Raw genomic sequence first — 57,671 nt, forward strand, 5'->3', positions numbered from 1 at the left:
CTGATCTATCTGAAGAAGATACAAAAGTAAGTACTAAATCAAAGTCTGATATTGATGAAGAAGATAGTTTTGATAGTGATACAGACACTGATCTATCTGAAGAAGATACAAAAGTAAGTACTAAATCAAAGTCTGATATTGATGAAGAAGATAGTTTTGATAGTGATACAGACACTGATCTATCTGAAGAAGATACAAAAGTAAGTACTAAATCGAAGTCTGATATTGATGAAGAAGATACAAAAGTAAAAAATAAGGGTAAACTTGAATTAAAAAAGGATAGTTTTTCAGATGATATAAAATTTGATGGCATTAATAATGCTAATAAAACAAAACATAATGGTCATGTATCAAGAAAGAAAACTAAATCTTATCCTAATAAAAGTAAGAGTAGTAAGACGAAAAAATATGATAGTGACAGAATTACATTTGATTTTGGAAATTTAGGTGCATTAGATGTTCCTAATAAAGTAAAAGAAAATGCTGAGGATGCAATTAGATTAGATTTAACTGACAATCATACAGCGGTTGATGGTAAAATCGAATTCGATTATTTTACAAAAAATAAGCCTAAGCCATGAAATCGAAAAATTTTTTCATTGTTGCTGTACTTATCACTTCAGGATGCCTAAGGCGTGATATGTATATTGATTACCCAGTATTACCACCATCACATTTTTCACATCAGGAAAATGTAGATATTCCTGAGGGCACAACCTTAGTTTACAGATCTGATTGGTGGACTTTTTGGGACGATCCAAGATTATCTGATCTTATAAATAAAGCACTAGATGGTAATCCTGATTATCGCCAGCTTTTATCAAGAATAAAAGAAAGTAGGGATCTAATGGGTATTAGATCCTCACAGTCCTGGCCAAACATTGGAGCTTCTGCTCAAGTTGGAAGACAAAAAATTCTCTTTCCCAAGGATATTGAATATTTTGGAGTGCAGCAAGGATTTGGAATAAAGTGGGAAATGGATCTGTTTGGTGTCAAAAAAAGCCAAGAACTTTCTGCATACGAGAAATATTTATCTCTTAACAGTAGCAAACATGCTTCTAAACTTCTTTTAAGTACAGAAGTAGCAAAGACGTACATTCATATTATGTCGTTACTCTATAGAGAAAAAATAATTTCTGAAATGATTGAATGGCAAAATAAGGCGTTATCTTTTTCTGAAAAACTATGGGCAATTGGTTTTTTAGATTTAGAAAATAGGAATACCATTGCAAGCGCATATAAAAATTTGGAGATAAAGAAATCTGAGATTAGAAAAGCTATAGAATTATATACGATGAAGCTTGCAATTCTTTTAGGTAAATTGCCAGAAAAATTTGAGTTTAACCATGAAGGAGAATTTTATATTGATAGCATAATTAGAAAGGCTCCTATACCTACTGCTCCTTTACCAATTGATGTATTAAATAGAAGATGGGATGTTGCTGTTCAATACCACATACTCAAGTCTGCAATGCATGATGTAGGTGCAGCACAAGCATCTCTATATCCTCAACTAATGTTTGCCTATGACATAAACGAACAACGCATTAATATATCCGGTAATAGTCTATCTGGTCCGATTTACAATCTTGGATTTTCCCTTTCAATACCATTCTTTTCTGAAACTCTGAGAAGACAGGTTAGTGCCAAAAAAGATGCTGTAGAGCGTCATAAAGAAAAATACCGAGACACTATCATTAAGGCCCTAGCAGACGTTGAACGTGCCTACATAGAGCTACATGCATCCATGCTGGCAGCACAGAAACAAGAAAGCATATCCTCCATGGCCCAGGAAAGTTACAATAAGCTGGAAAAAGAGCATTATTTAGGCAATATAGACTACCTAACACTGGCAAAACAGAAGATAAATGAACTCAAAGAGAAAGCGTCCCTTCAAGAAAGAAAAGAAGAGCAGCTGGAAAACATCATCTCCCTATACAAATCTATGGGAGGACATTGGACAAGACAAAAAACAGAAAACAAAGACATCAACAACCCTAATGATCCAGCCCCCTCTAAGAAAGGGCTGAATCACCCAAATCCTGAACCTTTTCTGATTCAAAGCAAATTGCCCGAGAAGGAACAACCGTCGAAATGGCATGTTTATATACCATCTGAGTTACGGTGTTCTTCAACAAAACAACATACTGATCAAAAGAGTCAACCTGCCCCTGAAGTTTAATTCCATTGACTAAATAGATCGAAACGGGAACATGCTCACGCCTCAAAACGTTCAAGAAAGGGTCTTGTAGCGTCTGGCCTTTATTATTGCTCATAGTCACTCCGTTAACCACAAAGATAGCATTCGTTGAAAAAAAACATAATATACAGGATCCTATCCATAAAGTCCCTTACTTTTACCCATTTTTAAAAAATATGTATTTTTTTATTCTTTAATTATAGAGGATACATATGGATTTTTGTTCCCCTTAAACTCGATTCGCAAATGTACTCCTTCAACACAAAACTGTTTACTAAAAAACCTCGATAAATAGCGCTTATAGCCATCAGAGATAAACTTTGTAGAATTGCCATGTATAACTATAACAGGAGGATTGTGCCCTCCTTGATGCGCATACCTTAGCTTAGGTCTACTGTATCCTGCTCTAGGAGGATTATGTCGAGAGACTGCATCTAACAAAGCTCTAGTCAACTGAGATGTGGAAAAACTACGATTAGCTGATTCATAAGCAAGCATAGCTTTTTTAATAACATCCCAAATGCCTTTAGCATTCAAAGCCGAAATGTAGCATACGGGAGCAAAGTAAAAAAAAGACATATGATGTTTAAGTGATTCCTTCAATTTTTTACGTTGATAATCATCAAGCAACTCCCACTTATTTACAACAAGAACTACTGCTCGCCCTTCATCAGCCAGATACCCTGACAAATGAGAATCTTGAGTAGCAACACCCCTAACAGCATCTATAAAAAGTACGGCCACATCACAACTATGAACCGCCTGCAAAGTTTTAACAACAGAAAGTGTTTCTACTTTATCGGTTACTTTACTACGTCTACGAACTCCTGCCGTATCTATTAACTGGAATCTATAATTTTTATCAAAAAAATCTATACATACAGCATCTCTAGTTGTACCAGCCTCTTTATCTACAACAACACGATCTTCACCCAACAGAGCATTAATAAATGTTGATTTGCCGGTATTAGGCTGTCCTATAACAGCTATACGGGGAACTTTAGCTACACCAGGAGAAACGGAATCAGATTCTGATAAAGAATCAATATTTGGTGGCAATAAATTTTGTACAACATGGTCCATAAGGGTAGCAACTCCTTCTCCATGTGAGGCTGAAATAGCAAATAACTCTCCCATCCCCAATGAAAAGAAGTCTGAAGACATAACATGTCCCACACCACCCTCTGTTTTATTAACAACCAACAACGCACTACTGCCCCTAATACGAAGTTTATCCGCAACGTAATGATCTTCTGTAGTCAAACCACAACGACCATCCACCATAAAAAGCACCACATCAGCCTCATCTACTGCCAACCATGACTGATCTCGTGATAGATAATCAACATTACAAAAAGCACTAGAGAGGATTCCCGCAGTATCAACAATAATAAAGTTACGCCCTCTCCACGCCACACGAGCATAATGACGATCGCGAGTCAGTCCAGGAGTATCTCCGACCAGAGCATCTCTAGACCTTACTAAACGATTAAACAAGGTAGACTTACCAACATTTGTTGATCCTACCAAAGCCACCACTGGATAACTCATAAAATAAAACCGTCAACTAACATAGTGGATACAAAAAACATGGCCATCTTGGGATATAGCAACTATATAGTCCCTCCAAACACTAGGTGCACTTACAAATGATGTACTACGAGAAAACTGTAAGCGACGCACTAATAATCCCGTAGTGGAATCTAATATATTCATATGAGCTGAACGATCACCAACTAATAAATAGCCCTTGAATAAAGCCGGCTTGGTTATAAGAGTATCTCCCAAAAACTCTGATTTCCACAGCTGGTTACCCGATTCCAAATCAAAAGAATGCACGACCCCATCATCACTGCTGAAAAAAATATTCCTATCCCTAAAAACACCTCCATACAACGAGCTAATATTACTTACCCAAGAAAAATTTCTCTCCTTAAGCTTGTAACAACCCACGGCATGGCGGAAAGAGGCAACACACACGGTATCATTGTCAAGATAAAAAACGTCTCCTACCAAATCTGTCATACGCTCTACATCATCAATTCCTTGGGCAGGAAATAAAATCAGAGAAGTGTTGAGGTGCCCTGTATGCTTATCCAATATAAATAGCTGTCCCTGCGGAGAGGGAACAAATATATAGGAAGCATAGATAGTTAATGGGGCAGAATCTCTCACTAATAAATCACGTGTCTGAGTACCAGAGAAAGTCCAGATAGTCTCTCCAGTGCTTCTATCCAAAGAAAAAACTGAACCATTAATTGCCCTAAGAAACAATCTACCACCATCAACGACAGGTAAGGAAGTAATTGTTTCACCAAGTGAATTTCTCCAAACAATATGTCCGTTATGAATAGAAATAGCATACACAGTACCCGTATTAGATACTACAAAACACAGGTCACCGCTAGCACTAACACCAGCAGATAAATCAGGCAAATCTATACCCCACTTGTTGGACCCAGAAAGTATAGAAAAGGCACGTACACGCCCGTTGGAGGAAGAAACAATTACAGTGCCATCATCCGTAATAGCAGGTACCAGAGTAAGAACACGCCCAGAAACATATGGCACAGTCTGTGTCCAAGACAATAAAAACTTTGAGACACTGCTACCGCCACTAGAAATATGCTTAAGAGATGGCTTGACATGTTTATCACCATTTGACGAATATTCATCATTACTAGACACATATGACAAATCAGCATTAGTCTTTGGTATATCTACGCTGCTATTGGGTCCACCGCTTTTACTGATAGTGTCTACAAACTCATCACTTTTTTTATGGGGGACCGTTGTGTTATTAGATAAGCTACCAACGTTGCGAGCCACTACTCCCTTGCGTAAGCTAGAGTACGAATTATTATCCCCCTTATGCATGTAAGATAAGGTAGAAGGGCCATTTGCGTGTGCTACATTGAAAATTTGGTAGCATGGCAACGACAGCAATACAATAAATACAAACCGACTAACATTCATTTAACGCTTTCTACATAACGTATACGCTTTTCAAGCAAATCAATTAAAGTATTCTGAAGCTCCGCATCATGAACACCCCTCGACTTATTATGAACAGATGCTCTATCAGAAATGAGAACAATGGCTGACTTGTACAAATCACGTGCCTTACTATAGTTCTTCATAGCACTTTCCACATCTCCTCTTTCCATCAAAATAAGGGGCTTAAATTCTGGCAATGATGACATAGACAAAAAATCCTTCGCTTTACCATATTGACCTAAATCAATAGCAATTGGAACGACCCTCAATATAGCTATAGTAGACCACGGCTGCCCGCCATTTCTTACCACCCAAGATAGTATAGACATAGCGTCACCGGGCTTATCATCGCGCACTGCTTCACTAGCAAAACTAAGAGAAGACAAATATGTATACGGAGATGAAGAAAAGTTGCTCTGCAAGTAACTAAGGGCCTGTCTAGACTGAGAAAGATTATTGTCTCTAAGGGATTTTTGAAACAACGAGTAATAGGAAAGAGCCTGATAATCCTTCTTGTTATGGTACCAACGGAAAAGATAATGCCCGGTAAAAATTAGCATCAACATCACAAGCATAGAAACAATAAGAGGTGAGTATCTTTGAAACAAATCCCTAAAAAACTCAATGTGCTCTTGCTCTTCTTGACTACATATAGCCATAAAAATCTATCCTTTCAATGAGTCTATCAAGAATTGCTGTAACTTCTCAAAACAAATCTTTACTTGTTGACCACTAGCTAAAAACTTAATGCATACTGAAGCTTCTTTTAACTCCGACTCACCTATAATTAAAACAGCAGAGCAACCAAACTGATCAGCTCTTTTAATTTGCGCACCTAGCGGGTCTACACCAGGATGAACAATAACCGACCACCCAGCAAGCCTTAGGTCACGCGCTAAACTGTGAAGTTTATAAAAAGCCTCTATACCTACATGAGCAGCATACAAACGAATTGCACCACCAGGCAATATTTTATCAGAGCACAACTCTACTATACGCTCAATACCAATAGCACAGCCAACAGCATATATGTTACTGTAGCCTAATTGTTTAGCAAGCCCATCATACCTACCTCCAGCACAAACTGCCGACTGACTTCCAAGTTGATTACTAACCCATTCAAACACTACACCGTTGTAATAATCTAATCCTCTCACTAAACGATTATTCCAAATGTAGGGAATACCAGTTTCTGTCAAAGTAGATAGAAACTCATGATATCTATCCTGCGTCTCAGTAGTTAACATTTTGAAAAAAGTGGGAGCATTGGAAACGATACTCTGCATACCCTTATTCTTAGTGTCCAAGATTCTAAATGGATTACTGTACAAACGTCTCCTGGAATCATCATCTAATGAATCTATATGAGAGGAAAAATAATCTACAAGAACCCTGCGATACAGACGCCTCTCCTCTAATGTTCCTATGGTATTAACATGTAATTCTAATGAATCACCAATTCCCAAACACCTCCAAAGCTCGCTATTTAGAAGTAATATCTCAAGCTCTGTATATTCATGAGACATACCAAAACACTCAATTCCAATTTGATGAAACTGGCGATAGCGTCCCTTTTGTGGGCGTTCATGACGGAACATCGGCCCGTGGTACCACAATCTTTGCTGTCTACCATAGGTCATATTATTTTCAGCAACAGCACGCAAACAGCAGGCTGTTCCCTCTGGCCTAAGTGCCAATTTATCTCCATTAAGATTGTCAGTAAAAGAGTACATCTCCTTTTCAACTATATCAGTATCACTTCCAATAGCACGGCAGAATAAAGCAGTCGGACCGACAATGGGAAAATCTATCCTATCATAGCAAAATTCACCGCATACTCTAGCAGTCAAGCCTAAAAGATAATCCCATAAACGGGCCCGATCAGGAAAAAGATCGTTCATACCGCGAATAGAATACAAACCAGATGACATAAACAGCCAACCAATAAATGTTATTAGATAATAGCTCTTTTGGGATAATTGTTCTCTACGTACCTATCAATAATGGCTAAAAAGTCCTCAACGATATGATCGCCCTTAAGCGTCTCCACCTTTACGCCATCACAAAAAACTGGACAAAACGGATCCTCCCCACTTCCTGGCAAAGAAATCCCCAAGTTAGCATGCCTACTCTCTCCAGGGCCATTAACAACGCACCCCATAACAGCGACGGTCATAGATTCAACACCATCATAGAACTTGCGCCACACCAACATTTTCTCACGCAGGTACTTATCAACCACTACGGTTAGGTGCTGAAAAAAGTCGCTACTGGTTCTACCACAACCAGGGCAAGCAGTAACCATGGGAGAAAATGCCCTTATGGACATGGACTGCAAAATCTGTTGGGCCACAATCACCTCTTGTGTTCTGGAGCCTCCAGGCTCAGGAGTAAGAGAAATTCGAATAGTATCCCCAATACCCTCCTGCAGGAGTATCGATAAAGCAGCAGTTGATGCCACTATTCCTTTTGAACCCATACCAGCCTCAGTTAAACCGAGATGTAAGGGGTAGTGACAGCGACGTGCCAAATCTCTGTAGATAGATATTAAATCCTGCACAGAACTAACTTTACACGAAATAATAATTTTTTTATTGGGTAGTCCCAAGCTTTCAGCAAAATGGGCAGAATCTAGGGCAGAGGTAATTAGTGCCTCGCGTAAAACTGCACCAGAAGGCAATGGATTAGAAGATTTAGAATTTTTATCCATCATACGTGCCAAAACGGCAGGATCCATGCTGCCCCAATTAGCACCTATACGAACAGGTTTTTCATTTTTTATTGCTATATCAATTATCTGAGAAAAATTTTTATCATGCTTGGCACCGAAACCAACATTACCAGGATTAATACGGTACTTATCTAGTAATTTGGCCATTTCGGGATAGTTAGAGAGTAAGGTATGTCCGTTGTAGTGAAAATCCCCAATTATAGGAACACGAATTGACATCTTGTCTAGGTGCTCATAGATATCAGGAACACATCTCGCAGCCGCTGGGGTATTAACAGTAATTCTAACCATCTCTGAACCAGCGCGTGATAACTCTGCAACCTGAATGGCAGTAGCAATAGGATCCTCAGTATCAGTATTGGTCATAGACTGAACACGCACAGGTGAGCCATTTCCAACACACACCGGCCCCACGAAAACAGGGTACGTATTCAGCCGGCTACATAATTTAATACCACTACTCGACATAACTACCCTCCCCCACTACAAAAACTTAGGTTAAGTAGAATTGCACATAATTATTAGAATAGCTCTTAGTAATGTGCTTAGGATGACCTAGAGGTCTGCCGTTATGAGTCATACTAATAGCCGAAATATCACCAACCACAATTGACAATGGCAACAAAGCACGCAATTTGTATACTTTACCAGTAGACAAATCTCCAGAAAATACGGCATGTCCTTGAGAATCATGCACAATCATCCAAGTCTGCCTAAAGGCACGTACATCCAACTCAGAAAGATTTTCACTTGTCTTGTTAGTCTGGCTGGTAGGGGTAAGTACCGGATCCTCTGGTAATACCTTACTTAATGAAAAATCTTGATGATTGTGTATCCACACAAATCTTCCTATTCCAGACCCCACGACAGCAAGAAAAAAGATCGTAGAAAACAAAATCCATGGGCTACGAAAGAAGTCAAAACGACAAAACAACCTATCACGAAAACGAGAAATGAACGTCGGACTAGCCTCACGAAGACTTTCAGAATCGCTCTTAGCAGGGGATAAAGAAGAGTTATAGTGGAGCATAGCTTCCTGAGAGCTAACATCCAACAGCCTACAGTAAGAACGTATAAAACCACGTACAAAAGTCTCACCCGGCAAGCGGGAGTAGTCACCGTTCTCAAGATCGCGAACCTGAGAACAGCTAACCTTAAGGCACTGAGCCACATCCTCAATAGTTATATTTTTTTTTTTCTTGCTTGCTCAAAAAATACGGACAAACTACCTAAATTATCTTCCTGATTAAACATAAGCCCTCGCACTACAACAGATGAACCTAGGACTGCTGAACATACGCCTTAGCTTCCTGAGAATCTGGAAAACGCGTCAACAGCACATTCACATAAACATCATTCTTTCCACCTTCAGACCCAAGCTTCCTATTAACATCTATAGCAAGCTGTAATGTCTTTGGAGTAATTAGTTGATAATGCCCAAGCACTTTCTTAACATCGGCCTGAGCACGACCATAATCTGCCAAATACCAATAAGCACGTCCACGATAAAAGTAGGCCTGAACATTGTCACGATTTAACAAAATTGCCCTACCTGCAGCCTTTAGGGCAGCAGAATATTCATGCAACTCCAGGTTACAGTAGGCCATGTTGCTATAAGCTTTATCTGGAGTTTCATACAAAGGATTTTGTAAAGCAAGTTTGATAAAGCGAAGTCCATCCTGAGGATGATCAGTCTGGCAAAGAAACCAACCATAGTTATTCTGTATATCCGGATTTCTGGGATCATTTCTAAAGGCAACTACAAAAGATCTACGTGCCTTTGTCCACTCACCCAGATGTGCATAAACCACACCCTGCAAACTATAGGCAGGAGCATAGTTAGATCGAGCCTTAATTGCTCTACCAATTTCTTCCAATGCTATACCATACTTACCCCTCTCATAATACGCGGAAGCTAGGTCAACGTGTATCTTCGACCTATACAGGGGGCCATTTACAGGCTCTACCCCGGGGAGGTAACTATCCTTGACATTAATATCAGCAGATCTACCAAATAAGCCGGAACAAGCAACCAGTATAAATGGTATAGAAAGAAAAACGATCAGACGAACACACCAACGATACATAATATGTAACCTTTCTAATGATTCTTCTGCAATCTAAGCACACCACGACGTGTACAATCCTTTACCTCTCCTGACAACTGCCCACACGCAGCATCTATGTCATCACCACGTGTTTTTCTAATGGTAGATACTAGTCCGGCATCGCATAAACAGTTATGGAAACGCAAAATAGACTGATTGGTAGAGCAACTAAAAGAAACAGATGGAAACGGATTCCATGGTATAAGGTTAATTTTACATGGGATATTTTTCAATAAATTAATCAATTTCTCTGCATGACTAGTAGTATCATTAACATCTTTTAGCATAACATACTCAAAAGTAATAAATTTCTTAGGAGAGTGCTCTATGTAGCGCTCGCATGCAGCCATAAGCTGATGCAGTGGATACTTTCTGTTTATTGGAACTAGCTTGTCGCGCAACTCGTTATCTGAGGCATGAAGTGAAACGGCAAGAGCAACTGGGCAACGTTCCGCCATACGATCTATGGCAGGCACAATTCCAGATGTTGATATAGTAACCCGCCTCCTAGACAATCCGTAAGAAAAGTCATCCAACATTATACTAGCAGAACGCATAACAGCCTCAAAATTAACCAGTGGTTCGCCCATGCCCATAAAAACAACGTTAGTAATACGCCTATTTTCCCCAGGATAGCGGTCACTCAAATAACGATTAGCCAACCACAATTGGGCAACTATTTCCCCAGTTGTAAGATTCCGGTTAAAGCCACTCTTTCCAGTAGCACAAAACGCACAATCCAAGGCGCATCCAACCTGAGATGATACACATAAGGTAATTCTACGCTTTTCCGGAATGTAGACAGTTTCAACGGCGTTACCCTCACCAACGGATAAGAGCCACTTTAATGTACCATCAAGTGAACAGTGCTCACGTACAACAGTTGGAACCTGACAAGAAAAAATGCCGGAAAATTCCAAGCGCGAAGCCTTAGAAAGGTTAGACATAGAAAAAAAGTCACTAACCAGACGCTGATGAAGCCATTGAAAAATCTGATCAGAACAGTACCCACGATAACCCTTCCCTTTAAGGAAAACGGATAAATCATGACGATTAAAATCAAACAAATTCATGACTTGGTCCTATCAGGAACGCTCACAAATCTCCGTTTGAGAAAAAAAATAGTTAATCTCAATCTTAGCACTCTCCAGAGAGTCAGAACCATGTACCGCATTCTCGTCAATACTAGAAGCAAAATCAGCACGTATAGTCCCAGGCAAAGCTTGCTTAGGATCAGTTGCTCCCATAATGTCACGATTTTTGATAACCGCAGACTCTCCCCTTAAGACCTGAACCACAACTGGACCAGATGATATAAAGGAAACTAAATCATTAAAAAAAGGACGATCCCTATGTACGGAATAAAACTCCTCTGCTTGCTTTGCAGATATACATATCATCTTGGCAGCAATTATCTCTAAATTAGCTTCCTCAAAACGTTGGTATATAGCTCCAATTAAATTCTTACGAACAGCATCAGGCTTGATTATAGATAAAGTCAATTCAATCGACATTCAACCCCCCAAAAGAATCAGGATACACAATCTTATAACTTAAAAGGACCATTAGTACCATCCATTCGATAATATAAACCCTACTTACGTCTCTTATACAACCATAGGAAAAAAGAAAAAGCAGATAGCAAAATCACAAAAATGGTTAGAATTCCCAAAAATTCTTGAATAAATGACCATTTGCCTAGAAATTTTCCAACAAAAACAAAAAAACAGCCCCAGATAACCGACCCCAAAAAGCTAAAAGCTGAAAAAGAATAAATAGGAGTACGAAAAACTCCAGCTAGAAATGGGAAAAATGTCCTAAAAAACGGCATAAAGCGAACAAGCAAAACTGAAAAACTACCATAAACAGTAAAGAAATTTTGAACACGTACCAACAACTTTTTATCAAAAAACCCTAGAGCAAGTGTCTCTTCAAAGCCCAACCACTTTCTCAGTAGAAATCCTGTCATGTATCCAAAAATATTACCCAGGGAAGCCCCTAAAACGACAGCTGTCAATAGGTATTCTATGTGTAGTTCTCCCCTGGGTAAAACCATACCAGCTATTAACAACAAAGAATCCCCAGGCAAAAATGGCATAAAGAAAACACCACTCTCTAAAAAAAAAGTAACAAATAGGGCAAAATAGACACTATTGGGACGTTCTCTCAATAGCCAAGATAATAGGCTTTCAGCATTTAAAAGTAAATCCAAGTGAAACAAGACATCACCTCCAATCAAACATAAGGATATCAAAAGAACCATGAATAAAATTCAAGTTTTACCCAATCAACTCATAAACCAAATTGCCGCTGGAGAAGTAATTGACAAACCGTCTGCAGTAGTTAAAGAGCTACTAGAAAACAGCCTAGACGCAGGATCCGAGAATATCACAATAAGACTGGATGGAGGTGGTAGCAGGTTAATAAAAATTGATGATGATGGCCATGGAATTTCAGAACATGACTTAATACTATCTGTTCAAAGACATGCTACCAGTAAAATATGTCGCTTCGAAGATCTGGAAACAATCAGATCATTTGGATTTAGAGGCGAAGCGTTGGCGTCTATAGCCTCTGTATCACACTTTAAAATTATTAGTCGCACAGAACATAGTAAGAAAGCTACAAGTATACAGATAATGGGAAATGAAAAAGCAATAATAAAAGCAGCTTCACGACCTATTGGCACCACAATAGAGGTATCTCATCTTTATTTTAATACCCCGGTAAGAAGAAAATTTCTAAAATCAGATCAAACAGAATTAATTCACTGTGAAGACATAGTAAGAAAAGTTGCTCTTGCTCATCCTGAAATACGCTTACATGTTTTCCATGAAAAGGCTGTACGCTTCCAGTTTGAAAAAAATTCTCCTGAAGAGCGTATACTTGTAGTTATGGGGGATGAATTCTGGCAAAATGCCAAGCAATTAAGTCACTTACTAGATGGATATAAGATATGGGGATACATAAGTAATCCCACCCTAAAAAAATCCTCTAAAGAAAAACAATTTTTCTATGTTAATAACCGATTTATACGAGACAAATTAGTTAGCCAAAGCATAAGCAATGCGTATAAAGATATACACCACCATCATCAGTGCTATGAGTACGTACTTTTTTTAGAAATACCGCCACAGGAAATTGACATAAATGTACATCCACAAAAACTAGAAGTTCGTTTTCGTAGAGCTCAAACGATATATAAACTAATTTATCATGCCGTAAAGGAAGTTTTAACTACACTGCCAAACAAACAAATTTCACTCACTATTCCTGAGACTACTGTATATCCATTGTTGCCTATTCAAGAGGCTCTCAAAACGGAAACAGATCAAGAGGCTCTCAAAACGGAAACAGAAAATAGTATAAATGATGAAAAACCAACCTATAAAGAAAATGCAAATCCTGTAAAAAAGCAAACAGTAATAAAAGATAATCCGCCAATGGTGGAAATCCGATCAAATAAACCCCATATTGATGGGAGTAGAGAAAAATTACATGCAAGAACAATAAAATGCGATACAAATAATAACAAAACGACAAACAACAGTAATACATACATGTTTGGAGAGGCAATAGCACAACTACATGGATGCTTCATACTTGCTCAAAATGATATAGGGATGATTATAATTGACATGCATGCTGCTCACGAAAGAATTTTGTACGAGAAACTCAAAAATCAAGTACACAATAGAAAACTAGTTATTCAAAATCTGTTATTACCTACAACTCTCAGACTAAGCTTATTACAAACTAAAACTTTCGAGGAATATAAAAATCAACTTACTGAGGTTGGAATTAATGCCAAATTAATTGCAGAAAACATATTATCTGTCCATTCTATACCACAAATACTTAATATAAATACAGTTGATGATTTAATAATGAAGGTATTGGATGACATATATGACTTTGGCGAAAGCCATGCAGTAGAAGAACAAATAAACGCAATTCTATCAACTATAGCTTGCCATCAAGCTATACGAGCAAACAGAAAACTAACAATTACAGAAATGAACCAAATATTACGGGACATGGAAAAAACACCAAATGGTGGCTACTGCAATCACGGCAGACCAACATGGCACCAGTTTACTATTAATGAATTAAACAAGCTATTTTTACGAGGACAATGAAATGAAGATAGTAACGGCTATTGTTGGACCAACTGCAATAGGCAAAACAAACTTAGCATTTTCTATGGCTAGAAATTGGCCAATTGAAGTAATAAGTATGGACTCAGCACAAGTATACATTGGAATGAATATAGGAACAGCCAAGCCAAATATTATTGAACAACAACAACTTGTGCATCACTTGATTGACATAATACCACCAACTGAGTCTTTTTCAGCTGCGAAGTTTATTTCATTAGCCAAAAATCTGATTACAGAAATTTGGTCAAGAGGAAACATACCAGTACTAGTTGGAGGAACATTTTTGTACCTACATAGCATTTACTATGGGATCAACGCTATACCGAATGGCAATCCTATGATACGAAAAAAAATAGAAGAGGAGGCACAAGAAAAGGGATGGCTAGCGCTTCACAAAAAATTAGAAAAAGTAGACCCACAGCGAGCTGCACAATTAAATAAAAATGATAGGCAGCGCATTCAAAGAGCACTTGAAATTTACTATGCAACTGGTACTAAAATGTCAGAGTATTTCCAAGCGATAGAAAAACCATTAGGTAATACGCCTTTTTGGATTTGTGGCCTAAACGTAAATAATCGGCAGGATATACAAACAATAATAGAAAATAGGTTTCAAGGCATGATTGAGAATGGATTAATAGATGAGGTCAAAAATCTGCTAAAAAAATATGAGATACACGAAAATACCCCCTCAATGAGATGCATAGGATACAAACAAGTCATACAGTACCTAAAGAACAAACAGCCCATAGAGGAACTAATCACTTCCGGCGTTATAGCAACAAGACAGCTGGCAAAAAGACAACTAACGTGGCTCAAAAAAACCCCTTGCGACACCGTACTTTTCCCATATGAAAAACAGGACGTAGATACGAGATTTAACCAAGAGTTAAGCAATTTCCTACTTAAGGCAAGATAATAACCCGTTCCTCGCTATATGAAACCTCTATCTCACCTATCTCATAGGCTTCTTCGCCACAATCTCTCAAAGCCCTGATAACCGAAGCTGCAGAATCTGGGGAAACAATAAGCACAAAACCTATCCCATTGTTGAAAACGCGAAACATCTCATTGGAATTAATATTACCCTGCTCCTTCAGCCAATAGAATATGGGATCAGACACCCACGAAGAATGGAACAATCGTGCTGTCAAGCCATCTGGCAACACGCGGGGTATATTTCCCAATAAACCTCCTCCAGTAATATGAGCCATAGCATGAACCAAGGGTCCAAACTTTAACAAAAGACCGAGCACAGATGATACATAAATCCTTGTAGGTACCATCAATCGGTCAAGAAGGGAACCAGATTCCCACGGTTGATAAACATCAATATTATTGTTGTTCAAAATATAGCGTACCAAGGAATAGCCGTTAGAATGAATACCAGAAGAAGCAATTCCCACAACTATGTCTCCCTCAGATACACGACTGATATTCATCATCTTAGATTTTTCAACTACTCCCACACAAAATCCGGCCAAATCGTAGTCATTACCACTATACATACCTGGCATTTCGGCTGTTTCTCCACCAATTAGAGCACATGATGCCTGCCTACAACCCTCTGCTATACCGGAAACAACAGATCTAGCCAACTCCTCACACAGAGTAGAACAAGAGAAATAATCGAGAAAAAAGAGAGGATTAGCACCCTGGACTAGTACATCGTTAACACACATGGCTACCAAATCTACACCTATGGAATCATGTCGGGAGTAATCGATAGCCAATCTCAACTTTGTACCAACACCGTCTGCACCTGAAACCAAAATAGGATCTTGGTACGATAGACTACCCAAATCAAAAAGGGATGAAAAACCTCCAACGCCAGATAAGACACCTGGCACGTGGGTACATTTGGAGATTGACTTTATGGAACGAACAAACCTATCACCGGCACATATGTTAACTCCAGAATCAAGATACGTAGCACTGCGCATTGCCCCTCCTGTTCAATTAGGCTGCTTATAGTTGGGTATACGATACATTTTTTTCCACAAAACAATCAACTTTATAGCAAAGCGTATCAATTTTGAGTGATTTTATGTCTGTGTTTTTGGTAAACTTGCCAAATTATGTCTTGTACCAAACAATATGAAACAGAGTGTCCTAGACCTATCAACAGCTTATCAGTTAACTCTTGGCAATTTTGTTATCGGCAAAAACAAAGAGCTCATTGAATCTATTAATAAAGTCCGTGATGGAAAAATCTCAGGGTTGGGATTATACTTGTTTGGCAACCTAGGATGCGGTAAAACTCACTTACTACATGCTGCAGTGCATGGTGTTGAGAATGCCGTATATGTGGATGCCTCTACTAACAAAACCCTGAAAGTAAACATAAAAGGACTCAAATTACTAGCTATTGACAACATCCATATGCTTTCACCAAAAGGACAGATTGTATTATTTGACTGGTTCAATAGCGCTAGCCAAAGGCCTATTGTGTTTATATTATCTGGCATTAAAGCGCCTCTCTTCCTAAAGTTACGTGAGGATCTTAGGACACGTGTTGCGACATTATTGGCATTTACAATACATACCCTTTCCGACGAACAAAAAATAGAAGTAGTTAAAAACTACGCTCAGGAAAGAGGTATTAATTTAAAGGAAAGCACGGTCACTTACCTTCTTAATCATGTTGATAGGAATCTTTCTAATCTCATTGATTGGTTGAATCGCCTTGATTTATTGTCTTTATCACAAAAGAAAAACATAACAGCTCACTTCGTCCGTGAAGCTATAGAATCTCAGCAATTTCTAGATAACACGGTAACGTGTCAACGCAACGTCAACACGTAGGCAAGGGTATATGCCACGGATATGGGCCCATCGAGAAAATGCAGCCTATGTGTTAGTATACCTCGACTCTCTGGTTTCTCTTTTCTTTACCAAGACTTGGAGATAGATAGCTTATGTTACGGACTGCAAGTATCAGCCATCAGTCGGCACCCGTAGAATTTAGAGAAAGGGTGTGGTTCAGTAATGATGAAATTGTACAGTCTATACGTGAGCTTGTACTTTTACCTAGCATCAGTGAAGCAGCGATATTATCCACCTGCAACCGCACGGAAATCTACTTAGTTACTCATGAAAGCTTTGACATATGCGAGTGGCTATCACATGAAAAGGGTATACCATACGAAGAACTTAACAGACACATGGTATATAGGAACGATGGAAATGCAGTTAGGCACATCTTCCGTGTAGCATCAAGCCTAGATTCCATTATAATAGGCGAGTCTCAGATTTTGGGGCAACTAAAGAAAGCTGCCTCTATATCTCAGTCCTCAAATGGATGTGGTACGGTCCTGCACCGATTGTTTCACTATTCATTTTCAACAGCTAAGGAAGTACGCAGCTCCACTGGAATTGGCAGAAACGTAATCTCAACTGCTGCTTGTGCAGCATACTTGGTAGAAAAAAGTTTTGCCCCAATAAAGGAGCAAAGGGTATTGTTTGTAGGAGGTGGAGAAATAATTAGCCTCTGCATGACTCACTTCAAAAGCAGATCCCCTAAATCAATTGGAATAACAAATAGGACTGAGGAACGTATAGCTCCGTTAATCGCCAAATTTAATGCTAGCAAAATACCATTTGATACATTCGGGCAGCATTTGCATGAGTACGACGTCATAGTAAGCGGAATAATTAGTTCACCTCCAATTATATCTGATGATATGGTAAGTAATGCTATATCCAAAAGACAAGGCAAGCCTATAATTATGATTGATTTATCGGTTCCTCGCAGTATAGAGCCTGGAGATTATCATGATAATCATGTCAAACTGTATACAATAGATGATCTGTCTCGTTTCGTAACATCAAGCTTTATATCAAGATGTTCCGCAATACAGGAAGCAGAGAAAATAGTTGATAAAAATCTGACAATATACCTGCACTGGCTAACCACTAGATCGTCTGCGAAAATCATAAAGACACTTAGAGAAAAAAATTACCACATTGCAGTACAGGAGGGTCAACGAGCTGTTAGGAAATTAGGTCGTGGCGTACCATCTGAGATAGTCATACAGGATTTATGCCAAAAGATAGTAAACAAAATTCTCCATCATCCAACAATGGCGTTACGTGATAACATCCGTCTGGGAGATAAGGCCGCAAGAGACATGGTTGCGAAGATATTTGACATAGAAAAGAATACTTAACATCTACGGAATAATGTATGAAAGAGTCTATACGTAATCATCTACGTAAAATGTGCAAGCGAACTGAGGAAATAAATGCACTCCTAACACAGGAGAATATCACCAGTGATATAAATCGCTACAAATCATTAAATAAAGAGCATGCTGAGATAAAGCATATATCTTCTCTTTATGAAAAATACGTAAAGGCAGAGCAGGAAATTGTCGAGGCAGAGGAAATGCTGTTGGACAATCAAATGAAGGCTCTTGCAGAGGAGGAAATTACGTTACTCAGAAACAAAAAGGACGAGCTAGAGAAGCAAATTTGTGCCATGCTTATACCTCATGACCCGAATGATCGCTGTAATGTGTATCTAGAAATAAGAGCTGGAACGGGTGGGAATGAGTCTGCATTATTTTCAGCAGATTTGCTACGCATGTATTGCCGATTCGCCGAGCGCAGTGGTTGGAAAATAGAAATTGTTTCTGAATCGCCAGCGGATACTGGTGGATACAGAGAGGTTATATTAAAGATAATAGGTTCCAATGTTTACTCACAGCTGAAATTCGAATCTGGGGCTCATCGTGTTCAACGTGTTCCTATAACAGAAACTCAAGGAAGAATACATACATCAGCGTGCACAGTTGCTGTAATGCCTGAGTTGGATGAGATTAATGAAATAGTTATCCAACCTCAGGACATTCGCATTGATACTTATAGGGCTTCTGGAGCAGGAGGACAGCACGTTAACAAAACTGATTCTGCTGTTCGTATAACACATATACCAACTGGAATAGTGGCAGAATGCCAGGAGGACAGGTCACAGCACAAAAACAAGGAGAGAGCGCTCTCAGTATTATCGTCGCGCATACTAAATAAGAAAATACAAGAGCAAAATGAAAAAGTTGCCAAAACCAGGAAATCTCTTGTAGGAACTGGAGATCGCTCTGAAAGAATTCGGACCTATAACTTCCCTCAAGGGAGAATAACGGATCACCGTATAAACCTCACACTATACAAAATAGATGCCATCTTGGACGGCGATATATTTGAAATTACAAGATCGCTTCAAGCTGACCATCAGGCAGAATGGATGAGTAACCTGGGAAATGATGAGTAGAGGTACATATTGCTTCTGGATATCAAATTTCAGGAAATACATATCGTACCAGGAGTCAATATGGATAATTACTCACCTCACTAAGTGTAATCATGTCTACCTCCTCACAAACATGGACAAACTTGTACCATATGATGCAACTCTCATCCTTGAGTCTGCATATAAAAAACTCAAAAAAGGAGTTCCAGTATCTTATATAATAGGTAGTTCGTATTTCATGGGGAACAGTTTTTTAGTATCTTCAGGGGTTATGATTCCTAGGCCAGAAACTGAGCTCTTGTTGATGCATATGTTTAACAAGCTTAGTGGGTATAAGGACCAGAGACGTATTCTGGACCTAGGAACTGGAAGTGGAATAGTAGCAATAATGGCAAAAAAATTCTTCCCTCGACATGAAGTTTGGGCGACTGATATCTCACACTATGCCTTGGAGGTTGCAAAGAAGAACTCACTACTTCATGGGGTAGACATAAGGCTAGCATATGGCAGTTGGTATGATGCCGTCCAAGGAGAAAAGTTTGACCTCATAGCCTCCAATCCACCATACATATCAGATGATGACCCTCATATTCATAGTCTACGTAATGAGCCACAAATTGCTCTGATTTCAGAACAGTATGGATATGGTGATATAGTAGAGATAGCAATAGGCGCTCCTTATCACCTACATAAAGGAGGATGCCTGATGGTAGAGCATGGGTGGCAGCAGGGATCAGGATGTCAAAGAATATTTCATGAAAATGGCTTCACAATAGTTTCTACACATAAGGATTCTCAATTTCGTGATAGAGTAACATCTGGAATGTATATTGCATAAAATAGGCGTCTCAACTATCTGTCAGTAATAACATAATTAATGTATACTTCGCGTATTTTGGTGGCAACAATTACGGAGAGATGCCAGAGTGGCCGAATGGGGCAGACTCGAAATCTGTTGTACTATCTAATAGTACCGTGGGTTCGAATCCCACTCTCTCCGCCAGACAGTAGTAATTTGTTGGAAGTTTGCATTAATTATCAATATAACAATTGATTTTATTGGTGTTTTTTGCATCATGCTGCACTAATAATATAAGAAAAATAACCATCAAGAACCGAATAACAATATGGCACAACTTATAATTATTGTATTAATCCTTCAAGTATCCTTTGAACTCATAAAAATGTCTCATATGTCTATAATTAATTATTGAGTGCAAATTTCTAAGAGCAATTTATAGGCAATACTGCTAAATATTTTCACAAAAAAGTAATGACATAGTCTAATCTTAGTAATTAGAAAGCAAAATAAATACTCAACAAATAGAACAATGGCAACAAGTCAACATAAGTAATATAATGTGAATAATTACCTAATTTACAGGTCTATGATTGATACAATTTAAGTTCTTTTAAACTATCTTGTTGGCAATAAAACAATAAATATTGTATACGCAAAACTTATTAGTATAAGTAGTACTTGCAGTGTATATAAGACATAGATAAGTTATGATGGTGCGTGATTACAACAATCTAGTAGTCTCAGGCATATACTTGCGCGATATCTTTTTTTGTACTATTAAAAAATGGCATGATTATAATGCCACTGCAATTAACATACATAGTTAATATTTAAAGTAAAACTATCTGTGTAGTAGCGCACATAGCCATATGTAAAATAAGAATTGAGCATAACTTAGGGAATAAATTTACCAATAAATTGCATATCCTGAAAATTAATTGTCTACAATAAACACTAAACTAAATCAGTATGTTAATCTTGTATATTGCACATAATTACGTAATAAACATTAGATATGAATTAAAGTATAAAAAAAACAAATACAAACAACGGAAGCTTAAACATATACATACAAATCAGTACTGATAATAAACAATAGGAATTTGTATCCAAGTGGTATAATACGTTTATTATCGTGCCTTTACTTGTCATAATTAAGTATATCCTGTTTTCAGACAAATATTTCGTGATTAAATAAAGTTCCATAAAAATATGGATAATTACTATTTGTGAATTACAGGTATATGGATTATACCTTTCTGCAGTTGGGTATAAGTTTTGATGTTAAATTAATATGGAGCACGTAATGAAAAAAGGTACTAGGCTTAGCTGGGTAAACATGAACAACATGAGTGGATTCTTACTTTATTCGGCATATTTTTCTTGGAAAAGAAAAATTGAAAATGCACTTTCTCCCCATGAACTAACTCATGTACAGTTTATGCTGCTTATGTCCTTGGGTTTCATGACTAAGGATGTAGCTTTGGTTTCACAAAATGATCTGGCCAAATTTTTAAAATTTGACGTTACGATGACCTCACAAGTACTGCGTAATTTGGAAAAAAGAGGACTTCTTTCACGCTCACAAAAGAAAGGTGATGAACGTGCCAAATTTCCCAAATTAACTGAGGAGGGAACAAAGAAAATACAGGAAGCAACAAGAGATCTACTCAAAACAGAAAGTGACTTTTTTGCACCTGTAGAAAAAAACAGAGAGGACTTAGATGAGTTCTTGAGGACAGTTATTAAAAAAGAAACAAAGGACGCAGCCTAAGATATTTGGTTTGTATAAAAACAATATGTTCAATATTAACTACTAGCAAATATGACATATAAGCCATACAAATCCAAGCATGATGCCAGATGTATTAATGAAAAAAACCGTTAGTATAAGGTCTTAGAAGCACACATATATAGTAGAACAATCTAAGACCACAAAAATAAAAATACAGTCGCACATATCACAGTACTTTACTAGACAGCTGGCTCATCATTGGAACATATTTGCAATTGCAAATATGTTCGTATTAGAGTGCTGTTGCACAAGATACGAATTTCGTAAGTTTGTAGTTAAAATAAAGATTGTTGTTGAGCTATGATGAATATATGTATATGATACGTCACAAATTTTATCTCGATAAAATTGATATTATTTACATTAAAAAAATAACTACAATAAATAAAGTAACCTAAGCAATTAGGTGACAACATGTAACTATAAAATAGCAGGGCAAATCATGTAATACACAAAAAAGTAAAAAATTTCATTAGGGGGAAAACTTGAAATTAGAAGGCTTTTTTACATTCATACTAAATAACAAATACAGGAGGTAATATAAAACATACTATCCAACGCTACTACAACACAGTATGTGTTGTAGATAGCATTCATTAGAAATTATCATTATAATTATTGGTGGAGTAATATTATGATTTTAGTATATCAAGCAATGCATCTTCGTGATTTTCGTATAAAAATTTGTACCCCTCAGAGAGTAATTTTTGCGGCTTTACTTCATTCCCGGTTAATAATAGTTCCTCAGCCATTTCTCCCAAAGCAAGTTTCAAAAACATATCGGGAATGCTAAGTAAAACTGGCCTGTTCAAAACCTTCCCTATACATTTCATGAATTCTTCGTTTGTAACAACATCCGGAGAAACAAAGTTGTATTTACCGCTACATTGATCGCACTGAATAAGAAATTTAATCCCATTAATTACATCTTTTATATGTATCCATGAAAAAATTTGACTGCCATCTCCAACTTTACCACCAAGTCCCAAACTAAAAGGAACAAATACCTTTTTTATAAAGCCGCCATCCCTTCCAAGAACAATACCAAAACGTGTAATACATACACGAACTCCCTCCTCTGTAGCTTTACAGGCTTCTTTCTCCCAAGAATCGCACAATGAATTTGTAAAAGAAGAACGGGGCTCAGAATTCTCATCTAAGACAGCTCCATTATAGGGACCGTAATAGCCAATTGCCGAGGCTGATATCATAACTTTGGGTTTAGAATTTAATCTCTGTATGAGTTTTAAGAGAGAATTAGTTATACTTACTCTACTTTCTATTAAATCTTTTTTAATTGAATCCGTCCATAAATGATCCACTGGTCTACCAGCTAAATTAATAATTATATCAATGCTATCATCATCTTTGATTTCATCTAAGCTTTGCACTACCTCACAATTATCAATAGAAACTCCATCGCTGCGAGACAAAACTTTAATAAAATCACCATTTTTATAAAGATTACTAATTAAGTTTCTACCAATAAATCCCGTGCCACCTGTAATCAAATAATTCATGTCTTACTCTGGTTAGTTAAATATGGCAAACATCCCTTTAATAATCCTACTCTATAATTAGGATACTGCCACTTTACTCCCAAATTATTAGATATTTTACTACTACTAATCTTTTTATTAGAAAGAAAAAATCTCTTCATATCATCCGATATATCAGCATCCTCAAATTTGATTTCTCTAAGCTTTGGCAAATTAAGAATACTAGCCCCATACTGCTGAACCAAGCACAATGGTGCTGGCTCATTATCGGAAACATTGTATATCTCTCCTGGAGTTGGAGAGCTTATAGAGTAGGAAACAGCTTTACAGATATCTTCCACATGAATTCTCGAAAAAAATTGACCATTTTTAACTATAGTAAAATCTTTTCCATTTCTTATATGTTCTAAACAATTCCTTCTAGGACCGTAAATTCCTGATAATCTCATAATATGTACTGGCAATTTAAAATCTGTCTCTTCATACATGCTCAACCATTTTTTTTCTGCTAAAAGTATTAGTTTAGCCCTATCATTACACGGCAAACACTGAGAAGTTTCATCCACCCATTTACCACCATGATCACCGTACACACTAGTTGAAGACAAATAACCAACCCACTCAAAATTACCGTTCATTATAATATCAATGTACTTTCCCAAGACCGGATCAACACTATCCTCACACGGTGGAACCGTACTTAGTATGGCATGAGAAGAGTTTAACAGTGAAAATAATCTATGATCGCTAAAGTTTATAACACTATAGTGCCTATTTGATGTATTCTTGACCCTAGATGTCACATATACGGTCCATCCTAGTCTAGACATCTCTGTAGCAACAAACTCCGCAACATACCCTAATCCAAAAATAATAATACTTTTACCCATATATACGCTTTATACGTGCTTAAGTTAATTATGTTATCATTTGTAGGATAATTTTTGAAAGTTGTAGTTACGATACAGATATGAGTCGTTTATCATTATCAGCTAAATTTACAAGAACATAATCCCTACCAGAATTACTAAACCTAAATAATCCATATCTAGAGTTCTCATAAGAGCTATACTTACCACTTTGAAATAAAAACGAATTTGGCAAAACTCGAATAGAATTGTTGTTTTTTTTGAATCGGAGTAATTTTTCATCTGAAGCTAAGGATTCACCGCGGTACAAACGAAGAAAGCTTGCTATGTTACTAGCACTGGTAGTAATAACTATATATCCCATATCTGGATACGAATCTATATCCGATTTAGGAATCTGCTCTTCTATGTCATATTTAAGAAGTACATAGTCTCCCTGGATAAGGGAGTGTCTGTAGGGTACATAATCTCTCTGAACGGTAGAATGTTTGTAGTATGGGCGCAGTTTAACAAAAACTGCCTTCCCGTAATTTTTTATGAGTTCTTTTTCATATATGGCATAGTTGATTATCAAAATAACTGCTAATAGCCAAGCTGCCATTACCTTCTCTCGCATGATTTTTCCTCGTTAACCAACCCCATGTATACAAGGTAGAGCCTAACCATCAAGAGCACTATCCCATTAACAATAAGAACAAAGGACTTATTAATCAGAGGAATATCAAGGGTGTAGTAATAAGTAAGGAAGAATACTGCTATAAAAAAAATGCCTAATGCTGTTATTATTTTTTCATGCTTCAAATATCCTAATAAAGTTAATCCTGCTGACAACAGTAATCCAGGAACAGAAAGTACTCCCAAAATTAAAGATGTGAGGATCAACAAAACTAATTGTGCCAACTTAAAACAATCGGTACGATAAAAAATCCAAACCAGTAGTGCAATAAAGTAGAAAGTAATAAAAAAATTAATAATATCTATCTTCATTATACTTATTTTATGCGGTGGCGCAATATTCTTCCACAAACATAAAACTACCAGATTAATACATATTGATATTACAAAAGAATAAATTAATGGATAAAAATCACTCTTTAAATTATGATAAGTAAGTAAAAATGAAGCAACAATAAATTCTGAAATAAAAAATGTATTGAACATTATAATTCTATAGGATGATTCATAAAAAACTATGTCGTTAAAAATAGAAAGTAAGGAAATTAAGGGAAAAATAAACCTATCTACGGAGAGATTGTAGATACCGTAAGTAATTACGGTAACTAATACTATTCCAAATGTTGACCCCCAATGTAGTTTGAAAAAATTAAGACAACCTAAGGCAAACAATAACTTTCCGGCAATCATTAATGAAAACGAAGACTGTACTAAAATGGCACGTACTATATAACTTAAGTTTCTATCAAATCTGTGAATAGCAATAGCAATAGCAATAAAAATAGTTCCGCAAACAGTAAGTTTTATAGCGCTATTAAAATCTATTAAGTTAGAAACCCCCAAAAATGATAGAAACAACATTGAAGCTATGAATGACCCTATTCCAAGCAAAACTTTCAAATATAGTGGTGAATGTTCCTCATTCTTACAAAATGCAATAGCCTCTTTAAGGCTATCGGAAGAAATTAACCCTTTACTCAAAAGCCATTCACACAATTGTATAGACTTAGTCATTTTATTTTTTATATTTAAAAATATTACGTAGATGAATAACAGAAAAAGAAAAAACAACAATAGTTAAAATCGTCATAATCATCAATGATGATGATTCATCATTAATATTAAAAGTTTTTAGAATTATATTTAAAAAAGATAATTCTATTATTATACATCCCGAAAGAATAGTAAGTGCTAATACCAGTAAATTTTTGTGTATATATCTGTATGTAAAATAATATAAAAAATGCCCAACAGCTCCAAATACGGCACCTAAATTTAGAGAATCAGTGGTATGCTTATATTTAAGTATCCAGTCAACAACAGGAATAAACATCATTATTAAGGTTATGGTTGCAATAACCACTCTGGTCCATTCTGGTTTAAGCCAGTCAATAAATTTTTTAGAAACAAAATATTCCCGTAAATACCAGAAAAAACCATTCAGAATAATAAGGTATACAAATATCATTGATTCCATATTACGGGTTGGTATAATTAATTGCTTCCACCCTAGCATTAAAAAAATATTTGCTATAATTATCCAAAAAATCCACTGAGCAGCAAAGTTGGATACAATGGTCCATACTATGGTAAGAATAGTCCATGCCATGAATAATTGATAAGAATCTGCTCCAGTCTGGTATGATTGACCAAAAACAACCATGAATACACCGATTAATACACTTGATGCTAGAAGTGAAAATTGAGAGGAAACACGGTCTAGTGATCTAAAATAAGTATACAAAACGCACAGTACTACACCCATTTCGATAGAAAAAAGTTTTATGAGGTAATTAATACTTGACCAATTAAAAACACAGAAACAAAGTATTCCTGATAAGATTAAAAAAGAACCTATAGCAAGTAGGAAGCGTGACACCCATAGTCCACAATTACTATGGGGATAAATAAAATCCAGGGCATCTTCTCTTAACTTACGGGAAATCTTATTGCTGTTATATAAAGTATCTATTAATTGCCGACAATCCACAGCATAGTTGTGGTTGTGGTTGTAGTCTGTGTTGTTCGTATCCATTCACTCACCGATAGCGTGCTTACAAATAAAATTATATACTACCCTTATATTTAATTTTATACATTAATAACACAAATATTGTTCATACCAATACTAAAATAGATCATAAAAAAATCACCATACTGTGTTTCACGTAATACAAGTATAAATTTGGTGTTAAAAGTAGTAATTGGGATTAAAAATTATCAGCTATGCTTAAATATGTTCAACATATAAAACCCATCCCTTGCTAAAGATGAGTCTTTCCAAAAAGAAAAAATGTAGCGAACAACAATAAATAAAAATAATTGTAGGTGCACATAATTATAATTGTTGATAATAATATATGTATTACGATATACATACGTGCACAACACTTACATCATGTAATTAGAAATTATTATTTTTATTTTAGAATATAAAGTGCTTACACTATAAAACATGCCGTGCTTGGTACGTCACACTTAGTCGGTATGAGTGTGGGAGAGTGACAACTAAAACTAAATATGAACAAATAACAGATATGTACTGGATAATAAAATGAACATAAATAGAAATTGTGTCTCGTCAAGTAGTGCCAATGCCGAGCTTGAGCCTGTGGAAGATGAATCAGGAACTTCCGGTGCTGGAGAATCTGGTGCCCTTCATCAGGGAGCTAGCTCTAGGATAAGTGGTGGATCACGCGGCGGGACTAGTCATGGTCACAGATTGTCGGCTCTTTCTGTGTTATCGTGCCTAATGGCGCTTCTACATCAAGTGGGTCGGTCGGAGGGGTCGAACGATACCAGCGGTACTGATATAAATTCGAATAGCACCGCCACAAATGGCACTTCTGATGTTGAAGGTGGAACAACGATGTCAGCTGCTGAAATTGTTGTCGTTACCGTGATTGTGCTGGTAGTAACGGTTGCATTGTCTGTTGTTGTTGCAATTTGCTGTCACAATACTGGAAGTAACGAAGAGGGAGAACCAGAACCTCATCAGCTATCGGTCATTATGGAAGTTGAGGGAGGTAGCGGTAGTGATGGCAATTCTCAGGTGGCAGATCTAGGTGGTTCTGCTTCTGATTCCAGTGGGGGAAGTGGTACCGAGTTGCAGTCGACAGCGTTATAATGTTGTAGTGGCAGATTTGTGTGCCAGGCGTAGTTTTATGTAATGCTGGGGGACAAGAAATGTCTCTCTCTTCCGACGTTGTCCCTCAGCATTATCAAGAAGTACAATAGATGTAGATATGTGGGTTGCAGTTGTGCCTGCTTTTTGGGTTAATGGTTGTGTAATCACAACCGCAAGGAGCGGTTCGTTTGGTGGTAAGCTTGCATCATGTGGCCTCTTCGGTTCGCGCGCAGACTTCAGAAAGCTTTGCCACAAGATGTGTTGCTGTGCTTTTACATAGTTCACATGTATATAGATCGTAGATAGTCATCGACTTGCACCCCTACGTCGCTCTAACCTTATAGCTTGCATCGCAGCAGCATGGCGCGATGTATTCTGATGGCCTCGCCACCAGAAAGGTGGAGCACTTGATCTTATTACACCTCAATCATCATCTAACTATCGTCATTATATTTACAAAGCTAGCAACACCTGGGATATAACTATCGCTGCCGCAATCACTTCCCCCTCAGAGAATTTGTCTATGACCCTTGCAATTGGTTTGAGCAATAAAATTCGTTCACTGTATGCTAATACATAGAGATTGTTGTTTTATACGATATCTACCATCATATAATATTCACAAATTAGTATGTTTTAACTTGTAAATAAGCTAACACATTTACCTAACATAATCTGCAGATTAACAATTTTTTTCAATCTAACACCGACTCCAGTATTTTAATTTCCTGTAAATACAAAATTAATCAACCCAACCGTTATTACCACTATACAATATTACAAAATCCAAAATAATTTATACAATAAAAATTCATTATTCATATATAAGATATAAAAAATCACAAATAACTATAAAAACACTCTATACCTGACAGTAAAAAACATTAGTCTAAAGACGCACATTGATATACCGAACTCGAACTATATGCACGAAATCTATTTATTGTATAAATTGCAATTGTAATCGCATAAAATATTTCTACAGATCTAAAAAAAATATTAGACCCCTAATCTTTCAATTAAATTTACGGGGAGGCTGGAAGGTTATAATCTTTACATCTGGCGCGTCTAAACAATGTTGGACATGAAAATTATCACTCCCTAGATATAACTAAGTAACAATCAATAAAAAATGATAATTATCTTCACGTTAGGTTACTAATTACTAGTATGTGCTGTTTGGATATGACACACTCCACGTTCGATGGGGAGGTTTTTTGCTAGCTCTGGACAAGTAGCTGTGGCTGGCTGCAGCACATAATTAAACTATAGAATTAATAACAAATAGTATAGGATGGACAATAGCATGAGAATAAATGTAAATGAGCATTGTGTTTCGGGTGTCATTGTGGATGATGGCGATGTGGGTGGAGGTGATGATACGGGTAACAGGATGGGAGTCATTGGTAGGGCTGCCTCTGCCTCACAGAGATATCCACTGATAGCCAGCAGCACAGGTAGCGGGCTTGGTATTCTGTCTTGTCTGCTTTCTCTGTTTCATGGGGTTTCTTCGGACGCAGCCTCCTCAGAAGAAAATGGCACTATAATAAATGCCACTATAATAAATAATGGCACCGCTGGTAATGAAACTGACCCTGACCCTGAGATTAATGGCTTTGATGTAGCTATATTGACTATGGTCACTCTATTGTCTATGTTTTTTATAGGTGTGGTTTTGAGAATTTGCTATCGTGATGGCTTGGAGGGAGGAAGGGGCAGGGGTAATAATGGCCCTCGGGATTTAAGAGTTATTGAGGGAGAAGACTCGGATGGTGGAGGCGACCAGCAGGAAGGTGTTGCTTTGAGAGTAGTGGAAGGAGGTGGTGATGATGCCCATGGATCTGAAGAAGGTGGGGCAGCAGGTGCAGATAATGGAGGGGGCGATGATCGACCACAATTGGAAGTAGTGGAGAGGGTTACGTCATTGTAATTGCCATATTTCAAAAGGCCTAAGCTAGGATGTGGGTTTTCCGTGTAGTATGTGGGGATCCCTCGTCTAGCATCTGAAGAAGGGTGTCTAAGTCTGGGATTGCCTGGGGGCGGAAAGAGGTGGAGTTTGTTTCGTCAACGTCTAATCGCTGGGTTTTGGTTCTGGAGGTAATAGTAGAGATGATAGTACGGCAGACAAGATCGGACGTTTCCCCACATCAGTGGATGACGGTGAACTCATCTCAGAAAGGCTGGCGGTACAAAGAATGGAATGGGTGGCACAGTGGTGGACCTGTTGTTTGAATATTGTCAACTATTTCGCAGTATTATCCCACTTAATGCCTTCATTTAAGGAAGTGTTTCCTCAATCGTGAGGGCGGTCTGCATAGGGTGTCAATTAAATAGAGGCAGGTACTATTCTAGCACTTGAGTTAGAAAATAATGTGCTCAAGCCGGGATTTCTCTTAACTTTTTGTCTGTTGTATCTCTAATACCGGCTACTTTAGTATGTTTGTGCTTGCTCCTTCAAAAGAAAAAGAAGATGAAGGAGCAGGTGTTGACACGTTGACATTGAAATTACGGAATATAGTGTAGGAGAAGATGTCGAAACAATAATAGCTGAGAATACATAGTCCATAGTTACGAAATGTCATGCAGGAGAATGAGAAACAAATGAAGCTAGCAACTCTGAAGGTCGTGATTAGAGAAGAAGAAGAACTGTTCCAAAGATTCCAAGGCCGTATTGTCACCGGAAGTATACTTAAAAAACCAAGGGTAATTGGCTATAGAACGAATCTGCAGCTCAAGAGAGGGTAAGGACTCGCTCAATCCTGGAGGCTGTTAGGCCGACGTAGCTGTCCACTCCATCAATATGAACGTAAACATACGTGGGTGGAATATAGGCGGCACTAGTAGTGCTCCCATATATAACACCAATGTATAAAGCCCCCGGGCTAGGCGCTGTGTGCCTGTTTCCCATGTCTCTGGGCATTCAATGTCAAAAATATAGCATCGCACCTGGTTAACATTCATCATCCAAACATACAAAAGAAGTACAACTTCCCCTACCATATTACGATACTAACAATCACAAAATAATTAATTATTAATCAAAAAATATTACGGAAGATGTATGTGCTGGCACGTACCTACCGCATGTAATCAGACAATGAAAAATGTGCACTAAATGTGTGCGGTACACCCCATAATATTGTTATAGTAATCATTGGTGATAATTGGTGATAATTGGTGATAATATAAAACTACAATGGATGATAACATGAATATAAATAATAGAAATTACGCTACAAGTTCATCTATAAACGCTGAAGGTGATGATGCCTCGAACGGGTCGGACGGGTTCCACCGAGGTGGATCACAACAGGGGCCACTATCTCAGCAAGCTAGCAATACAAGAGGTGGAGTAGGCAATAGTGGTGGATTAGGTGCTCACAGACTGTCAGTGATTTCAGTGTTGTCCTGCCTGATAGCTTTATTTCAGGAAGTTTCCTCCTCATCAAGCGCAGCTACCACGCCTACAAATTCTAGTTCTAGTAATAGTACCGTTAGCACCAGTGAACCAAGACGTTGGGGGATAGTTAAAGTTTATGTTGTTTTCTCTGTGGCATTATTGATGGTGGCTGTTTTAGCACTTTCGATTTTTTGTTCTTCAAGAGGAAGAGTATCTGGAGGAGAGCATCGTCCAGCTGTTGCAGGAACAGATGGAAATGGGAGTGGCGATGCTGAAGGAAGTCCAGAGACAGGACGAGACGAAAGAGCATCTGGTAGTGGCGAAGGTGGCGACGGCCAACCAATGGAAATGGCAGAGCTAGGTGGTGGTTCTGCTCCTGGAGAAGAAAATGGTGCCGAATTGCAATCAACATCGTTGTAGTCTAGTAGAAAGAAAGTTTGTTTGAAAGTTTGTTTAACAGAGGCGTAGATTTATGTAATGTTGGGGGACAAAGAAATGTCTCTCTCTTCCTACATTGTCCCCCGGCATTATCGAGACGGTATCGCAACTACGAGAGTGATATTGGCTCTCGTTGCTGGCTTTATGGTGTTTTCTGCATGGCGTGTCTTTGCCTCATTAGAAGTCTAAACAGATTTCAGGAGGCTCTAGCTACAAGATGTGTTGGTTAGTACATTTGCGTAGGTGTGTAGGACGTCATCGTCTACACCGCTACCCCTAAACCTGACAATATGGGCACCGCCCTCCTCCCTCTCTTGCTTGTCAGAGAAAAGTATGGTGCCTCAATCTAATTAGGTGCCCTATTGGTCATGTTTCGATATAAACTTACAAAATTATTATGATAGTCCGTTTACAACGCTAACAGCACCTGAAACATCACTGTCATTGCTGCAATCGTTTTACCTAACAAAAATAAAAATAATTTACCCAATAAAAATTCATTATACACATATACAAAGAGGAAAAAATTAAAGAACAAACTAACTATAAAAAACGACCTACACCTCTCTCTTACAATAGTGGAAAACATTAATCTAAAAATCAATTTGTATACTGAAAATTACAAAATTCTTAATCAAACATGGTGGAATGTGTGCGTACTAGTATGTACCTATCGTATGTACTGTAGCACAAAACATAACACTGGTATGTACCTACTAGTATATACTATATATACAAAACATAACTCATGGGTAAACATCAATCAGACAATGGAGAGTGTGCGCGGAATGTGCACATGTACCCCGACAACATATTGTTTTGGTAATGCTCATTGATAATACAAAACTGTAATGGGTGATAAAATGAATATAAATAACAGAAATTGCACTACAAACTCCTCTGGAAATGATGAAGATAATGGCGCAACGGACGGGTCAGATGGATCACAGGGACCACTATCTCAGAAGGCTAGTAAAGGAGAAGGTGGGAAAAGCAGTAGCAGTGGATTCAGTGCTTGCAGATTATCAGCGTTTTCGGTGCTATCCTGCTTGATGGTTTTACTTCAGGAAGTTTCCTCATCAACCACAGTTTCCTCAGCCGCAAATGGCACGTCTGACTCAAGTAATTCAACAGCAAGTCCAATGACAACGAGCAGTGCCACTAGTACGGATATGGACTTAGTTGGGACTTGTATTGTTACGGTTGGGGCATTATTAATGATAACTGCTTTAGCACTCGTATTTTTTTGTTTTTTAAAAGAAAGAATGGATAGAGAAGAAGAAAAAATGAGGTTTATTGCTGTGAATCAACCGGAGGAAGTAGAAGAAACCACAGGTGATCGTGTTGTAGAAGGGGAAGAAACACCCCTTGGATGCTTCCTCCCTGATGATGTACTAGAACCAGACCCTAGTAGGAGAGGAAGCCATATTCTTGGAGCAGGTGCACCAAACCCTGAGGATCTACTAGAACCAGACCCTAGTAGAGGGGGCAGTGTTCTTGGAACAGGTGTACCAGAAGAAGAAGGACCAGATGTCGGTATATGCGGCCGTGTTCTCAGCGGAGGTGTACTAGAACCAGCAATAGTAATAGTAACTCATACGTGGAATGACGACGGGGCAGAAGGTACGGACAGTGATTGATTAAAAGTAAGAATGGATTGAGTATAGAAACGGATTGAGTGTAGGTATAGGGGGCAGTGAGGGTCCGAAATGCAGCAAGAGGAGGAGATAAACACACACCATCAGCTGTGATCTCAACCGTCTCACCACTGCCTCTTACACCATCCCTCTACGAGCACTGGTCCTAGCTGCACGTTGGGACATGTCATAACAACCCAAAGATAAAACAGCCACACCCGCCCCCATAATGATGGGTGCTATAACCAGGCAGTACTTTTCCTCAAGTGCGCACAGGAAGACTATAACTGATATTAAAAGTAACGCGACACCAATCCCTATAACTTCGTCAGTACTGAAATAACATCTACAAGACTCAAGAATTGTATTTCTTCTTACTATCACCATATTTCTTTGATAACGACGTGTATCATATGACCTATTTACTGAACTACCCAATAATAACCTACCACCTGCACGAGTAGCACCCCCAGAACTACCTCCCCTAGCAGCTGCATCACCATACCTGACCGCCCCTCCAAATATAACAGCATCACTTTCTCTAGTAGTATAAAAAGCACTATCAGCTGGAAGCAAATCACTTGATGGACTACCACAACCTAAACTTACAAAAGTGCAATCATCTCTACTTTCAATACCAACAGATAGATCTGGGCCAATTTCAGAAATACTACCTTCCACTTTTCCAGCATAATTTCCTACCTCGGCAATACAACCTTCTGGACTTTCACAATTTTCTGAACCCATATCACTTAGACCCAATTCATCAAGTATACTACTTGAATCAATTGCATCTCTGCCAATACCGTAGCCACCACAAAAAAAACTACGAAGAACATCAGCCCTTAAAGAAGAATCACCATATAAACTTGGTAGATCAGATGACTGCACTTTTACGTTACTAACACATTCACCATCACATTCACAAATAGAATGACTGCCACTTGACAAGCACTTACCTAACATACCAACCAGATCTGTGGAACTGCTTCCTTCAGAGTAGCTGCTTCCAGTACACGTACTATCCGGAAAAACAAACTCATTATCACTTAGAGTACTACTACCACTACCATGTAACACTATAAGATCCTTTATTCAATAAAAATTCACGCCTCACTATTTATTGTCTGGCAGAAATCAAAAAAAGTAAACAAAGTAGCTATTAGTAGCCTACAAAATACATATTAAGCACGTATGTCCTAATAATTTATCCATATATGAAAAACGCCTTTCATAATTTGGCACTTACCGCACTGAAAGTAATTCATACTAGAATAATAAAGAACCACCCCTCCTCAACTTTATACAAACCGACATATTTTCTTATTGGATACTGTTTTTATAAAAATGATTGCCCATAACTATAAAACCGATAATACTTGTAGACGTAGAGGCGTGCACCAGACAGCCCAGCGTAAATTAATAATCTTATAAATTTACGCAATTAAATGTATGTGTATGTAAAATATAATATGGAATTCGCAAATAATGCAAGTTCTTCATAATTATAATATTATCAATAGGTACGTATGTAAAATAGCGAATAATATGAGTATAAGCGTGTCTCAGGCCACGGATGTACTACTTAGTATTGTATATGGTTCCTCAATTGAATTAACACCTTTGCTACAATAGTTTAGGGAGAGATATGGTACACGATCACAAAAATCAGCACGGATCCAAACTTCACATGCTCAAATGTAGAAATAGCCCATCCGTTCGCAACAGCATTATAGTAAGCGCTGTAGTAAATCTCTCTATGTCTATAGTTCAAATAGTATTCGGATTGCTCACAAAATCATCAGGATTACTGGCTGACGGGTTTCATACTTTATCTGATTTATTTTCTGATTTTATTGTATTAGTCACAGGAATATTTTCTCAAAAAGAAGCTGATGAGGATCACCAGTACGGACATTATCGCTATGAAGATGTATCCGCCTTTTTTCTAGGAATGTCTTTGCTAGCAATAGGAGCAAGCATAGTATGGAGTAGCTCAAAGCGTATGCTTGTAGGAAATATTCAATCAGTAGGAATAACACCTCTTTTTGTAAGTATCTCTATGATTGTAATAAAAGAGCTTCTATTTCGCTACATGCTGGGTGTTGCTAAAACGGCAAATTCCTCAATGCTTATCGCCAATGCTTGGCATGCAAGATCTGATGCCCTATCTTCTCTAGTTGTGTGCCTAGGAATTATTGGAAATAGGTGTGGGTACCCCTTCTTGGACCAGCTTGCTGGAATTATTGTAGGACTCATCATAGCTAGAATGGGGCTTTTGTTTTCCTACGATTCTTTTAATGCTCTCACGGATCATGCCACATCAGAGGTAACATACAAAAAAATAAGGGAAATAATACTCTCCACACCTGGAGTACACGGTTGTCATGATATAAAAACACGCACTGTAGGTGGCATGATTTTAGTTGATGTGCACATAGAAGTTGACGGTAACATATCAGTTAGAAAGGGACATGATATAGCTGTCGAAGCTATAAGAAGGGTAACGTTACAGCTACCTGTACTAAATGTCATGACTCACATAGATCCAGTATGACAATTTGCTGTACCTACTGTGTAACAACCTTATAAATCACATTGATTGTAGATCACAATGCTGTACACTGGCAACAATGTTTCTTACACTCAACGCCAATTAAAAGATTAGGTACTATCGCACCATGTCGAAGTTTTCATCCATCACTTGGAAGAAAGTGTCACACGTAGTAAATTCAATATATGAACATGAATTTATCAAACAATTAGCTACTGGCCATCTGGACGCTAAAATATTCAGGTATTACCTCGAGCAGGACGCGTACTATCTTTACGAATTTTCTCGCTGTTTATCTGTTATTGCATCAAAATGCGAAAAAACCTACACTGCAGTCTTTATTAGCATGGCAAAGGAAGCATTGTCAGAGTTAGATGTCATACATGAATATTTTGTAAAATATATAGATTGCAAAAACATAGCGGAGATCTCACCTGCCAATCTATTTTACACGAGTTACTTGCGTTCTGTATGCTCCATGGAGGCAGTTAGTGTAGGAATAGCATCTGTAATTCCCTGCTTTTGGGTATATTATGAAGTGGGTAAGTATTTATCGGCAAATAATATTCGTGATAACAATCCTTACAGCAAATGGATTAGCGCATACACAGGGGAGAATTTTAAAAAGGCAGCAGATACGTCTATCCGGATATTAGACGAATACTCCCTTAGGGAAAGCGAACAAACCCAAAAAAAAATGCAAACGGCCTTCTTTAATTCAACAAAGCTAGAACTAATGTTCTGGGATGATGCTTACCATTTAAGAACGTTCAGCAGCATATAGGAACTATCATTATCCTTAGTTAAAACAAGGACGTACGATAGTAGACGGATGCAAAGTGCTGTTTAACAAAAAATACAAAGAAATAGAAATGAAAACTAAGAGCAGCAGTACCATTATGGCATGGCAAAAACGATAAAAATCAAAGCTAGCGTATGATTTCACAAAAGCAGACGCAGCAAGCTTGGAAAAACAGGACAAATCACCACGTACGCCAGAGAAACCAACTGCCGCACAACCTGAATCTGGACCTGTAAGTTCCTGCATAACAGATGATGAGCCAAAGCTCAAATGTCTATGTTCAACAAGCAAATTCACAAGATCACTACACCCATCAAGTGAAATACTACCATCACCCTCATAACACGCAGAGTCCGAACATACAACCAAAGGGCAGTCCACAAAATCAGATGATAAAAGCATACAAGGCATACACCACCTCGCCAATTCCCAATACCAACCAGCCATACTAATACTATGTAATAAAATAAGTTATTAATAATTTTGGCCTTGATCAACTAATAATTATCAGATAATAAACTACGATTGTAGGCAAAACTTACACTAATTACCTAGCAGAGGTACTATATCACGGACGATACCTTCTACTATTATGAACCATATGGACGTAGATACTCGTGGATCATGAAAAATTAAGACTTGTTTTGGTAACAAACAGGCGCACTAACGACATTGACCAATACATAGACTTCGTATGCAAATGTGCACAATGGGGAGCCACGTGCATTCAGCTTCGCGAAAAAAATACTGACACAGAAACCAGAACGGCTATAGCTGAATCCTTAATAACACGTTTAAGAAAATTAAACGTGCCCATTATCATAAATGATGATGTTTGTATCTGTGAAAAAGTAGATGCTGACGGAGTACATTTGGGACAAACAGATGGATCGGTTATAGAAGCTAGAAAAAAATTGGGGTCGAGCAAGATAATAGGGTGGTCCGTTTACAACTACGACCATATACTACTGTCACATGAATTACCAATTGATTACATTGGCATAGGTCCTGTATTTACAAGCTCAAATAAGGCAAATTTAGCTGCCCTAGGATTAAACCTCCTTAGGAAACTATCAGAAAAAGCGAGACACTGCGTAGTAGCTATAGGAGGAATTAATGAATTTAATGTTGATAAAGTTCTTAGATGTGGTGCCGATGGTGTAGCATGCATTGAATCCATACATAATTCAGAGAGCACTTATACCACTATTAGACGCCTAAGACTACTTTAGCACACATCATGATGGGCTCTTTTAGTCATTTTGCGGCACTTGGAGAAACCGTGATTCCACGTATTATGAATCACTTTAGGACTGTGCGATCCACAAAACCAGTGGTGGCGTGCTTAACTAATTTTGTGACTACAGAATTCGTAGCAAACTCTTTGTTAGCAATTGGTGCATCACCCATCATGTCGCAAGATCAACGTGAAACTGACGATTTAGTACTCCAAAGTCAGGTACTATACGTAAACATAGGAACTCTAAGCAAATCATTCCTAGAACAAGCTCAACTAGCGGTAGAAATAGCAAAAGAAAATAAAAAAATAGTAATACTAGACCCAGTTGGCGCTGGTTTTAGTCGTATACGAACTGCTGCTGCAAAACAGTTTGTTGGTTTTTCTAGTGTTATTCGTGGAAATGTTTATGAGATAGCGGCACTTATTGGAAAAAAATTAGAATCACCATCAAAAGGAGCAGATTCCATAGAACAAGATGCGGAAGAGTGGATAGAATTGGCACAATCATTTTGCCAAAAACACAAACTTACCTTGGCAATAACAGGTAGACACGACTACATAGTAGATGCAAAAAATATCTCAAAACTTTCTTTTGGTTCCCCAGTTATGTGTTGTATAACTGGCATGGGATGTGCGCTCTCAGCAGTAATAGCCGCATTGTGTACAACCTCGGATAATCACTTTAAAGCAACTTATGATGCAGTATCTTACTTTTCTATATGTGGACAGTGTGCTGCAAAAAAAACAAGTTTACCGGGACACTTTAGGTGTCATTTTATTGATCTTCTAAACTCTATCTCGGAAGAAGAGATGATGTCTGTTGTGAAAAGTAATAGTAGTACTTTATAAATTAACGAGAGAGAGGGAATCTCAGTATGGAGATTACGGACAATTCATGTAGTTTTAGTAAATGCCTCTCCATAGCTGGTTTTGATTCTTCTGGCGGAGCAGGACTTCAGGCGGATATAAAAACCTTTTCTGCTTGGGGGTGCTATGGAATGACTGTACTTACAGCATTACCAATACAAAATACCATGGGAGTACGAAACTGCTATACAATTCCTACATCGTCCATACAGGAGCAGCTTGAGGCAATATTTGATGATATTAGGCCAGACAGCATAAAAATCGGCATGCTGTTTTCTAAGAACATAATCCGCCTGGTATCAAAATTCATTCAATGTAGGGCAGAAACTATCCCTATTGTTACTGACCCTGTTATGTATGCAAAGTCCGGTAATAGATTACTAGAAGAAGATGCTGTAGATGCACTAAAAAACGAAATTTTTCCGCTTTCAACTGTAATTACTCCGAATATACCGGAAGCACTTCTTCTTACAGGATTGAAAGAAAGTACAGAAAAACACCATATTATGGAAAGCCTTATTGGAATTACTTCATGTTCTGTACTACTAAAGGGAGGACATAGCAATAGTGATGAGTGTGATGATTGGCTCTACTATCATAAGAAAAAAAATATCTCTGTTCTACATGGCAAAAGGGTACAGACCAAAAACACCCATGGTACTGGATGTACTATGTCTGCCGCTATAGCATCGGGTTTGGCATTGGGGTTTGACATACCTACTTCATGCGAAAAAGCCAAGCAATACGTATACAATGCAATTATACAGGCCCAAAAAAATCCAATTGGCAAGGGGGCGGGCCCAGTACATCATTTCTACAATATTTGGCCTAATCTAACGATGTAGCACCTTCAAGCTGATGTTTAGAGTATTGTTATTGTGGTAAAATACAAATGGTTACTGAAGTATCAAAAGTGCTATTCATCGACACCGTGGGTAATTAGCAGTATTGTTTTACCGAGAAAGATAATTGCCATTGGATATACGGTCATGGTACGCTAACAGTTTGGCGTTTTTGGCTCATAAATACTATGGATTCGGTACACAAATTGATAGCAGAACAAATAGAACAAAACGAGGTCGTCTTGTACATGAAAGGAACGCCACAGTTTCCTATGTGTGGTTTCTCAGGATTAGCGGTTAAGCTGTTGCACGATCGTGGGGTGCGGGATTTTTTGAGTGTTAATGTGCTAGAGCGCCCAGAGATTCGTGAGGGAATAAAGACCTTCTCAAACTGGCCTACCGTACCGCAACTTTATGTGCGTGGTGAGTTCCTTGGCGGGTGCGATATTATGCGTGATATGGCAGAATCTGGGGAATTAGACAAGCTCCTAGGCAACAAGTAGTAAATAGCGATTATATTTTTGTTATCAGTGCATACTGCTGTCACCGCGTACCTGCTTGTGGCATTGTATGACAAAAATTTCACTCTTACAAAAAAAATATTTCTACCCTATTGTCATAAAAGTCAATTTTACAAAGTACTGTTTAACATTAGTCTAAGCGAGATAAAAATCACATGTAGAGGCAACGTTTGTCCTTATGAGGAAAATAAAAGATCCGTTGGCGCATATTGTAGGTAAAGGAAGAATTATTCCCTCAATTGTTATATTTGCATCATTTCTTTGTTTTTATCTTGTGCAAACTAGAATTATAGATCGTCATATTAGGTACGTAATAATCGCATCTAGGCTATCACCAGGATTACTTTCTTTAGACCATAACGGGAATATAGGTGGCTATGAGTATCAACTTATACAGAGATTAGCAGATAACTTAAAATGCCCCGTAATTCTTAAAATACTGCCTCAATATAGTAATACTCAGGAGTATGTAGAGCGTGGAAAGGCAGATCTATCTGTAGATTTATCAGACAGTACAATCAACTCACACCTATATTCTGTCGGGCCATTCTTAATAATCAAAAAAATAGATCTTTCAGCAAATTTATCTGACAATTCCAAGCCAATATCAGTTAAAGAAGAAAGGTCTTACTGGGAAATTAGTCCTGGTAGTAATCCTAATTTGCTGAAAGAGATTATATCTTTTCATGATGCTTTGTACTCTAGTGGCGATCTGGGAAGATTACAAAAAAAATTCTTTGATAATTATTGGTCGAAGAATTTGTACAATCTGAAACATTTTATTATGGATGTAAGAAAGAAATTACCTAAATATAAACATATGTTTATTAGAGCCACCAAGCAAACCAACATAGATTGGAGGCTCTTGGCAGCTTTGGCATATCAGGAATCTCATTGGAATACTTCCGCTAAATCACCAACTGGTGTCACAGGGTTCATGCAATTAACAGAACAAACAGCCAGAGAATTATCAATAAAAAAAGGACAATCTGTACAAAGTGAAATAGAGGGGGCTGCACGTTACCTATCTTCAATAGAAAACAGTTTAGGTTGTGATAGCAGACAAAAACTATGGATAGCTGTAGCAGCTTATAACATTGGACTGTCTCATGTCTCCAACTATATAGAGGCAACAAAGACGGGTTATCATACATACAATGCTGGAAGTCTTTGGGGAGCACTGCCAGCTAGGATAACACAAGCAATACTAACAGTTGAGAAGGTAAAGACGTATTATACTCTGCTGAAGATGATAGAGCCATAGCCTATGGTTACATGTATGGAAGCAGAGCATCTGGAACATCTATGCTTCCATCTTCTCGTTGGTAGTTCTCTAGTATAGCAACCAAAGTTCTCCCAACAGCAAGTGCTGATCCATTTAATGTATGAGGAAATACAGTATCCCTAACGTTATCAACTTTATAACGCATGTTCATCCTACGAGACTGAAAAGATAAAAAGTTTGAACAAGATGAAATCTCTCTGTACTGTTTTTGGGAAGGAATCCATACCTCAATATCATATGATTTAGAAGAACTAAATCCTAAATCACCGCGACATAATAAAACAACTCTATATGGCAATTTTAAAAGTTGCAAAATTTTCTCTGCGTGCATAACAAGTTCTTCATGAGCACAATCAGACGCCTCTGGAGAGACAATCTGAACTAGTTCAACCTTATCAAACTGATGCTGACGAATCATTCCTTGTGTATCACGACCAGAGGCACCAGCTTCAGATCTAAAACATGGGGTATAACAAGCATACTTAATTGGCAAGTCAGTTACAGATACAATTTGATCCCTATGTAGGTTAGTAACAGGGACTTCAGCGGTAGGAATTAAATAGAAACGCTCGTTATTCTTATGAATTACCTCAAATAATTCTTCTGAAAATTTTGGTAACTGTCCAGTTCCTAATAGACATCTCTCATGAACAATATATGGAACAGCAACCTCTCTATAACCGTGATCGCGAATATGAACATCTAGCATAAATTGAGAAAGCGCACGATGCATTCGTGCAACAAGACCGTGCATCACTACAAACCTAGAACCGCTTAATGCACTGGCCTGAGAAAAATTAAGTCCAGAAATAATTTGACCAATTTTGACATGGTCCTTGACAGAAAAATCAAAAGACCTAATATCGCCCCATTTTCTTATCTCCACATTATCCGCTTCGCTATTACCAAAGGGAACGGACTCTTGAGGGATATTAGGTACAGACAACAATAATGTATTAATAGCCTGTAAAATTTCTTCTAATTCATTCTCACACAACCTCAATTGTTCTGATTGGTCTGCAACTTGCTTCTTCAGATCATCTGCATCCTTGCCCTTAGATAAATAAACACCAATTTCCTTGGACAATCTGTTACGTGTAGCCTGAAGATGTTGAGTACGAGATTGTACATCCTTACGTCTTTTTTCAAGTGATTCAAATTTATGACAATCAAAACCGAAACCTCTGGTTTTAAGTTCGGCATAAAATTTATCTACATTAGAACGCAACCAATGAATATCAATCATACGTGGTACTTCCCCAAATCAACCACCAACTACAAATAAAATTTTGAGCACAACTCTATGTAAACCATAGTAAATAGGAGACACAATAATATTATAATATCCTTCGGTGCTAACATACACTACAAAACAAAAACATAAGAAAAATACCACCAAATATCTTATATACATATATATAATAAAAATGAGAAACATAAGCAACAACAAACACTATATGTACGGACTAAAATCAACACTATACAATGTAAAAAGCTATAACATGAGGTGCATAAAATAACATAATAGGATACTAGCTATTCCTCCTTAACAATTCGCGGTTACCATTGCTTTGAACTGGTGACACTAGGCCTTGTGACTCCATTTGTTCAACTATACGTGCAGCGCGATTGTACCCAATCCTCAAGTGTCTCTGTACCAAAGAGATAGATGGTCTATTAGTGTTAATCACAACATCTACGGCGCGATCATACAAAGGGTCTAAATTAGAAGAACCAGGAGAGTCTACTGATTCACTGTTATCACAACTGGGAGAGTCAATAAAAGACATCATAGAAGGCAAATATCTAGGTTCTGATTTGCTCCTCAAAAAATCAGAAACAGCATGAACTTCCTCATCAGTAACTAAAGCTCCATGAACCCTTATCGGATAGGCCTGTCCTGGAGGAAGGTAAAGCATATCACCTTGTCCCAGAAGTGACTCCGCACCCATCTGATCTAAAATAGTCCTAGAGTCAATCCTGCTTGAGACATGAAAGGAAATACGAGCTGGAATATTAGCTTTTATCAATCCAGTAATCACATCAACTGAAGGCCGTTGTGTTGCCAAAATTAGATGAATACCGGCAGCTCGAGCCTTCTGAGCTAATCGTGCTATGGATGTCTCAACCTTCTTACCAACCACCATTACCAAATCAGCAAGCTCATCAATAACAACAACAATATATGGCATAGGAAGCAACTCTTCTGGCTCTGAACAAGGGTCTGGCACAGACATTAATGGTCTACCAACGCTCTTAGCAGAATTTATCTTGCTGTTATAGCCATTTAAGTGTCTAACACCCACAGACGACATAACCTTGTAGCGACGCTCCATTTCAGACACACACCACCCTAGAGCATTACTAGCACGAGACATATCAGTCACAACTGGGGCCAACAAATGTGGTATGCCTTCATAAACAGAAAGCTCAAGCATTTTAGGATCTATCATAATCAACCGTACTAAATCTGCCGATGACTTGTACAAGAGGGATAAAATCATTGCATTCACCCCTACTGATTTGCCAGAACCTGTGGCACCAGCAACTAAAAGATGTGGCATCTTGCTCAAGTCTGCAACAACAGAATCACCAGAGATATCATATCCCAAAGATATTGTTAGAGTGGAAGAGGAAGATTGATAAGACTCGCTACATATAATTTCTGATAGTCTAACTAATTCTCTATTACGGTTTGGTATCTCCAGTCCCATGCAAGCTTTTCCTGGAATTGTCTCAACAACCCTAATAGACGAGACCGATAAAACGCGAGCCAAATCCTTAACGAGAGAAACAATCTGACTACCCTTTACTCCTACGTCAGGTTCAATCTCATAGCGTGTTATAACTGGCCCTGGATATGCACCAATAACACGTACACGTACACCATATTCCTTAAGTCGTTTCTCAATTAAGGCAGATGTTTGCTTGATTTGATCTTCATTTACAGGAGTCCTTTTCTCTCCCGGGGATATAAGCAATGAAATAGGCAAACAACCAGGAACAGAAGCACTAGTAGCAGCATAGGAAATAGAAGAGACAGACTTAGCCGCTTTGGCTATATCAACATTTACACCTAAGGTAGGAGAAGATTTACTTGAAGAGCAAACATTTTCTACATCATCTTCATGGATAATTGGCGTCTTAGTACTTCTCCTTCTTCTTTTAACTACGGCATCTGGAAGAATAATCTCTCCACCAATATCTGAGTTAGAATCAGGAATAACAATCTCATTTGAAGAAAAAAACTTGTCTTTTACGAAATGAGATGCATAAAAATAAGCTTTTTCAGTTAAATAGCCTACAAACTCACATATCTGAGACCAAGAGATTGCAGTCATTAATGAAAATCCTACAAAAAAAGCAACAAAGTTTAGCAGACCTACTCCGGTTAATCCCCAAAAAGGAACTAGGTAAATAATTGTACTCAAACCTACAACGCCACCAGGATGCCCAGGCAAACTCCACTTTGAGTCATAAAAATAAATAGACTCAAATGACGAAGATGCCCACAAAGAAAGTATCGATCCCAAAAATTGCCACAATACCCCAAACTGCATCTCTTCAAATTTAGGACTACGTATAACACCTAAAATAAATGAGATTGGAATCAAATATGCAGAATATCCAAATAAGTAAAGTAGAAAATCAGAAATACTTGCACCGAAAATGCCACAAACATTACGCACAAATATAACAACTGAACTGGAGTGTGACCAACCAGGATCATAAGGGCTATAAGTAAATAGGGAAAGGAACAAAAAAATAGCAACAATTACAGAGGCAAACCACCGCATCTCACGAAATAAATCCGGAGCTTTCGGGGACAAACTCGCAGAGGAAAACCGAGAAGTAACTCTCCCCCTCATAACTTTAGGCCTTTTCATAATCTCGAATAAATACTCAAATGCATACTCGCTATTATGTATCTATAGAAACCAACTGCATAGGAAGACACAAAACACATGTGTCTTCCTTATCCAGTACCAGACCCTAAAAATGTAGAGCATTAGCCCTACAGACCAGTACCCAAGCGATTTGACAGATAAATCTTGCCATCAGCGGACCTTATTAGTCCCCTATCAGTAAGATCACGCATAACTCGACTAACCATCTCGCGTGAAGCACCAACCATCCTGGCAATATCCTGTTTTGACAGACGTCTTGAAACAAGTCTTCTTCCTGAATCAGCATCCTCAGAAAAATCAATAAGAAGACGAGCTACTCTACCATAAACATCCATCAAAGCCAGCGTCTCAATCTTTCTGGTAGCTACTCTTAAACGCTGAGCCAAACTTTTCATCAATTGCCAAGAAACAGCTGGGTACTCAGACAAAACAGCGCGAAATGAGTCTTTTGAAAAAACCAAAATCTCGCATGGCTCAGCACTAACTACGCTAGCGGAACGAGGTTCATCATCAATTATCCCCATCTCTCCAAAAAAATCACCTGAGCTAAGCACAGAAACTATGACCTCACGACCTTCCTCATCACCTACTATAACTCTCATAGCACCAGACAAAATAACGTAAAATGAATCTGTTTTCTCACCAAGCGCAACCATCATCTGAGTACGAGGAATTTTGCGATGAACTGCATATGTCAATAACTGTGATAATTGCTCAGAGTCCAAAGAGGAAAACAACTGAACCTTGCTAACTCGTACGGCTAGATCACTCTTAGAAACGGCAGAAACTCGACCAACAGACATTGGTTCCTCCCAAAATAAAAAAACATCTCCTAGAATACCACTGCAAAAAAACAATGCAGCACTCAATACAACCAATAAGCAGACTAACCGTTAATCACATCACTTGATAGTATCAAAGTGACACACAAATTATCTGCGCAAAACAAGTGTAAGGTAGCAACAAAAAAAGTGTACTTAAAAGTGATATCGTTGACACAAAACCAACCAGAGTAGATATTAGACTCCCTCAGGAGGTATTGAACAATAGTATAAACCCCAAGTATTGCCTATATTACGTAACAAAAAATGGGATAATTAGGGTTTTCTATAACTCTACAAATAGTCAATTTTATAGGGAAAAGTAAAAATCATGGAGAAAAATGCAAAGGACAACGAAAAAATTGTAAATAGCAAATTAATTATTCTTGGATCAGGTCCATCTGGGTACACAGCTGCGGTGTACGCTGCAAGAGCTAACCTATCACCTCTTTTAATAACTGGAATGGCGCCTGGTGGACAGCTAATGACAACAACAGAAGTAGATAATTGGCCAGCTGATTACGAGGGAACAACTGGACCAGAGCTAATGGAGCGATTCAAAAAACACGCGGAACGCTTTGATACTAAGATTGTATTTGACAATATAGAAAAAGCGCATCTTAGTGAAAGGCCATTCCGTCTTGAGGGATCTGATACTTCATACACATGCGATTGTTTAATTATAGCAACTGGTGCCAGTGCAAAGTATTTAGGACTACCATCTGAGCAGGCTTTTTTAGGAAAGGGAGTATCCGCGTGTGCTACATGTGACGGGTTCTTTTATAAAGGTAAGACGGTAGCGGTAATAGGTGGTGGCAACTCTGCGATAGAGGAGGCGCTATATCTTTCTAATATATGCGCTAATGTTATACTTGTGCACCGACGTAATAAGTTGCGAGGCGAGAAAATACTGCAGGAAAGGTTATTAAAACGGGCACAGGATGGAAATATCCGGATAATTTGGGATCACGTGACAGAGGAGATATTAGGCAATGAATCTGGTGTAAATGGATTGAGAGTAGCCCACGTAGAAACTAAAGAAAAATCTGAACTGTCGCTTGATGGAGTTTTCATTGCCATAGGTCATACTCCAAATACGGGTATTTTTTCTGGACAGCTAGAGATGGAAAACGGATATATAATAACTAGGGGTGGTCGTTCTATAGGATCCACCCAGACAAGCATTCCTGGTGTCCTGGCTGCTGGGGATGTTCAGGACCATGTTTACCGTCAAGCGGTAACATCTGCTGGCAGTGGGTGCATGGCTGCTTTGGATGCAGAGTTTTTCTTGGATAATTAAAGATATGAGCTCAGAAGAAGAAAAAGAAGATGATACTGAAAAGATGTCTGATTTTTTCCCAAGAATTAAGAGATTGCATATAGACACGCACTACATTAGCCGTCCGGTAAGAACCACCACGCCATTGTACTTCAAAAACAAGGGTGATGATGCTGCCGGTGAGGAAAATATAATTGGTCACGTCTTCCAGTCAGAACACTTATACGAAGACGATACCTCTGATTTTCGTGCTAAGGATGTGTCTATAAAGACTCTAAAAGAACTTCGTAGGGGACGCTGGCCTGTAGAACAGGCTATAGATTTGCATGGTCTAACGCGTGTTGAAGCGGCTCAAAAAATGGAATCATTCATGGACAACGCAGTCATGAAAAATAAGCAATGCTTACTAATAATACATGGACGTGGTAGAAATGGAATTTCTGTATTACGTACGATGGTAAGGCGTGGACTAAAGATTAATTCTCATTCTGTCTTGGCGTTTTGTTCCGCACCACAAAATATGGGCGGATCTGGCGCCACGTTAGTTCTTATAAAAAGAGTAGGCATTGCCGCTAAAAAGCGGCGTTGATATCATCCAGCCTTACAACGGCCTGGGTGGCGGAATTAGTAGACGCACTAGGTTCAGGTTCCAGTGGTGAAAACGCTGTGGAGTTCAAGTCCCTTCTTGGGTACATATTAGTAGCAAACAAGTAGAGCACATGCTTGTTTTATTTATCATTAGCAAAAATTGAAAAAGGCATGGTTGATCATGGTTGATATAAATATAAACGAACGCGCACAGAAAATATTATCCTTGGCGGTAACTAGGGAGCAAGGGGCTTCTGTGTTAGCAACTCCTGAATTATCTTTGTGTGGATGTTCTCCAAGCAACGCTATGCTCCAAAGTTCCTTTTTGCTGGTTTGTAAGAGGAGAGGAGTATTAATACTCGGTACCACTTCTTAGCAGAGAGAACGCATTCATTGGTAAAGGCAAGATAATGCATACGCTTTACCAACGACATTGTGATAGCTCAGACATTATCTGTAATGGATTAAATGTTCTACTCATGATAGAGGAAGCAGAGGAGGCAAAAAAACTGTGATCTGGCCAATTAGAACTTGCCAATTTTTACGGGATCATAGAATCATCAGGAATATAGCAAAACAAACCATGACTCCGTTCGTGCATATAAATGGCATAGAAGGCCAGGATAGCTTTGTTTTTGAAGGTAGTTCCTGGATAAATACTAATGGCGAGTGTGCGTTTCTATTTCCGTTATTAATGGAAGATGTTAGAATCCTGAAAATAGATGTTACTAGTAAATTTCACTAAAGTGAGTACAAAAAAGAACAACTCCCACTTAGGCCAATACTATGTAATAAGGTATCTCTATGCCCATATGTGGCCCACTTGCTGCAAACATTGCTGGGACGTGTGTATAACACAGAATAACTCCTGAGGCGCAGAAGAAACGTTTAAACTAGAAACACAGCCATACATAGGAATCCAACATCTCATGCCATGGCCATCGGAACCCCAAAAACCGCTGCAACTCCGGAAGTCAAATTCTCTATAGTACCATTACCATAAACCTGAGCCAACATCATCTGAAGTACCAATAACATCCATATCAAAATCTTCTTTCATAATTTTTATAGTACATGCCAAATTAGTTACACGTGTATTAATCTAATAAATTGACTGGCACCAGATGAAGATTTTATTGCAACACCAGTTAATCCAGAGCTTTTATTTTTGGGTACAATCACTGCTGTAAATTCAGTAGCATCAGTCACACGCAAGCACGAGCCTAAATTCGTGCGGATCATCATAACATCGAGAAGCAATAACAAAGGCCTAGTGTAATTAGCCAAAACATCATAAAGATCATACGGTGGTAAAGGCAAAACTTCCAACACAACACCTCGATGGTTAGGATAGGAAACCAACTTAGATAAACAAGCTCCATTAGCCAACACGAAAAGCATTACCATGCTCTAATTTTCTCTACAGGATTTACGTAAAACTTCTGATACATACATGACAAGAAAAGAGAAACTAATTACCGCATATATGAAATGAAATATTCTAATCAAGCAACATTAAAAAATGTTTATGCTAAACAGAAAATATCACCCATGAAAAAGTAAAAAATTGCAAAGCTCAACATAATTTGACACTAACTTCTTTTTCTTTTACACACACCACCTCTCATAGATCCTCTCGATTCACCTGCAGACGGTGGTGAAGATGGCAGCTCTCGATTCAGCGATGCCTCCAATCTCACTCAATACCCACATCTTCAGCAGTGATACTGGTAGCAGCAGCTACCGTCGGAACACTATCAACATCTACAGGTACAGTAGAAGAGTAAGGTGCAGCAGCAACACCACTACTAGTAGATACCCCTAAAGCCCCCATGGCTGACCGCATCATAAATGATTTTTTCGGCCCCCTAGAATAATTAACACTAGCTGCTGCAGCAGTGGAATCTCCAACAGCAGCAGATCCCGATTCACCTGCAGAGGGTGGTAAAGATGGCAGCTCTCGATTCAGCGATGCCTCCAATCTCACTCCAATACCCACCACATCTTCAGCGGTGATACTGGTAGCAGCAGCTACCTTCGGAACATTACCAACGTCTACAGGTACAGTAGAAGAGTAAGGTGCAGCAGCAACATCACCACTAGTAGATACCCCCAAAGCCACCCTGGCTGACCGCATCATAAATGATTTTTTCGGCCCCCTAAAATAACTAATACTAGCTGCTGCAGCAGTGGAGTCTCCAACAGCAGCAGAAACAGAAGAAGGGACAGTCGGCACCATTGGTCGCTCAGATGAGGATACAGAAGTTGACTTACCTACTAATAAAACATCCAGCGCAGAAACAATACCTCCCCCAATTGATTCAACTTCTCTAACCGATTCAAACGACTCCGAAGAGGAGGAGGAAACATCAGCATCTAATACTGATTCAGATAAAAATGAAGATGAAGATGAAGATAAAGGAGAAAACGATTCACCTTCTAAAACTCCTAAACTAGAAGCAGCACCTCCCACAGTCGAGACTAAAACATCACCACCAACATTCGAAGAAGAATCGCCAAAAACAGTCGATACAGGACCAGGACCAGGTAATCTAGAAGAATAAGACCGACCATAAATTTCCTGTAATAGCAACGAACAACCTGTAATATCAGCTCCCGAAACCGCACCTCCACTTGTAATTCTACCTGGTACTCCTTCTCTAAGTCTTTGGTAGACTGAGAATGACGATCTCTCCTGTAATAGCAACGAATAACCTGTAATACCAGCCCCCGAAGCCGTACCTCCACCGGTAATTCTACTACTACTTCCTCCTGGTGTTCCTCTGGGTCTTTGGTAGATTGAGAATGCTGATTTCTCCTGTAATCGCAATGAACGACCTGCAATATCACCTCCCAAATCAGTAGTACCTACACTTGTAATTCTACTACTACTTTCTGGTGTTCCTTCTTTGCGTCTTCTTATACATTCTCTACGTCTTTGGTCGAATGAGAATGCTGATTCAGGAACACCAGCAATATCGAGGACATAAATTAAACTTTCATAAGTAACACCATTCAACGAACCACTTTCTAGTCCAAAACAAGCTTTATCAACTTCCATACCCCACTGCGAGTTAAATAGACAACTAATTAGGTCACGAACAATAAGATCTAATCTAGATAAAAAACTTACTAAACTACCTCCACTTAATTGAAGCCCAATATTAGAGCAATCTGATAACACTCGAATATTAGCAAGACCACGTATAAAGTCAGGACGGTAATTGCAATGATACATACTCAAACACCTAGAAATAAAATTATATAGATACAGCTCCCTATAGGTTGTAAACCAAATAAATCGCCCAACCATCGAAAGCCCACTACCCATAGCAGTTGAGATGTAAATGCGAATCGATCTCGAGAAAGATCGTGTAGCAGACACATAAAAGCTACTAAAGAAATCACGAACTAGTATAACGCTATCAGGATGTAACTCAAAACCCAGTGAATCAGCATATTGAACATATGGGGGAACTGAACCTCCTGAAAAATCAACACGAGGAGGCATCCAAACAGAAGCATGAACAGTTCTTGTATCAACATGAGTAGGAACAGCAACACTATCAACACCCCTGCGTCTTTTTGCTGCAACTGTGGCAGTACCTGTCTCAACATGAGCGGGAACAGAAACATTACCGCCACCTATCTGCCTCCCTACTGAAACTGGAACAGTACTTGTACCAACATGAGTGGAAACAGGAACACCATAACCACCCATGTGTCTTCCTGCTGCAACCGGAGCATAATAAGGTCTATTTGTAGGAATCTCGCGTTTTTTTACTTCTTTTCCCACGTAAGAACCTAATAGTACTACCGATCGTGCTGCTCCAGGAGCACCAGCAATATTAAGGACATCTACAAAATCTTCACAACTAACAGCACTCAAGGACTCACCTTCCAGAGAAACAGAAACCTCACCCAAGCAAGAGTCAAAAATAGACCCCAACTCGCTACGGATAGCACTATCCAGATTCGATAAAAAACTTAGCAAACTATCCCCGGTTAATGGCAATGAACCACGGTCAGAAGAACAAGATACCACTTGAATTCTGGGAAGAGATCGTATAAACCCAGGGCGATGAGCAGAATGGTACTCACCAAGACACCTAGATACAAAAAAATCTCTACACATTGGATTATAAGTACTACGCCAAATAGCCCGCCCAGTCACTGAAAGCCTCTCATTCACTCCTGACGGGAACTGTTTCTTTACCACCATCCCATAAAGACCTCTAGCGAATCCACCCATTTCAAAAAAAATATTTGCAATCATCTGAATACTCTCGGGAGATAGCATAACACCCAGTGAACTCAAAACATCCGGACTAAGAGTTGCAACCGAAGAAGAAACAGCAGCAGCAGTAGCAGTTGAAGTAGTGGCAGTTGAAGTAGTGGCAGTTAAAGCAGCAGCAGGAAACTCAGCTTGCTGCAAACCGCCTCCAGGAATATAAGCCAGCACAGTGACCTCTTCCTCTTCATTATTGTCACCACCATCTCCACTCTCTGGAACATCACTGGAAGAAACACCACCGGCTGCGGATACAGAATACACGACACCACCTTCTCATGTTTTAGACTTATTATTCTTCATTCTTACTTATTATTCATTTATTATTCCAAAACTCATTGCAATATCCAGGCCAGTGTAAACACACACACCAACACTACAGAATAGAGGTACGCACTAAAGATAGCAGTTCACACGTAAATGATAAAGGCGAAAAATACCGCTTGTCAGATATAATAGCTTGCACATAATTAATTTAAAAACATCCAGTTATTCATATCTCTCACCAGAAAATCACCTGGTCTGATCATAGACGATCTCACGATCTACCATAGCTCTCATAGCACAAAACAAAACAGCGTAAAGTGAATCTGTTTTCTCAGCAAGTGCAACCATCATCCGAGTACGGGGAGTGTTGAGGCGGAAACCCGACTAACAAATGTTGGTCCCTCTCAGAATAAAAAAACATCTAGTAGTCAATTTTATAGAGAAAAGTAAAAATCATGGAGAAAGAAAAATGCAGAGGACAACGAAAAAATTGTAAATAGCAAATCTTGGATCAGGTCCCTCTTGGTACATAGCTGCGGTGTACGCTGCAAGAGCTAACCCATCACCTCTTCTAATAACTGGAATGGTGCCTGGTGAACGGCTAATAACAACGACGGAAGTAGATAATTGGCCAATTGATTACGAGAGAACAACTGGACCAGAGCCATTGTACTTCAAAAACAAGGGTGGTGATGCTGCCGGTGAGGAAAATATAATTGGTCACGTTTTCCAGCCAGAACACTTATACGAAGACGATACCTCCGATTTTCGTGATAAGGATGTGTCTAAAGACTCTACTAAAAGAACTTCGCAGGGGAGGCTGGCCTGTAGAACAGGCTTATAGGATAGGAAACCAAATTAGATAAATGCCCCATTGGCCAACACGAAAAGCCTTGTTATGCTCTAATTTCTTCCACAGGATATACGTAAAACTTCTGATACATACATGACAAGAAAAGAGAAATTAATTACCTCATATATGAAATATGCTAACTAAGCAACATTAAAAAATGTTTATGCTAAACGGAAAATATTATCTATAAAAAACAACAGTAAAACAATTGCAAAACTTAACATAAACAAAAAAACTCGGAGCACGTATAGGCACACAAAAGAAACAAAGGTGGGCACTTATTTATCGCACAAAAAAACGCCCCACGCAGACAACAAACGCATAAAACCATTTAACACTAACTTCCTTACACACCACCTCTCATAGATCCTCTCGATTCACCTGCAGACGGTGATGAAGGTGGCAGCTCTCGATTCAGCAATGCCGCCTAGCTCCAACATCCACATCCTCAGCAGCAATACTGGTAGCAGCAGCTACCAGCGGAACACTACCAATATCTACAGGTGCAACAGAAGAGGAAAGTGCAGTAGAAGAGGAAGGTGAAGCGACGTCACTACTCATAGATACCCCCAAAGGTCCCCTAGCCGACCGCATCATAAATGATTTTTTCGGTCCCCTAAAATAATTAATACTAGCTGCTGCAGTGGCGGAGCCTCCGATAGCAGCAGAAACGCAAGAAGGGGCAGTGACCGGCACCATTGGTTGCTCAGATGAGGATACAGGAGTTGACTCACCTACTAATAAAACCTCCATCGCAGAAACAACACCTTCCCCAATTGATTCAACTTCTCTACTCGAAGAAGACTCGCCAAAAACAGTTGATACAGCAACAGGACCAGAACCAGCAGCAGGTGATCTAGAAGAATAAGACCGACCACAACTTTCCTGTAATAGCAACGAATGACCTGTAACATCAGCTCCCGAAGCCGCATCTCCACTTGTAATTCTATTACTACTCCCTGGCGTTCCTTCTGTACATCTCCTTATACGTTCTCTATGTCTTTGATCGACTGAGAATGCTGATTCAGGCACACCAGCGGTATCGAGGACATAAATTAAACCTTCATAAGTAACATCATCCAATGACCCATTTTCTAGTTCAGAACAAGCTTTATCAACTTCCACACCCCACCGCGAGTTAAATACATCACTGATTAGATCACGCACAACATGATCGAATCTAGATAAAAAACTTACTAAACCACCTCCACTTAATTGAAGCCCAGTACCAGGGGAATCCGATAATACTCTAATATTAGCAAGACCACGTATAAAGTCAGGACGGTAATTGCAATGATACATACCCAAACACCTAGAAATAAAACTATATAGATACAGTTCTCTATAGGTTTTTAACCAAATAGATCTCCCAATAATCGAAAGCCCACTATCCATAGCGGTTGAGATGTAACTGCAAATCGACTTAGAGAAAGATCGTGTAACAGATACACAAAATCTACGAAAGAAATTACGAATTAGTGGAATACTATTGGAGTGTAACTTAACACCCAGAGAATCAGCATATTGTTGGACATGTAGAAAAATTGGAACTGCAGAAGAAGACGGTATATCATCTCCAGCAGAAATAGGATCAGAAGGAGGTCCACCACGAGAATTTCCAACAGAAGATAACAAACTCAATTCTGAAGAATGAACAACAGGAGGCATCCAAACAGTAGCACGAACAGTTCTTGTCTCAACATGAGTAGGAACAGGAACATTTCCACTACACCTGCGTCTTTTTGCTGCAACTGGAGCAGTACTTGTCTCAATAGAAGACGGAGTATCATCTCCAGCAGAAATAGGATCAGAAGAAGGTTCATCACGAGAATTTCCAACAGAAGATAACAAACTCAATTCTGAAGAACGAACAACAGGAGGCATCCAAACAGTAGCACGAACAGTTCTTGTCTCAACATGAGTAGGAACAATCCCGCGTTTTTTTCCTTCTCTTTTCACGCGGAAACCTAATAGCACTAGAGATCGTACCACTTTAGGAACACCAGCAACATTCAGGACATCTACAAAATCTCCACAACTAACAGCACTCAAGGATTCCACTTCCAGAGAAAAAGAAATCTCACTCAAGCGAGAGTCAAAAATAGACTCCAACCGACTACGGATAGCACCATCTAGATTCGATAAAAAGTTTAGCAAATCATCCCCAGTTAATGACAATGCACTATGGTCAGAAGAATCAGATAATACTTGAATACCAGGAAGAGCTCGTATGAATCCAGGGCGATGACTAGCATGGTACTCACCAAGACACCTAGATATAAAAAAATCTTTACACATTGGACCATAAGTGCTGTAACAGATAACTCGCCCAGTCATTGAAAGTCTGTCAATAATTCTCGATGGGAACTGTTTTTTTACCATCGTCTCATAAACACGTCTAGCGAATTCACCAATTTCAAAAAAAAGATTTGCAATCATCTGGACGCTCTCAGGGGATAACATAACACCCAGTGAACTCAAAACATCCGGATCAAGAGTGGTAACCGAAGAAGAAGCAACAGCAGAAGTGCCACATTTTTTGGCAGAAGCCTTACCTCTACTCTTAACACTTACTCCCTTACCCAAAAAAGCAGAAGTAGTTGAAATAGCAGTAGCTGAAAAAGCAGCAGCTGTATCACGATTTTTGGCAGAAGACTTACCTTTACCCTTGGTATTCACCTCCTTGCCCACCACAGTGGCAGCAGCAGTAGAAATAGTGGCAGCAGGAGGAGCCTCAACTTGCTGATGCAAATCATCTACAGGAATAATACTCTGTAAAGAACCCTCCTCTTCTTTATTATTAACACCATTTTCCCTATCTGAGACATCACTAGAATCAGCACCAACAGCCGCGTATACAGGGTACACTACACTCCCCGCCTTTCTTACATGATTTATCATTCTTTATTCTTTTAACATACTATAATGAACACAAACACCAACATTACAGAAGAGAAGTTATAAATAATAGCAGAACAAAGCACACAGCACCACCAACAAACGAAGTCGCGCTTTGCTGCCTCACCTTTTTTGCTGCCTCACCTAAACACACATCACTAAAGGTAGCAAATCACAGTACAATGACAAAAGAAAAAAACACCACCCACCAGATCGTTACCAATCAGACACAATAGCTTGCATATAATCAATTTAAATAAAAAATATTTACATCCAGTTGTTCTCATCCCACCCAAAAAATTACCTGAGCTAAGCACAAACAATCCCACTGTCTATCACAGCGCTCATATCACCAAACCACCAAACAAAATAGCGTAAAGTGAACCTGTTTTCTCACCAAATGCGACCATCATCTGAGTACGAGGAGCATTGACGTAGACTGCATACATCAACAACAGTGACAACTACCCAGAGTCCAAAGAGGAAAACAACTGAACTTGATAACTCGTACGGCTAGATCACTCTTAGAAACGGCAGAAATAACATTGCTTGATAATATCAAAGTGACACACAAATTATCTGAGCAAAATAAGTGCAAGGAAGGGACAAAAAAGTGTACTTAAAAGTGATACTGTTGACACAAAATCAGCCAAAATAGTATAAATCCCAGGTATTACCTATATTCCGCAATAAAAAAGGGATAACTAGGATTTTACGTGACTATACAGATAGTCAATTTCAATTTTTTTATAGGAAAAAGGAAAAATTATAGAGAAAAATGCAGTGGACGAAAAAAATTGTAGATATCAAATCTTGGATCAGATCCCTCTTGGTACATAGCTGCGGTGTACGCTGCAAGAGCTAACCTGTCGCCCTCTTCTAATAACTGGAATGGTGTCTGGTGGGCGGCTAATGACAACGACAGAAGTAGATAATTGGCCAATTGATTACTAGAGAACAACTGGACCA

Annotated in this window: 48 protein-coding genes, 1 tRNA gene and 4 pseudogenes; 28 read left to right on the forward strand and 25 right to left on the reverse strand. The window is 38.6% G+C overall.

What is annotated here, in order from left to right; genetic code table 11:
* Both A6733_RS08950 and A6733_RS10165 read left to right on the forward strand, forming a co-directional pair.
* Positions 1-581 (forward strand): annotated as a pseudogene (locus A6733_RS08950) (hypothetical protein); the annotation flags it as partial.
* 713 nt (positions 582-1,294) lie between these two features.
* Positions 1,295-1,942, forward strand: a pseudogene (locus tag A6733_RS10165) (TolC family protein); the annotation flags it as partial.
* 73 nt (positions 1,943-2,015) lie between these two features.
* On the opposite strand, the gene hfq reads toward A6733_RS10165, so the two are convergent.
* From hfq to A6733_RS05325, 11 genes are all read right to left on the reverse strand, one after another.
* A complete protein-coding gene (gene hfq, locus A6733_RS09400) occupies positions 2,016-2,276 on the reverse strand; it encodes an RNA chaperone Hfq (protein ID WP_092411579.1) in 261 nt (86 codons plus the stop codon).
* 110 nt (positions 2,277-2,386) lie between these two features.
* Positions 2,387-3,751 carry a ribosome biogenesis GTPase Der gene (gene der / locus A6733_RS05280; RefSeq protein ID WP_092402248.1) on the reverse strand — a complete coding sequence of 455 codons (1,365 nt, stop codon included), beginning with the start codon at positions 3,749-3,751 and terminating at the stop codon, positions 2,387-2,389.
* A 12-nt stretch (positions 3,752-3,763) separates the two neighbouring features.
* Positions 3,764-5,176 (reverse strand): outer membrane protein assembly factor BamB family protein, encoded by a 1,413-nt coding sequence (locus A6733_RS05285; RefSeq protein WP_092402245.1) that lies wholly within the window; start codon positions 5,174-5,176, stop codon positions 3,764-3,766.
* Complete coding sequence (locus A6733_RS05290) at positions 5,173-5,856, reverse strand: YfgM family protein (protein ID WP_092402242.1); 684 nt, start codon at positions 5,854-5,856, stop codon at positions 5,173-5,175. Before A6733_RS05290 ends, A6733_RS05285 begins: the two co-directional genes overlap by 4 nt.
* Positions 5,857-5,862: 6 nt before the next feature.
* Positions 5,863-7,128, reverse strand: coding sequence for a histidine--tRNA ligase (gene hisS, locus A6733_RS05295; RefSeq protein ID WP_092402239.1), 1,266 nt, complete (start codon positions 7,126-7,128; stop codon positions 5,863-5,865).
* A 23-nt stretch (positions 7,129-7,151) separates the two neighbouring features.
* Positions 7,152-8,396 carry a flavodoxin-dependent (E)-4-hydroxy-3-methylbut-2-enyl-diphosphate synthase gene (gene ispG / locus A6733_RS05300; protein WP_420885930.1) on the reverse strand — a complete coding sequence of 415 codons (1,245 nt, stop codon included), beginning with the start codon at positions 8,394-8,396 and terminating at the stop codon, positions 7,152-7,154.
* A 25-nt stretch (positions 8,397-8,421) separates the two neighbouring features.
* Positions 8,422-9,114 carry a helix-turn-helix domain-containing protein gene (locus A6733_RS05305; RefSeq protein WP_278183869.1) on the reverse strand — a complete coding sequence of 231 codons (693 nt, stop codon included), beginning with the start codon at positions 9,112-9,114 and terminating at the stop codon, positions 8,422-8,424.
* A 94-nt stretch (positions 9,115-9,208) separates the two neighbouring features.
* Complete coding sequence (locus tag A6733_RS05310) at positions 9,209-10,015, reverse strand: tetratricopeptide repeat protein (protein WP_092402233.1); 807 nt, start codon at positions 10,013-10,015, stop codon at positions 9,209-9,211.
* 14 nt (positions 10,016-10,029) lie between these two features.
* A complete protein-coding gene (gene rlmN, locus A6733_RS05315) occupies positions 10,030-11,109 on the reverse strand; it encodes a dual-specificity RNA methyltransferase RlmN (protein WP_092402230.1) in 1,080 nt (359 codons plus the stop codon).
* 12 nt (positions 11,110-11,121) lie between these two features.
* Positions 11,122-11,550 carry a nucleoside-diphosphate kinase gene (gene ndk, locus A6733_RS05320; RefSeq protein ID WP_092402227.1) on the reverse strand — a complete coding sequence of 143 codons (429 nt, stop codon included), beginning with the start codon at positions 11,548-11,550 and terminating at the stop codon, positions 11,122-11,124.
* An 80-nt stretch (positions 11,551-11,630) separates the two neighbouring features.
* On the reverse strand, positions 11,631-12,248 hold the full coding sequence (locus tag A6733_RS05325; RefSeq protein WP_176696138.1) for a DedA family protein: 618 nt from the start codon (positions 12,246-12,248) through the stop codon (positions 11,631-11,633).
* Positions 12,249-12,297: 49 nt separating this feature from the next.
* Here A6733_RS05325 and mutL point away from each other — a divergent pair, with 49 nt between their 5' ends.
* Positions 12,298-14,175, forward strand: a complete 1,878-nt coding sequence (mutL, locus tag A6733_RS05330) for a DNA mismatch repair endonuclease MutL (protein WP_092402221.1) — start codon at positions 12,298-12,300, stop codon at positions 14,173-14,175.
* A gap of 1 nt (position 14,176) precedes the next feature.
* Positions 14,177-15,115 carry a tRNA (adenosine(37)-N6)-dimethylallyltransferase MiaA gene (gene miaA, locus A6733_RS05335; protein WP_092402218.1) on the forward strand — a complete coding sequence of 313 codons (939 nt, stop codon included), beginning with the start codon at positions 14,177-14,179 and terminating at the stop codon, positions 15,113-15,115.
* Here the strand turns inward: miaA and purM are convergent.
* Entirely contained in the window at positions 15,102-16,139 is a 1,038-nt protein-coding gene (purM, locus tag A6733_RS05340; protein ID WP_092402215.1) for a phosphoribosylformylglycinamidine cyclo-ligase, read from the reverse strand. The genes miaA and purM overlap by 14 nt on opposite strands.
* Before the next feature lie 154 nt (positions 16,140-16,293).
* Between purM and A6733_RS05345 the strand changes: the two genes are divergently transcribed.
* The 6 genes from A6733_RS05345 (at position 16,294) to A6733_RS05370 (ending at position 22,020) form a co-directional block, all read left to right on the forward strand.
* A complete protein-coding gene (locus A6733_RS05345) occupies positions 16,294-17,001 on the forward strand; it encodes an HdaA/DnaA family protein (RefSeq protein WP_092402213.1) in 708 nt (235 codons plus the stop codon).
* A 113-nt stretch (positions 17,002-17,114) separates the two neighbouring features.
* Positions 17,115-18,365, forward strand: a complete 1,251-nt coding sequence (gene hemA / locus A6733_RS05350; RefSeq protein WP_092402210.1) for a glutamyl-tRNA reductase — start codon at positions 17,115-17,117, stop codon at positions 18,363-18,365.
* A gap of 17 nt (positions 18,366-18,382) precedes the next feature.
* Positions 18,383-19,465, forward strand: coding sequence for a peptide chain release factor 1 (gene prfA, locus A6733_RS05355; RefSeq protein WP_092402206.1), 1,083 nt, complete (start codon positions 18,383-18,385; stop codon positions 19,463-19,465).
* Positions 19,458-20,282: a peptide chain release factor N(5)-glutamine methyltransferase gene (prmC, locus tag A6733_RS05360; RefSeq protein WP_176696137.1), complete on the forward strand. Its 825-nt coding sequence runs from the start codon at positions 19,458-19,460 to the stop codon at positions 20,280-20,282. Before prfA ends, prmC begins: the two co-directional genes overlap by 8 nt.
* 74 nt (positions 20,283-20,356) lie before the next feature.
* Positions 20,357-20,447: transfer RNA gene (locus A6733_RS05365), tRNA-Ser, on the forward strand.
* 1,105 nt (positions 20,448-21,552) lie between these two features.
* Positions 21,553-22,020, forward strand: coding sequence for a MarR family winged helix-turn-helix transcriptional regulator (locus tag A6733_RS05370; RefSeq protein ID WP_175330688.1), 468 nt, complete (start codon positions 21,553-21,555; stop codon positions 22,018-22,020).
* A 653-nt stretch (positions 22,021-22,673) separates the two neighbouring features.
* On the opposite strand, the gene A6733_RS05375 is transcribed toward A6733_RS05370, so the two are convergent.
* The 5 genes from A6733_RS05375 to A6733_RS05395 all read right to left on the reverse strand — a co-directional run bounded on the left by A6733_RS05375 (position 22,674) and on the right by A6733_RS05395 (position 27,119).
* Positions 22,674-23,561 carry a TIGR01777 family oxidoreductase gene (locus A6733_RS05375; protein ID WP_092460585.1) on the reverse strand — a complete coding sequence of 296 codons (888 nt, stop codon included), beginning with the start codon at positions 23,559-23,561 and terminating at the stop codon, positions 22,674-22,676.
* Positions 23,558-24,430 (reverse strand): NAD-dependent epimerase/dehydratase family protein, encoded by an 873-nt coding sequence (locus A6733_RS05380; protein WP_092402194.1) that lies wholly within the window; start codon positions 24,428-24,430, stop codon positions 23,558-23,560. The genes A6733_RS05375 and A6733_RS05380 overlap by 4 nt, the downstream gene beginning before the upstream one ends.
* A gap of 67 nt (positions 24,431-24,497) precedes the next feature.
* Positions 24,498-25,025: a GDYXXLXY domain-containing protein gene (locus A6733_RS05385; RefSeq protein ID WP_092402191.1), complete on the reverse strand. Its 528-nt coding sequence runs from the start codon at positions 25,023-25,025 to the stop codon at positions 24,498-24,500.
* Positions 25,010-26,098 (reverse strand): DUF4401 domain-containing protein, encoded by a 1,089-nt coding sequence (locus A6733_RS05390; protein WP_092460587.1) that lies wholly within the window; start codon positions 26,096-26,098, stop codon positions 25,010-25,012. Before A6733_RS05390 ends, A6733_RS05385 begins: the two co-directional genes overlap by 16 nt.
* 1 nt (position 26,099) lies before the next feature.
* Positions 26,100-27,119 (reverse strand): DUF2157 domain-containing protein, encoded by a 1,020-nt coding sequence (locus tag A6733_RS05395; protein ID WP_092460589.1) that lies wholly within the window; start codon positions 27,117-27,119, stop codon positions 26,100-26,102.
* A 519-nt stretch (positions 27,120-27,638) separates the two neighbouring features.
* On the opposite strand from A6733_RS05395, the gene A6733_RS05400 reads away from it, so the two are divergent.
* From A6733_RS05400 to A6733_RS05425, 5 genes are all read left to right on the forward strand, one after another.
* Positions 27,639-28,211, forward strand: coding sequence for a hypothetical protein (locus A6733_RS05400; protein WP_092460591.1), 573 nt, complete (start codon positions 27,639-27,641; stop codon positions 28,209-28,211).
* A gap of 1,306 nt (positions 28,212-29,517) precedes the next feature.
* Positions 29,518-30,141 (forward strand): hypothetical protein, encoded by a 624-nt coding sequence (locus tag A6733_RS05410; RefSeq protein ID WP_092411448.1) that lies wholly within the window; start codon positions 29,518-29,520, stop codon positions 30,139-30,141.
* Positions 30,142-30,224: 83 nt separating this feature from the next.
* Entirely contained in the window at positions 30,225-30,443 is a 219-nt protein-coding gene (locus tag A6733_RS05415) for a hypothetical protein (RefSeq protein ID WP_092411449.1), read from the forward strand.
* A 976-nt stretch (positions 30,444-31,419) separates the two neighbouring features.
* Positions 31,420-32,031, forward strand: coding sequence for a hypothetical protein (locus tag A6733_RS05420; RefSeq protein WP_141663364.1), 612 nt, complete (start codon positions 31,420-31,422; stop codon positions 32,029-32,031).
* 881 nt (positions 32,032-32,912) lie between these two features.
* On the forward strand, positions 32,913-33,689 hold the full coding sequence (locus A6733_RS05425; protein WP_092411451.1) for a hypothetical protein: 777 nt from the start codon (positions 32,913-32,915) through the stop codon (positions 33,687-33,689).
* Positions 33,690-33,824: 135 nt separating this feature from the next.
* Here A6733_RS05425 and A6733_RS05430 read toward each other — a convergent pair whose 3' ends face one another.
* A complete protein-coding gene (locus tag A6733_RS05430; RefSeq protein ID WP_092460593.1) occupies positions 33,825-34,766 on the reverse strand; it encodes a hypothetical protein in 942 nt (313 codons plus the stop codon).
* A 610-nt stretch (positions 34,767-35,376) separates the two neighbouring features.
* On the opposite strand from A6733_RS05430, the gene A6733_RS05435 reads away from it, so the two are divergent.
* Together A6733_RS05435 and tenA are read left to right on the forward strand one after the other, a co-directional pair.
* The gene (locus A6733_RS05435) at positions 35,377-36,243 is read left to right on the forward strand and encodes a cation diffusion facilitator family transporter (protein ID WP_092402681.1); all 867 of its coding nucleotides are present in this window, start codon (positions 35,377-35,379) and stop codon (positions 36,241-36,243) included.
* A gap of 124 nt (positions 36,244-36,367) precedes the next feature.
* Entirely contained in the window at positions 36,368-37,024 is a 657-nt protein-coding gene (tenA, locus tag A6733_RS05440) for a thiaminase II (RefSeq protein WP_092402673.1), read from the forward strand.
* 15 nt (positions 37,025-37,039) lie between these two features.
* Here the strand turns inward: tenA and A6733_RS05445 are convergent, their stop codons facing one another.
* Positions 37,040-37,453, reverse strand: a complete 414-nt coding sequence (locus A6733_RS05445) for a hypothetical protein (protein ID WP_092402671.1) — start codon at positions 37,451-37,453, stop codon at positions 37,040-37,042.
* Positions 37,454-37,659: 206 nt separating this feature from the next.
* Here A6733_RS05445 and thiE point away from each other — a divergent pair, with 206 nt between their 5' ends.
* The 5 genes from thiE (at position 37,660) to A6733_RS05470 (ending at position 41,776) form a co-directional block, all read left to right on the forward strand.
* The gene (gene thiE, locus A6733_RS05450) at positions 37,660-38,274 is read left to right on the forward strand and encodes a thiamine phosphate synthase (RefSeq protein ID WP_175330526.1); all 615 of its coding nucleotides are present in this window, start codon (positions 37,660-37,662) and stop codon (positions 38,272-38,274) included.
* A gap of 8 nt (positions 38,275-38,282) precedes the next feature.
* Positions 38,283-39,131: a hydroxyethylthiazole kinase gene (gene thiM, locus A6733_RS05455; RefSeq protein ID WP_092460596.1), complete on the forward strand. Its 849-nt coding sequence runs from the start codon at positions 38,283-38,285 to the stop codon at positions 39,129-39,131.
* 26 nt (positions 39,132-39,157) lie between these two features.
* Positions 39,158-39,994 (forward strand): bifunctional hydroxymethylpyrimidine kinase/phosphomethylpyrimidine kinase, encoded by an 837-nt coding sequence (gene thiD, locus A6733_RS05460; RefSeq protein WP_092411253.1) that lies wholly within the window; start codon positions 39,158-39,160, stop codon positions 39,992-39,994.
* Between the two features lie 185 nt (positions 39,995-40,179).
* Positions 40,180-40,494 (forward strand): Grx4 family monothiol glutaredoxin, encoded by a 315-nt coding sequence (grxD, locus tag A6733_RS05465; RefSeq protein WP_092402663.1) that lies wholly within the window; start codon positions 40,180-40,182, stop codon positions 40,492-40,494.
* 196 nt (positions 40,495-40,690) lie between these two features.
* Entirely contained in the window at positions 40,691-41,776 is a 1,086-nt protein-coding gene (locus A6733_RS05470) for a transglycosylase SLT domain-containing protein (protein WP_092402661.1), read from the forward strand.
* Positions 41,777-41,783: 7 nt separating this feature from the next.
* On the opposite strand, the gene serS is transcribed toward A6733_RS05470, so the two are convergent.
* The 3 genes from serS to A6733_RS05485 all read right to left on the reverse strand — a co-directional run bounded on the left by serS (position 41,784) and on the right by A6733_RS05485 (position 46,508).
* Complete coding sequence (gene serS, locus A6733_RS05475; RefSeq protein WP_092460599.1) at positions 41,784-43,043, reverse strand: serine--tRNA ligase; 1,260 nt, start codon at positions 43,041-43,043, stop codon at positions 41,784-41,786.
* A gap of 286 nt (positions 43,044-43,329) precedes the next feature.
* The gene (locus tag A6733_RS09665; protein WP_092402679.1) at positions 43,330-45,666 is read right to left on the reverse strand and encodes a DNA translocase FtsK; all 2,337 of its coding nucleotides are present in this window, start codon (positions 45,664-45,666) and stop codon (positions 43,330-43,332) included.
* Positions 45,667-45,812: 146 nt separating this feature from the next.
* Positions 45,813-46,508: a Crp/Fnr family transcriptional regulator gene (locus A6733_RS05485; RefSeq protein WP_092402677.1), complete on the reverse strand. Its 696-nt coding sequence runs from the start codon at positions 46,506-46,508 to the stop codon at positions 45,813-45,815.
* A gap of 349 nt (positions 46,509-46,857) precedes the next feature.
* Here A6733_RS05485 and trxB point away from each other — a divergent pair, with 349 nt between their 5' ends.
* From trxB to A6733_RS08955, 4 genes are all read left to right on the forward strand, one after another.
* A complete protein-coding gene (gene trxB / locus A6733_RS05490) occupies positions 46,858-47,826 on the forward strand; it encodes a thioredoxin-disulfide reductase (RefSeq protein WP_092460601.1) in 969 nt (322 codons plus the stop codon).
* Positions 47,801-48,394, forward strand: coding sequence for a Smr/MutS family protein (locus A6733_RS05495; RefSeq protein WP_092414980.1), 594 nt, complete (start codon positions 47,801-47,803; stop codon positions 48,392-48,394). Before trxB ends, A6733_RS05495 begins: the two co-directional genes overlap by 26 nt.
* A gap of 180 nt (positions 48,395-48,574) precedes the next feature.
* Entirely contained in the window at positions 48,575-48,769 is a 195-nt protein-coding gene (locus A6733_RS05500) for a hypothetical protein (protein WP_092414978.1), read from the forward strand.
* 207 nt (positions 48,770-48,976) lie between these two features.
* Positions 48,977-49,138, forward strand: a complete 162-nt coding sequence (locus A6733_RS08955; protein WP_176695647.1) for a hypothetical protein — start codon at positions 48,977-48,979, stop codon at positions 49,136-49,138.
* Between the two features lie 341 nt (positions 49,139-49,479).
* Here A6733_RS08955 and A6733_RS05510 read toward each other — a convergent pair whose 3' ends face one another.
* Both A6733_RS05510 and A6733_RS05515 read right to left on the reverse strand, forming a co-directional pair.
* Positions 49,480-49,794, reverse strand: a complete 315-nt coding sequence (locus A6733_RS05510; protein WP_176696779.1) for an SPOUT family RNA methyltransferase — start codon at positions 49,792-49,794, stop codon at positions 49,480-49,482.
* Positions 49,795-50,089: 295 nt separating this feature from the next.
* The gene (locus A6733_RS05515) at positions 50,090-52,948 is read right to left on the reverse strand and encodes a hypothetical protein (protein WP_092460603.1); all 2,859 of its coding nucleotides are present in this window, start codon (positions 52,946-52,948) and stop codon (positions 50,090-50,092) included.
* Between the two features lie 499 nt (positions 52,949-53,447).
* Here A6733_RS05515 and A6733_RS08365 point away from each other — a divergent pair.
* Positions 53,448-53,592: pseudogene (locus tag A6733_RS08365) on the forward strand (thioredoxin-disulfide reductase); the annotation flags it as partial.
* 626 nt (positions 53,593-54,218) lie between these two features.
* Here the strand turns inward: A6733_RS08365 and A6733_RS05525 are convergent.
* Positions 54,219-56,672: a hypothetical protein gene (locus A6733_RS05525; protein WP_092460605.1), complete on the reverse strand. Its 2,454-nt coding sequence runs from the start codon at positions 56,670-56,672 to the stop codon at positions 54,219-54,221.
* 833 nt (positions 56,673-57,505) lie between these two features.
* Between A6733_RS05525 and A6733_RS08370 the strand changes: the two are divergent.
* Positions 57,506-57,650, forward strand: a pseudogene (locus A6733_RS08370) (thioredoxin-disulfide reductase); the annotation flags it as partial.
* Positions 57,651-57,671 lie beyond the last annotated feature (21 nt).

It is taken from the genome of Candidatus Ichthyocystis sparus, from assembly GCF_900078745.1.
Taxonomy (GTDB): Bacteria; Pseudomonadota; Gammaproteobacteria; order Burkholderiales; family 2013Ark19i; genus Ichthyocystis; species Ichthyocystis sparus.

Coding starts and splice junctions, on each gene's coding strand:
- hfq (WP_092411579.1), bottom strand. CDS start 2,276: ATGAGCAATAATAAAGGCCAGACGCTACAAGACCCTTTCTTGAACGTT.
- der (WP_092402248.1), bottom strand. CDS start 3,751: ATGAGTTATCCAGTGGTGGCTTTGGTAGGATCAACAAATGTTGGTAAG.
- A6733_RS05285 (WP_092402245.1), bottom strand. CDS start 5,176: ATGAATGTTAGTCGGTTTGTATTTATTGTATTGCTGTCGTTGCCATGC.
- A6733_RS05290 (WP_092402242.1), bottom strand. CDS start 5,856: ATGGCTATATGTAGTCAAGAAGAGCAAGAGCACATTGAGTTTTTTAGG.
- hisS (WP_092402239.1), bottom strand. CDS start 7,128: ATGTCATCTGGTTTGTATTCTATTCGCGGTATGAACGATCTTTTTCCT.
- ispG (WP_420885930.1), bottom strand. CDS start 8,396: ATGTCGAGTAGTGGTATTAAATTATGTAGCCGGCTGAATACGTACCCT.
- A6733_RS05310 (WP_092402233.1), bottom strand. CDS start 10,015: ATGTATCGTTGGTGTGTTCGTCTGATCGTTTTTCTTTCTATACCATTT.
- rlmN (WP_092402230.1), bottom strand. CDS start 11,109: ATGAATTTGTTTGATTTTAATCGTCATGATTTATCCGTTTTCCTTAAA.
- ndk (WP_092402227.1), bottom strand. CDS start 11,550: ATGTCGATTGAATTGACTTTATCTATAATCAAGCCTGATGCTGTTCGT.
- mutL (WP_092402221.1), top strand. CDS start 12,298: ATGAATAAAATTCAAGTTTTACCCAATCAACTCATAAACCAAATTGCC.
- miaA (WP_092402218.1), top strand. CDS start 14,177: ATGAAGATAGTAACGGCTATTGTTGGACCAACTGCAATAGGCAAAACA.
- purM (WP_092402215.1), bottom strand. CDS start 16,139: ATGCGCAGTGCTACGTATCTTGATTCTGGAGTTAACATATGTGCCGGT.
- A6733_RS05345 (WP_092402213.1), top strand. CDS start 16,294: ATGAAACAGAGTGTCCTAGACCTATCAACAGCTTATCAGTTAACTCTT.
- hemA (WP_092402210.1), top strand. CDS start 17,115: ATGTTACGGACTGCAAGTATCAGCCATCAGTCGGCACCCGTAGAATTT.
- prfA (WP_092402206.1), top strand. CDS start 18,383: ATGAAAGAGTCTATACGTAATCATCTACGTAAAATGTGCAAGCGAACT.
- prmC (WP_176696137.1), top strand. CDS start 19,458: ATGAGTAGAGGTACATATTGCTTCTGGATATCAAATTTCAGGAAATAC.
- A6733_RS05370 (WP_175330688.1), top strand. CDS start 21,553: ATGAAAAAAGGTACTAGGCTTAGCTGGGTAAACATGAACAACATGAGT.
- A6733_RS05375 (WP_092460585.1), bottom strand. CDS start 23,561: ATGAATTATTTGATTACAGGTGGCACGGGATTTATTGGTAGAAACTTA.
- A6733_RS05380 (WP_092402194.1), bottom strand. CDS start 24,430: ATGGGTAAAAGTATTATTATTTTTGGATTAGGGTATGTTGCGGAGTTT.
- A6733_RS05385 (WP_092402191.1), bottom strand. CDS start 25,025: ATGCGAGAGAAGGTAATGGCAGCTTGGCTATTAGCAGTTATTTTGATA.
- A6733_RS05390 (WP_092460587.1), bottom strand. CDS start 26,098: ATGACTAAGTCTATACAATTGTGTGAATGGCTTTTGAGTAAAGGGTTA.
- A6733_RS05395 (WP_092460589.1), bottom strand. CDS start 27,119: ATGGATACGAACAACACAGACTACAACCACAACCACAACTATGCTGTG.
- A6733_RS05400 (WP_092460591.1), top strand. CDS start 27,639: ATGAACATAAATAGAAATTGTGTCTCGTCAAGTAGTGCCAATGCCGAG.
- A6733_RS05410 (WP_092411448.1), top strand. CDS start 29,518: ATGAGAATAAATGTAAATGAGCATTGTGTTTCGGGTGTCATTGTGGAT.
- A6733_RS05420 (WP_141663364.1), top strand. CDS start 31,420: ATGAATATAAATAATAGAAATTACGCTACAAGTTCATCTATAAACGCT.
- A6733_RS05425 (WP_092411451.1), top strand. CDS start 32,913: ATGAATATAAATAACAGAAATTGCACTACAAACTCCTCTGGAAATGAT.
- A6733_RS05435 (WP_092402681.1), top strand. CDS start 35,377: ATGCTCAAATGTAGAAATAGCCCATCCGTTCGCAACAGCATTATAGTA.
- tenA (WP_092402673.1), top strand. CDS start 36,368: ATGTCGAAGTTTTCATCCATCACTTGGAAGAAAGTGTCACACGTAGTA.
- A6733_RS05445 (WP_092402671.1), bottom strand. CDS start 37,453: ATGCCTTGTATGCTTTTATCATCTGATTTTGTGGACTGCCCTTTGGTT.
- thiM (WP_092460596.1), top strand. CDS start 38,283: ATGATGGGCTCTTTTAGTCATTTTGCGGCACTTGGAGAAACCGTGATT.
- thiD (WP_092411253.1), top strand. CDS start 39,158: ATGGAGATTACGGACAATTCATGTAGTTTTAGTAAATGCCTCTCCATA.
- grxD (WP_092402663.1), top strand. CDS start 40,180: ATGGATTCGGTACACAAATTGATAGCAGAACAAATAGAACAAAACGAG.
- A6733_RS05470 (WP_092402661.1), top strand. CDS start 40,691: ATGAGGAAAATAAAAGATCCGTTGGCGCATATTGTAGGTAAAGGAAGA.
- serS (WP_092460599.1), bottom strand. CDS start 43,043: ATGATTGATATTCATTGGTTGCGTTCTAATGTAGATAAATTTTATGCC.
- A6733_RS09665 (WP_092402679.1), bottom strand. CDS start 45,666: ATGAGGGGGAGAGTTACTTCTCGGTTTTCCTCTGCGAGTTTGTCCCCG.
- A6733_RS05485 (WP_092402677.1), bottom strand. CDS start 46,508: ATGTCTGTTGGTCGAGTTTCTGCCGTTTCTAAGAGTGATCTAGCCGTA.
- trxB (WP_092460601.1), top strand. CDS start 46,858: ATGGAGAAAAATGCAAAGGACAACGAAAAAATTGTAAATAGCAAATTA.
- A6733_RS05495 (WP_092414980.1), top strand. CDS start 47,801: ATGCAGAGTTTTTCTTGGATAATTAAAGATATGAGCTCAGAAGAAGAA.
- A6733_RS05500 (WP_092414978.1), top strand. CDS start 48,575: ATGGTTGATATAAATATAAACGAACGCGCACAGAAAATATTATCCTTG.
- A6733_RS08955 (WP_176695647.1), top strand. CDS start 48,977: ATGACTCCGTTCGTGCATATAAATGGCATAGAAGGCCAGGATAGCTTT.
- A6733_RS05510 (WP_176696779.1), bottom strand. CDS start 49,794: ATGCTTTTCGTGTTGGCTAATGGAGCTTGTTTATCTAAGTTGGTTTCC.